The sequence below is a fragment of the Streptomyces sp. NBC_01390 genome, assembly GCF_045040105.1.
Lineage (GTDB): Bacteria > Actinomycetota > Actinomycetes > Streptomycetales > Streptomycetaceae > Streptomyces.
In genome coordinates this window covers 1,895,698-1,952,672 of sequence record NZ_CP109551.1, presented here as the reverse complement: position 1 = coordinate 1,952,672, position 56,975 = coordinate 1,895,698, and the positions used below count along the sequence as shown (strand labels likewise).

Below are 56,975 nucleotides of genomic sequence, written 5' to 3'. Positions count from 1 at the left end.
GAGCCCTGTGAGATGGATGTGCGAGAAGCGGCTGGTGAACTGACCGAGGCTTCGGCTTTGGTGATCGCGATGGTTCCCACTGCGGGTATGGCCGACGAGGCCGACTGCACTAGGGACTCTTCAACGTCTGCCAGCTGCCGGGTGTCGGCGAACTGGTGAGCACGGGTGCCCGGTTGCTGAGCCTCGTGTGGTCCCGGCTCAACGTTGGCATCGGGCGTGCGGGTGCATAGATCCTCTGAACAGGGGAGTACGCCGAGTTCAACGCACGGCATGGGTATGGGTCTCTCACGAGGGTGGTCGCCCGACTGGTCCTGATGCGGTGGGAAGTCCCACTCTCGCGCCTTGCCGTGCGCCAATCTACGGTTTAGGGGGTCTCACATCTGCCCCATTTCGCTGGCACCCGCCCATCCGAGATGACCGCTTCATCCCCTTACCGGATCATGCGTTGGCCGAGAATGCCACCAGGTGATGTGGCCGAAGTCCCACATCGGTCCCGAGCCTGCGCCTGCATCCGCTCGTCAGTGGATGCGAAATCCCGCTCATATGCGACTGATTCGGAAGTAAAGGGTCTATTGATCGGTAGGGAATGTGGGACCGAAGTGGGACAGGCTGTATGGGGGTGCAGCTTCGCCCGGTAGGGGGCGGGGGAGGGTTCGAGCCCGTCGGCCGGGAGGTCGCGCTGTATGCGGACCCCACGATCGGTTTCGTACCCCCGATAAGCCGGCGCGCGGGCACCGTTGGGCTTCCCGTGGGGAGCCCGGGGGCGTGGCGGGCCCCGCCGCCACGGGGGAAGTGGCCGGGCCCGAGGGCCTCCACCTGGGGGTGAGGGGCCGTTCGCATACCATGTACGACAAACCGGCCACGGGGATAGATCCCGGCCGGAAATAGGTACTGTCAGTGTCAGCGGCAATGATGGGCCCATGACCATTAACATGATCAACTTTGGGCTCACCTGGACCGATCTTGAGGGAGTGCACCGCGCATCAGCCGTCGCTTACGACGCGGCGAGCGGGGAGAGGCAGAAGCAGCGCCTGGAGGATGCCGGTTGCACTGACGTGGAACTCGTCGAAGTCCGGCCCGGACAGCTGCCCCAGCCGAAGGCCTGACTTGTTCCTCGGACGGCCGTGCAACTCCGCGCACCCGGACTCACAGGGGTTATCCACAGGCCCACGCAAGAGAGCCCGCCTCGTCGGACGTCGCCGTCCCAACGAGAACGGGGATGTGTGATGGCGTTCAGGGTGGATCTGTCCGTTCAGGTCGAGGATGCGCTTAAGGAACTGCCCGCCGAAGGGCATCGCGACGTCATGGAAGTGATCGCGGCCGCCTTGGCGCGGCGGGGGTCGTGGCCGGTGCCCGGCGGCTGGGAGGTGCGGTGCAGCAGGGGCGGCGCGTGTGGGTGGCGTACGCGGCGTACGGCTACGACAACGCGGCCCCTCCAGCAGGGCCGGCTGCCCCAGGGCACCCACTCGTCGCTCAAGGCCCGTCATCACGAGGCGGTTGGCTTCCCCCATGCCGTCTTCGGCTGCGCTCGTTGCGTCCAGGCTGCGGTCTGACCGGAGTAGGTTGTGGCGTGTCGTCGGTGGTGCGGGAGGAGTGCGGGTGGGCGCGACCGAGTCCAATGCGGGGGATGATTTCCACTTCTGGTGGACGGCCGGGCGGGCTCTCGAGCTCGTTTCCCCTGGCATGGAGCTTGAGCTTGTCACGGTCGAGGGCCTCGCTCTTGTTGACGACCCGGACGAGCAGTACGAAACGGTCGATGTCGCCGAGTATTTCGGGGGACGTGACGTAGCGAGCGCGGACCGGATTGTGCTGTCGCAGTTGAAGTACAGCACCCGGCACGCGGAGACTGCGTGGACGGCTGCCCGCCTGTGCCAGAAGCGGGTCAAGAAGGCGGAGGGGAAGGTGGACTCGGAACGGTCGGTGATCGCCGATCTCGCGACCGCGTACACGCGCTTTCGGGACGACCACGGTGACCAGGCACTGGGCAAGGCCCGGATCGCGCTGGTGAGCAACTGCCCCGGGGATCCCCTGCTGCTGGAGAGCGTGCGAACAGCAGCGCAATGGTCGGCCGGGCAGACCGCCCCGACCACGGCGGCTTTGAAGGCCGCCCTTCCGGCCGATCAGGCCGCGGTGATCGGCACGCTGGCCGGCACCATCGGGCAGCGTTTGAAGAGCGCTGAGTTCTGCCGCTTCCTGCAGCTCCTGGACCTGTCGACGACCGGGACACTGGACCGCACCGCGCTCGCGCGGGCAGTGAGGTCGGGAGCGAGCGTGCTGACGCCCGGACACGGCCTGGACTCGGCAAACCGGCTCTTCGACCTGGTCCGTCAGCAGGCGTTGCCGGGGTCGGGCCGGAGCGGCGTCACCGCCCAGGATGTGTTGGCGACGCTGGGCGTCGCCGACCTGCTCGACCTCTATCCGGCGCCGTCACACCTGGAGCCGCTCCAGAACCCGCTGCCAACGGTGGGCGCCGAGGCCATCGCTGCAGCGGTCACGGCCTACATCGGCAGGCTGACCGTCGCGCACGGTGACGCGGGCGTCGGGAAGACCACGGCGATGCGGCAGATCGGGGAACACCTTCCGGACGGCTCGCAGGTGGTGCTGTTCGACTGCTATGGGGCGGGCGAGTACCTCAGCGCAGGGGAGGAACGGCACACCCCCAGGCGGTTCGTCACCCAGGTCGTGAACGAGGTGGCGCAGCGTTGCGGCACCCCTTTGCTGGTGCAGGCCCCGGCCGACGAAGGGGACCTGTGGCGCAGGCTGGGCCGCACACTCGAGCAGGCTGTCACGACTCTTCCCGACGGCGCGGTGCTGGTCTTGGCGGTGGACGCGGCGGACAACAGTGCGGTCGCGGCCAGGGAGCGCGACGAGCGGAGCTTCCTTACGGGCCTGGTCCGGCTGCCGCTGCCTGGACGTGTGTCCGTGGTGCTGTCCGCGCGATCGCACCGCGTCCCTTCACTCGGGGCCGACGGGGCCGCGCAGGTGCCGCTGCCGCCGTTCAGGGCTGAGACCTCGGCCGCGCATCTGCGCCGCTACCAGCCCGGCGCCTCCGAAGAGGAGTGCCTGGACTTTCACGGTCGTAGCGGCGGCAATCCCAGAGCGCAGAACTACACCCTGGAGCAGGCCCGCACCGAAGCATGGGACATGGCGACCCTGCTGGAGAAGAGCGAGCGGACCCCTCAGCAGATGTTCGAGCTGCTGCTCGCGTCGGGGCTCCAGGCCGGTGGCGCGGACGCGGGCGGAGAGCGGTGGCTCGCGTTCCTGCTGGCGCTGGCCCGCCCGGTCAGCATGGCCACCCTGGCGACCGCGCTCGATGTACCCGTCGAGAAGGTGACCGCGTTCGCGAAGGGCCTGGCTCCCGGCATCAGACTCGTCGGGGAGCGGATCCAGTTCCGGGACGAGGACTTCGAGACGTTCGTCCGCGGCCGCGTGAACGACGAGGCGGTCGTCGAGGCGCACGGCCGCCTGGCCGACCTGTTTCTTGAACAGCGCGCGACCAGCGCGGACGCCGCGGCGCATGTCGCCACCCATCTCTACCTGGCGAAGCGGCTGACGGAGCTGGTCGGCCTGGTCCTGGCCGAGGACTCCCCGGCCGGAATCGCCGATGGATTCCGCCGCGAACAGGTCCAGATGGAGCGGTTGCGCCTGGCCGCACTGGCGGTTGCCGAGACTGGAGCGGCGTCAGACGCGGTCCGGCTCGCCGCGCGGGGATGCGACACCGCATCGCGCTCCAAGAACCTGTCGGAGCTGGTCGACTCCCACATGGATCTGGTGGCCCAGTACGCCGACGTGGACCTGCTCCAGGCCTACGCCCCCCGGCACGGCAATACCCAGTGGCTGGGCCCGGTGTGGATGCGGCTTGCGGGCGTGCTGTCACGTGACCCGCAGCGGCAGGCCGAGACGAGGAACGCCCTGGACAAGGCCGGCGCGTGGGTGCGGCGCTGGATGGCTTCCCAGGACGAGGAAGGAAGCTCCTGGGAGGTCGGCGCCGACGACGTGGCAGCCGCCGCGGAGGCACGGTACCGGCTGGAGGGGATGCAGGCCGCGATCAGCATGCTGCGGCGGTGGCGGCCGGCCTCCTTCGTCGTGGAGGTGGCGGAGCGCCTCGCGGCCCGACTCGCCGGGGAACTGGATGCCCAGGAGGCATACGACGCCCTGATCCGGCACCGCGTGCCCGCGCATGCCCAGGCGCCGGTGCTGGCCCATCTCGGCAGTACGGCGTCTCCTCCTCCCGCGGCATGGGTGGACGAGGTCACGTCCGCCCTCACCCGTGTGCCGGCCACCGAGCCTCACCCGCCGTGGCACCGCAAGCTCCTCGACGTCGCCCTGCGTTTCGGCGACCGTCAGTCCACGCTGGCCTTGGCCGAGCACTGGGCAGGTGAACTGCCCACATCCCAGTGGGCGTTCACCTCGCCGTCGGGCCCGGCAACGATCACCCTCTACAGCCACGCCGGGTCGGCCGTCCTGAGCGACACCCCGACGGACGCCGAACAACTGCTCCCCGCCTCCCTGCGACCACCGGCTCAGGACACCAGCCACAGCTACGACCCGCACACCGGTGAACGCGAAGGCTGGGTGAAGCGGGTCGACCCGCTGATCACCGCTAGCCTTCTCCACGTTCGGGCCGTCCTGGGCCAGGCCGACGCCGGGGACGTGGAGGCGTTCTGCACGGCTGGTCTGCAGACGCGCACCGAACTCACCAAGTACCGCTGGTTCACCTACGACCGAGAGTTCCGCGCCTGGGCGACAATGGTGGCCAGCGCCGCCATCGAGACGGGTGCCCCCGCGGTCATCATCGACCACTTGGCAGACGCGGCCCCCGGGCTGCTGCGCGCCGGGGCGCCCACTCTGTGGCTGGACCTGGCGGACGTGCTGGCCGAGCACGAAGCCCATCCGAACACGGCAGCCGACCTGTGCCTCAAGGCAGCCCAGGCCGCCCGCGACGACGGATACGACGCCGCGGACCGCCTGGAGCTCCTGGCCCGGAGCGCCGGCATCGCGGGCACCATCCACTCCGAGCTCGGCCGAAACCTGTTCGACCAGGCCGTCGACGCGGCCGCCGGCATCAACGACGAGTCGGCCCGGCTGCTCAGCGTCCACGCAGACCTGGCGCAGCGCGCCGACCTGTCCGCGCCGGACCGCGCCGTCACAGCCTCGCGCCTGGTTGCGGCCGTGGAAGCCGTCACCCCGCACGTCACCGACGCCGGTGTCATCCCGTACGAGGATGTGCTGAAAGCCGCGGCCGGCCTCGACTGCCGCCTTGGGCTGGCCACGGCGAGCCGTTGGGACGACGAGGACCGGATCACACTCGCGCAGGCATTGCCGGCCGCACTCGAAGGAGCCGTCACCACGGGGGCGCTGCCTGGCGGGCAAGCACTCGCCCTCGACCACCTGATCGACAACGACGCACGGCGCCTCGCCTTCCAGATCACCGTGGCGCGGCACCTCGCCTCCGCAGGGGCGGCGAGCAGCCGGGCGGCCGCGCGGACAGCTCTGATCCGCGCCGCCACGTGGCTGCGGCTCCGAGTCCCCGTTCGATCGCAACCCCGGCTCGCTTCGCAGCTCGTCGACGCGGCACGCTCCCTCGACCAGGCGGCGGCCGTTCAGCCGATGCTCGAACCGGTCATCGCTCTGACTGCGCAGGGCCGAGCTGATGAATCAGAGGGGGTCTCGGCCACCTGGATCGGGGACACCGAAGACTCCCCCGGAGAGGGGGCGCCCGCGGCGTCGGTGTCCGCGGCCAGTTGGCGCACGCTCGCTCCGGACATCGAAGCCATGGGAACAGCTGCGCCGTACGGTCACGCGCTGGTGCAGCACCTCACCCGTGTCGTCGAAGCCGCGCCGATGACCGAGCGGCTGCCTGCCCTCGACGCAGCCGCTTCACTGGCGTCCACCAACGCGCCGGCCGTGATCGAGGCTCTGGCCGGCCTCGTCGAGCAGTGGCGTCAATGGCCGGGTGTCGAAACGTGGGCCAAGACCACTGTGACCGCCCTGCTCGCAGAGCATCTGCCCGACCTGGTCTGGACGTACGATCCCCCACGCCTGGCACGGCAGTTGCGCAGCCTCGGCGACGACGCCACGGTCCGCAGCGCGATCCTGCGCGCACTGCCGCGTGCGCAGAGGCGCCTGACCGCGTTCGGCTGGCAGACCGTCGCCGTCATGCTCGGTCGCCTGTGCGAACCCGCTGCCGCAGCCGACGCCCTCACCGGACTTCTCGCCCCCTACCCCGCCGCCACGACGGCACATCCCGAGCCGGACGAGAGTCCGCTGCCCACGCTGCTGTGGAGCGCCTTCGGTCACCCCCGGCGTGAGATCCGGTGGCGAGCCGCACACGCGACAAGGGAACTGCTCAGCCACCAAGACCACGCCACGGCACGGCCGCTGGTCGCGGCGCTGGTCGCCTGTCTCGACCGCACCGATGCCGCCCCCTACCGGGCACCGGCCCTGCACTTCTACCCGCTCTCGGCTGTCACGGGTCTGCTCACTGCCCTGCACCGGGTCGCCTGCGACAAGCCTGCGCTGATGCGAGAGCATCTCGCCGTCTTCGTCCGGCACGCCACCAGCACCGACCTGCCGCACGCGCAGATCCGCGAACTCGCGCGACGTACCGCCCTTGCCCTGGCGGCTCCGGACGACCCTTCCCGTGACCAGCTCGAGGCCGCGAACCGCCCCGACCGCTGCAGCATCGACCGGACCCTCAAGGACGAGTACGGCGGCGGCGTCAGCGATGACGGCGACCGCTACCGCTTCGATGCGCTCGACACCGTCCGCTACTGGTTCCGGCCGCTCGCGGGGGTCTTCAGCCTCTCCGTCGACACGATCGCGCGCAAGGCCGAGACCTGGATCCTGGACAAGTGGGGCCTGAGCGAGAAGGACTGGTGGACTGACACGCGTGAACTCCGCAGCGAACGGGTCTCGGCCCGCATGGGCCACGGCCACGGCTCCATCCCACCGGAGGAGAGTCTGCGGCTCTACCTGGAGTACCACTCCATGCTGGCCGCGGCCGGCGAACTCGTCGACGAGCACCATCCCATGCTGATCGAGAAATGGACCGAGAACGAGGACCCTTGGGACGAGTGGCTGGCCCGGCACGTGCTGCCCGACGGACCATGGCTGGCCGACCTCAGCGAGTCCGCGCCCGCACAGCCCTACCTGTTCCTCGGTTCCGGCCTGGACGACAGCGCCTGGGCCGCCCCCCAGCTCACGGACAGCGAGGAGATCTTTGGCCTGGTGCACGGCGGCCTGCCCCCGTCCGTGCTCGTCGCCGCCTCCATGAACATCACCTGGGCAGGCGGCTACGAGGATGTCTACGTCGCCTCGGCACTCGTGCGCCCTGACCGTGCAGAAGACCTCCAACGAGCCCTGGCCGCAGCGACGGAGCCCAGGGACTGGAGACTTCCCGACGAGGGCGAAACCGGGCACGAGGTCGACCATGGGCTCTTCGAGCTGCGCGGCTGGCTGCGCGACCCCGCCTCGCGACCCGAGAATCTCGACGAGCACGACCCCTACGCGCGGGGGCTGCGCACCGAAGGCCCTTTGCCCGGACAGGCTTTCCGGCGGCAGACCCACGCACACCTGGACCAGGATGGCGTCCGGCTCCTTGCAGCAGACCAGGCCGCCCTCGCCCAGTGGACGCAGTGGTCGGACGGCGACCCTGACGACAGCCGCGCAGGCAGGACAACCAACGGATCACGCGTCCACGTGACTCGCGACGCGCTCCTGAAGTACCTCGCGACCACCGGATACAGCCTCATCGTGGAGGTCCAAATTGGACGACGCCGCAACAACACAGCCGCCCGCCACGACGACCGCCGAAGCTGGCTCTACCTCATCCACGCAGACGGCCGGGCAACAGTCCGCTGATCCGCTCGCCGAGCTCGGCGAGCGGATCCTCGCGGAGCTCGGCGAAGAACGCACCAACAACACGCTCATCCGCTGGCTCAGCCACCACACCGCCCGCCTCATGCAGGCCGCCGACGACGCCGCCCGCGCCGGCGATGTCAGTGCTCCCGCGCGGGCGGAGGAAGCCAGGACCGCCGTCCTGCAACTGTGGCAGGCCCGCTCCGCTTGGCCCGAAGGCTGGCCACCGCCAAGGGCCGCCGCCCTGGCCGAGACCCTGGCCGGCATCCCCGAGGTGACGGCGGACTTCTGGCCCGGCCAGTCACTTCCCGCACGCCTCAGCGCCGTGCACGAGGTGATCCTCGCCGCGTTCACTGACGCGGCCGCAGCGAGTGCTCCCGACGGCAACGAGGAGGACTGGCTCTATGCCTCGGGGGGACACCTCACGGACGCCGAGACCGTGATCCTGCGCCGAGCCGCCGACGCAATGCAGCACAACGAAGCCCTCGGCGAGCTGGCAACGCTTATCGAGCAGTTCAACGCCCCGGAGACCGGCGAACCGAGCGGTCCACCCGCGGACGAGGTCATGCAGCACCCCCTGGTGCGGCTGGCCGACACCTACCGAAAGATCATCATCGACCGCGTCGTGCGAACAGCACCTCCCGCACAAGCCGACCGAGCGGCCGACCAGTCGCACGGCACCGACGAAGGCGCTGAACAGACGAGTAGCGTCGAGCCGACTGCTGGCGGGGACAAGCCCTGACCGCGGCAGGCCCTGGGCGCCGAGCAACCGCCCGGCGGCCTGCATCGGGAGGTGGCGGTGCACTGCCACAGGCTTGTGAGCGGCGAGAGCCGTCCCAACGCTCACCGGAGACGGGATGCAGAGCCAGACTGTCCGTCATGGACACTTCCTCAGCCCACCAGGACCGTGAAGAAGCAGAGCGGCTGAGCACTGCCGTGGGGGTCCTCGCCGACTTTCTGAGCCGCCAGCCGCTCACCCAGGCCCTGGCCTCGCTGGAGCACCGATTGGAGGGCGCTGGCGGGATGGATGCTATACGGGTCGCCGAGGACGGCCACGTCGTGCCGGAGCTGCTTGTCTCAGCGCTCACGGTTCGCGAGAGCTTGGGCCGGATCAACGACTTGATCCACGCCTGCGGCATTCTCCTCGTACTGCCCCACATCCTCGGGGATGAAGAACGCATCGCCGTCCGCCCCTCCCTCGGCGCCGGCAACGACCTGAGCCGCCCGTACGACCTGGAGACAGACCAGCGCATCGCGGAGTTCAAGCTCGCTCGTTGGCGCGGCGCGGACACCATGCGCAAGCGCCAGACCTTCAAGGACCTCGTGATGCTCGCCGCCGACACCTCCGGCCGCCGGGCAGAGCTGTTCGTGATCGGCCCCGAGCCCCGCCGCTTCCTGACCACCAGCACTTCAACCGCGGCCTGGGCCCTGGACCGCACTCCAGGGGCACTGCGGACCTTCACCACCGTCTTCGGCGCACCGAGCATGTCCGTCGCCCAGTTCACCGAGACACATGCCGCCCACGTTCAGATCACCGATCTTCGGGACCTTCTCCCCGAGTCCGTCGCAGCCCTCCTGCAGTGAAATGTCCTCGGCATGAGGCGCCAGCCTTGCGAAGAGCCCCACACTCACGCCCCCTAGGCCGCGGCGGCGCGTTCCGCCACTAGCGCGGCGCCAGTGAACAGGCGGCGATGCGGCGTTTTGCCTGTTCAGCCAGCGTTCCTGAGCTTCGTTCTAGAGCGCGAGCACCAACGATGACAGGTCGTCCGCTCGGCATGTGCCGGGTCTGGCCGACCCCGCGGAGCGCTCCCGGAGAATGGAGCCATGGAACGACTAGTCGACTTCTCGCGCGACCGGCAGATGCTGTGCGGCGGCTGCGGCCGTCGCTTCGTCGTCGACCTGGACTGGATCGACCGATGGAAGCAGGGCGGAGAGAAGTGCCCCGGCTGCGGCCTGACGTGCGAGCACGAGGACGCGCCCCGGGTGACGGTCGATCCCGACGACCCGGCGCTCGACGACGACCGGATTGCGACCGTCTCCTGGTACCACACGAGCACGCAGCCGGACTGGCCGACGAGGGACTTCGATCCGGCCGCCGCCCTCACGCCCGAGATCCGCATGATGATGGGCGGCAACGAGCATGTCGCCGCCTGGGCCTCACGCCAGCGGGCGAAGGCGCTCCACATCGGCACGTACGAGGCCGCGGTCCACAACATGCTCAGGCGGATCCGCGACCAGGCCGACCGGGGCAACCAATTCTGCCTGTACCGAGTCCATCTGAATCCGTCCGTCGTGGTTCGCGAGGGCTGGCTCATCGATCCCAGCGACTTCGTCGGCGACGTCGTCCTCGACGAGGTCTGCCCTCCAGGCGTCGACGTCGCCCGCTACCTTAACTACCACGAGGACCCCGGTGGGCTCTCCCTGGCGCTGGGGCGGGAAGCGATCGCCGACATCCAGCAGGTCCCAGTTCCGCTCCCGGATGCTTGGGACGCCGACTGGGTGAGAGAGGCCGTCGCGGCCCTCGAGACCGCTTCCGACGCCCCCGTCCCGGCGATCAGCAAGCTGGCCCGCTTCATGTGGCCGGCCTCGCCGCGAGCTGTCCTGGGCCGTGAGCTCGCGGCGGAGCTGGCTGGCCGTCTGCCGGTCAACCTCCGGGATCAGTTCAAGTCGACTGCAGCGTTCGCCGAGGGCGACGATCCAGCTCGGTGGGCGCGTCGGACCAGCGCACTGCTCGACCTGATCGGGAATCCAACGCGCGTGCTGTCGGCGCTCGGCAAGGCTGAGCACCGACAGGTCTGAGGACTCAGGCAGAGGAAATCCCCCGGATAACCCTCTACAACGAGCAGCACGCCCGGCACGTGCTCGCTGAGTACGCCGCGCACTACAACACCGGCAGGCCCCACCGGGCACTGCAGCTTCGCGCCCCCGCCGACGACCTCGACGCCAGGACGCCAACGTGCTGACCGTCTCGGAGTCGGCACTGGAGGACTTCTACGCCCGCTTTGAGCCCCCTTGTCAAATTCCGTAGTCGTCTGCACTGATGTCCGACGCCCTCTGCACGCGCGTCGGCTGAGGTCGGCGACGGTCGCGCTCGTCCGAACTTCCCGTGCACTCGACTAAGAACGCGCTGGTCACCCGTGCAGACGACTTCGGACACTGACAGCCAGCTCGCCGAGCGTTCTGGTGTGCGGGCGGGAGGCCCGCGCGTTCACCGCGGCAGCTTGGAGGTTCGTTCGGGATGGGCGGCGGTGACGTAGCGCATGGCGGTCTGCTCGGTGATGCCGATGCTGACGGCAGGGTGGTCGGGGTCGACCGCGGTCTTCTGGCTGACCAGCAGGTGAGGGTTGGACGAGGCCGGCCACCGGTGGTGACGGTAGGACGTCCAGTCTGCGGCGAGCTGGTGGGTGAGTTCTTCCAGGCACAGGGCGTGCCGCAGCAGACCGCGCCGGACTTCGAGGGTGCCCCGGGAGAGATCAAGGCCCGTGGTGTGCAGGTTCTGGATCTCCTTGCCGGGCAGGGCGTGGACGGCGGCGAGTGCGCAGTCGAGGCGGGCGGCGGGCCGGGTACTCATGGCGTCCTCCCGTCGTACAGCCCGGCGGCCTCCACGGCGCGGATGGTGTTGTAGTCCTCGTCGATGGCGCGGGGGTTCTCAGCGGTGAGTGTCAGCCGTCCGGGAGAGGTCAGCAGGTCGACGGTGCGGTGCACCGGTGTGCCGGGGACCAGCGTGCCGACATACCCCTGCACTGTCGGGAGAGTCAGCAGGGTGCGCAGGAGGTCCTCGTCGAGCGCGCCGTCGTGCGGCGCGATCAGCGACACCTTGGTGACACTGGAGCGTGGACGATCCGAGGCCAGGCTTTTGGGCGCACCAGTGACCACCGCGTGCACCGCGTCGCGGATATGGTCGCTGCCGACCGCCTCCCGCATCGCCGCCGGGTCGTACGAGCCTTCGGGTCGTGCGCCGCTTTCGATCAGAACGGGTCCCCGCCTGGGCACGTAGATCAGCTCGGTGTGCGCGGGGCCCGCGGCGATCCCCAGGGCGTCGAGGACTCGTACGGTGTAATGCGCGAGGGTACGCGGGATCAGCTTCGCGCGGTTGAGCAGGTCGAGGCGGTCGTACACGTGCGTGGTTCCGGTACGGTGGTCGGCCCAGAACTCGGTGATCGTGTGCCGGGGCGTGCCGTCGGCGTCGGGGGCGGAGACGCTGTTGACGACGTACTGCGAGCCCTGGAGCCGTTCCTGGATGACGAGGTGGTCGTTGCTTCCGCCCATGGCATTGGGGACCCCGTGCAGCTGAATCCAGGCCGCTCGGATCTCGTCGGGGCTGGAGCAGAAGATCACGCCGTCTGATCCGGCGGAGTCAGCCGGCTTGAGTACGAGGTCCGGCGTATCCAGCGAGTGCGCCCAGGACAGGGCGTCCCGGAGGCGGTCGGTGCTCAGGCTCCGTGGAGCGTCGATGCCCGCACTCGTCAGCGCGGCCGCCATGGCGCCCTTGTCGCGGCGACGGTGTGAGGTCTGCGGGTCGTTGCCGGGCAGGCCCAGGCGGTACGCCAGTTGCTCGGCGAGGGGTACGCCGATTTCCGTCCCGGCGACCACGGCCCTCACCCGGAGCGCGCGCAGTGCCCGGGCGGTCTCGTCGACGTTGCCGTCGTGCACGACGACGCGCCGGTACCCGGTGGGGTCGAGACTGCCGCGATACAGGGGAGGCAGCGCGTCATCCGCGGGGGTGACCGCGACGCAGTCCCATCCCCGGTCGGCGAACTCGCTCTGGTAGTGCCTGCCCGAGCCGTACGGGGCAACGACAACGGCGCGCCCCGGGAGAACCGGCGAAAGGGAGCTACCAGCAGGGGTTCGGTCGGGACTGATCAAAGGCAAGGCCATGGGGCCACTCCGAAACGCTTGAGACGCATGGACAGGGGGCGGAGGGCTGCCGGGATCACCGGACACAGGCGGTGAGGTGGCTCGTTGGCGCATCCTGGACTGCTGTGTGTTCCTTGGGGATGGCGAGCGCCAGGCCGTAGCCATGATTCGGGGAGGTCAAAAACCGCTCCAACTCCATTCCGGCGGACGCGAGTTCACCGGCCAGGCCGGCCAGCCGGAATTTCGACGAGATCTCGGTACGCAGGTCCTCACCCGCCGCGAAGTCGACGGCGAGTTGGAGGGCGGGGATCTTCACGGTCTGCTCGCTGCGCGAGCGCAGCCGCATCTCGATCCACTCGTGCTCGGCGGCTGCGTCCCAGAGGGCCACGTGCTCGAAGGCGTCGAGATCGAAGTCGGCGCCGAGTTCCCGGTTGATGACCGTGAGGACGTTCTTGTTGAAAGCGCCGGTCGTCGGGTCGTCGTAGGCGGCGACGAGGAGTGAGGGGTCCTTGACCAGGTCGGCACCGAGCAGCAGGGCGTCGCCGGGCGCGAGGAGGGCGCGGATGGCGGCGAGGAACACGGCGCGTTCGGCGGGCAGGAAATTGCCGATGGTGCTGCCGAGGAACGCAACGAGTCGCGGGCCGGGGGTATCCGGCAGGGTGAGCGCGTTGGTGAAGTCGGCGATCAGGGCGTGCACGGTGAGGTCCGGGCGTTCGATGATCAGAGCCTGCCCGGCCTGCCGCAGGGCGCTCTCGCTGACGTCGACCGGTATGTACGTGTGCAATCCGGGCAGTGCATCGAGCAGGTGCCGCGTCTTCTCGGACGAACCGCTCCCGAGTTCCACCAGGGTGCGTGCGCCGCACACTGTGGCGATCTCGTCGGCGTGGGCCACCAGCAGCTCACGCTCCGAGCGTGCGACGTGGTATCCGGGCAACTCGGTGATCTTCTCGAAGAGTTCGCTGCCGTACGCGTCGTAGAACCACTTCGGCGGCAGCGTCTTGGGAGTACTGGTGAGGCCATGGCGGACGTCGGCACGCAGCGCGGCGTCCGTTGCATTCTTGGGCAGGGTGCGGGTGAGACGGAACGAGTTCACGACAAAGCTCCCTTGAGACGGGGTCAGGACATGGGCAGGGGCGGACGGCGAGCCGTCACGGTCAGGCGGCGGCGCGCGGCCACGAGGATGAGGGCTGCGCCCGCGGCGCCGGCCGGCAGCAGCCCCGCGGTCGGTGCCAGGCCCGCGGCCGCGGCGCCGGCGGCGCACCCCACGTCCAGCGCGGCCGCCAAGAGTGCTTGCGCCTCCGTCGCGGTGCCGGCCGGGGCCAGATCGCCCGTGACTGCGAAGGCGACGCCCAGGAGCGGGGCCATCACCAGGCCCGGGACGACCGTGCCGGCCAGCGCCGTTGTGGGGCTGGCCGCCAGAGTGATCAGCAGCCAGCCCCCGGCAAAAGCCGAGCTCAGGACGATCAGGTGCTGAACTGCTGTGCCCGGCCACAGCCGCGCCCCGTACAGGAGTCCGCCGCCGACGGCACCGAGGGAAAGTACGGCCGGGAGGGCTCCGGAAAGCCACGGTGTGCCGTAGTCGGCGGCGGCTGATACCGCGAGGGGTGTGAGGGCGCCGAGGGGGATACCGACGGCGACCATGGCCAGGTACAACCCGCGCAACTGCGGGGATCTGAGCGGACCTCGCCAGTCGGACCTGTGGAGGCGGACAGTGGTCCACGTCCGGGAGGCCGGCGTCGTCACGACCAGAGCGGTGCCGACGGCACCGAGAGTGGCCGTCGCCACCAGCGCGGCGAATGCGGAGGACACCATGACGATCCCCGCCACCAGCAGCGGCCCCACGACGTAGATCATTTCTTGAGCCGCTGCCTCCAACAAAAGCGCCGTTCGCTGGTGGGCGCGGCTCGGCATGAAGGGCCCCGTTCCGAACAGCGCCCTCAGCCCTGCCTCCAGCGGAGGCTTGGTCGCCCCGGCGACCGCAGCGCCGGCGACTGTCCACCATGGGTGCTGAGACCCAACTGCCACGCAGACGAGGGCGGCTGTGCTCAGCAGGTTGGCTGCGGAGAACGGGATTGTCTGTCCGTACCGGTCGGCCAGGCGGCCGATCAGTGGACCGCCGACCGCGCTGGCCACCAGGTACAAGGCGGCCAGAGCCGCGCTGACGGCGGCACCGGAGCTGTGAGCTCCGATCACAATCGCGAGCGGGGCCATCCCGTTGGGAAGGCGTCCGATGAGCGTCCCGGCCAGCAGACGCGCCGCGCAGGGCACCCGCAGGACATCGCGGTAGCCGACAGGCACGGGAGGCTTCGGCGGCTCAGCCGTGGAACCGAGGACGGCCACAGCAGGTCCGGACGAGGCGCCGGTGACCGGCCGTGAAGTGGGCTTCTGCACAGGTGAACTCCCGAGCGGGCCAGGTAGGGGGAATGGTGGTCCGGTGGATCCGGACAGCCGGCGGGCGAGTGCGGCCGGGTCGCCGGTGTAGTGCAGGGCCTGCAGGCCGAGTTGCTCGGCGGCTTCGACGTTGTCCAGCCGGTCGGCGACGAATAAGGTCTTTGAGGGGTGGGGCATCCCGGCGGCCTCGAGCGCTGCCTCGTAGGCCCGCTTGTGGGGCTCACTCCGATGCGGGCGCAGTAGACGGTCCAGCTGAACAAGGTGGCGCACGATTCGGCGTCGCCGTGGGTGGTGGCCAGCGGTTTGGGTGCGTTGGACAGGAGTACGAGACGCAGGCCGGTGGTGTGGGCTGTGTGCAGGAGGTCCAGCACGGCGGAGTCCGTGTCGGTCCACATGTCGATGCCGGCGCGTGCGAGAGCGGCCAGGAGGGTGCTGTGCCACAGGCGTGGCGCGCCCGTTGCGCAGCAGTCCGCTCCAGAACGTGTGGGTGGTGGCGATGCCCTGGTCGTAGTTCTCCCGCCCTTGCCAGAACGCCTGTTGGAAGGCGTGGGTCTGCTGGGGGGCCACTCCGCGAGTTCGGCGAGCCGGACCCACTGGGCCGGGCCGGGCTGGCGGCCGATGACCCCGTTGTAGTCGAGGATTACGGCCTCGAGGTCGGCGCCGCCGGGGGTGGTGGACTGGGAAGAGGTCAACGGGACTCCAGGGCTCGGTAGGAAGCCAGGGCGACGGCCGCCGCCAGGACAACGGGCAGGGCCAGTGCGGCGGGCAGGCTCGTCGGCGAGGCAATTGCTCCGATGGCAGCCGGGCCGGCGAGTTTGCCGAGGTAGCCGGCCGCGGCGACGGTACTCACCGCCCGTGGGCCGTCACGTCCGGCGGCAGTGATCATGCATGGGAAGGCGGTTGACAGTCCCAGGCCGAGGGCCATCCAGCCCAGCAGCGCGGCGGGGGCGGTGCCCGCTATCAGCCCGGCTCCCAGCCCCGCAGCGGCCAGGCCGGCGCCGACGCGTACCACGGCAGGTGCCCCGAAGCGATTGATCAGTCGGTCGCCGCACAGCCTGCCCGTGGCCATCGCCGCGCTGTAGAGGGCATACGCGGCCGCGGCGGTTGCCTGCGACGCGTCGAGGGAGGCCAGATGCACAGCGGCCCAGTCCGCTGAGGCTCCTTCCCCCAGAAGGACTGCGGCCGCCAGGGCACCGAGCAGCCAGACAGTAACGGGCGAGAACGAGGCCGATGTCCTGTCCGCTGCCTCTGACTGATCCAGGGCCTTGTCGAGGTACCACGCGCGACGGACGCTCGGCACGGCTGCGCAGGCGGCAACTATGGTCACCAGTCCCACGATCGCGAACTGCACGTCGTACGGCATCCATGTGGTGGTGGCCGCGAGAACCGCTCCGCAGAAGCCGCCAAGGCTGTAACTCGCGTGCAGGGACGCCATGATCCGGCGCCGGTAGGCGCGTTCGCAGTTGACGGCCGACGCGTTGACAGCGATGTCCAGGAGGCCGTTGGCAAGTCCGAAGAGCGTCGCGCCCAGAAGCAGGGTGGGGAGCGTGCGGCACTGTCCGAGCAGCGCCAGTGCGAGACCGAGGGCGATCGCGGGTCCAACCAGCAGGCGCGAGGGACCGTGGCTGTCGGCCAGGCGCCCACCGAGCTTGAGCCCGGCGACCGCTCCGGCTGCCGCGCCAAGGAGAACCAGGCCAAGTTGCCCCGTACCGATCTGGGCGGCGTCCTGGACGGCAGGCAACGTCGCCCCCCACACCGCCGTCACGAGGCCCAGAGCGGCGAAGGATCCCGTCAGCAGCCTACGGTCGGCTGCCGGGGAGGCAGTCCGCCGGGCAGTCGCGTTCGCGCTCATGTTGCCTCCGTCAGGACGAATGAATCGGTCGAACTACGAGGTGGCATCCCGTCAGCTCCAGGTCGCAGGCCACGTCGGGGTGCACGAGCGAGCCGAGCCCGATGGTCAGAGCGAGGCGCAGAGCCGGTAGCGGAACGGGCACGGCTATGGGGCAGCGGGCACCGTCGGTTCCTCCGTACAACGGGAGTCAGGACAGCAAGGCTCGGACCGGCCCACTCGCACGAGGCTCCGCTGTGTCACTGTGTCTTCGTGGCGCCGGACGGGATGGGAGCTGGGGAGCCGCCGCGGGGGACGGCGGCGCCCCAGCCGCAGCCGAGTCGCTCTGACCTTGAGCGCCCGCCGTTCAAGAGAAATGGCGGCTGGCTCCTCGGCTGGTCCGACGCGTCAGGGACGGGTCTGAGACGGGATCACACATTGAGGGTGCTGATGGGCCGGCGGACTGGGCGACCCGCTGCATCTGCGCGCCCCAGGGCGGAGCTCCCGAGTCAGCCCGCCATAGCCTTCGATGCCGAGCTCACGCCGCGGGCGGCCGACTCATCAACAACCTCCTCCAGTAGGGCCAGCGGCACGGACACGAGCGGAATCGGCCCCACCTTCTGTACCTCGGTGTGCAGCACCTCGCCGCAGGCTGACAGCAGGACCATCGGGGTGTGGCCGGCCTGAGTGTCGCCGAGGTAGCCGCGCTTGTTGTCGTGCGCGAGCCACCGCTTCGCGAGTGCGGTGTCGACATGGCCGGGAATCACGGGCTCCACACCACCCGCGGCCACGAGCGAGTGGTGCAGTTCGACGAGGTCCTGGTCGCAGTGGCCCAGGCGCCGGGAAACCTCCGCGGCGATGGTCATGCCGACCGCCACCCCCGCTCCGTGCGCGACCTTGCCACGAGAGGCATGCTCGATGGCGTGCCCCACGGTGTGGCCGTACTCCAGCACGAGCCCCGAGCGCCGTTCGTGCATGTCGTCGCATGTGACGCCCGCCTTGGCGGCCAGGCTTTCGTCGATGACGAAGCGCAGGAACTCGTCGTCGTAGCGAGCGTCCGCCCGCAGCCCGCCGGCCAGCCGGTCGATCATGGTGGGACGGATGGCAACTGCGTTCTTGATCACCTCTCCCATGCCACTGCGAACCTCGCGCGGTGGGAGCGTGCGCAGCATCGCCGTGTCGGCCAGGACCTCGACGGGAGCGTAGAAAGTTCCCACGAGGTTCTTGCCCACCGACGAATTGACGGCCTGCTTCAGGCTCAGAACCGAGTCAAGGATGGCAACCAGAGTCGTGGGTATGTGCACGAGACGGATCCCGCGGAAGAGCAACGCCGCCAGCAACCCCGCGATGTTCCCGGTCACGCCGCCGCCCAGCGCGACGACAACCGCGCGGCGGTCGATCCCGTGCTCGAGGGCCTGCCGGGCGAGTGAGTCGACGGTGGCGAGCCCCTTGTGCTGCTCACCCACTCCGTGGGCGAGCAGGTAGGCCGGCCCGACTTGCTCGTTGAGGCGGGCAGTGAGGTCTTGGCCGTAGAGTTCGGCCACCGTGGTGTCCGCCACCACCACATAGCTGCTGGCGTCGTGGGCGGCGAGACGCGTGAGGATGTGCTCGGCGCTGTCGGTCCCCAGACGGTAGGGGAACGCCGTGTCCTGCATTGCTATGAGTCTGAGCTGCATTTCCGGTTCCTTCGGTAGGTAAGGGGGTTGGGGTGCGGCATGGTGCCGACGCCCATGGGTCTATTCGGCGCGGTGTATGGCTGGGAGCTGTTTTTCGCCGCACTGGGCTCACTCGGAAAGGCAGGAACGCTTCCCTGCGGAGAAGGTTCGGGGTTTCCCGGGCCCGTGCTGGTTCGCTGTCGATGTGGCCTTTCACGGCCGACCAGATCGAGAAGTAGCGGAGGCGGAGGATCAGGCCTCGAACCAGTGCGATGCTGAGCACTTCGTAGGCTTCTGGCCGTATTTTGCGACACAGACCCGGATCATGTAATCGCCGCCTTGGTAGAGGTTCGGCGTCCTCCAGGTGCTGCCGTTGTTGCTGCCCGTGTCGTTGACGCTTGTGATGACGTAGCCCTTGGGGTACGTGAGGATCTGCGTGACCGCGAAGTAGCCGTCCTTTTTTATGTCGTTGGCGTAGACCCGTCCGTTGACGTGGTTGTAGAAGCCTTCGGCGCCCTTGCCCTGGGAGAACCACCAGCCGGAGCTTGCGGAGGCAGGAGCAGTGGAGAGCACGGCGATGGTGAAGGCGCCGCCCAGGGCGACGGGGAGGGTGCGCCGGAGGAATTGGGGCATCGTGCGCATGGGTACGTGTTTCCTTTCAGGCGTTGGACTCGACTTCCAAACGGCTGGTTTGTCGCTCGCCAAGGGAGCGGGGCCCATCGCGGCGAAGACATCGAGCAGCGGCCGTCGGTCGTCCGTCGGCGGTGCGGACTGCTCGGCCGGAGCGATCGCGGTCATCGGCCTGCTCCTGGCGCGGGCGTGGGCCGGGTGGTCGTTACAGGGGGCCAAGGGCGCTGGGATGCCCACGAGTTGGTCCACGTGGTGGTGTGTCTCATGGTCGGTTCTCCGGTTCGGCGGTCAGGAAGCGGCGGGGACGGCGGTCATACGGGGGGCCCTGCGGCGATGCGTGAGCCCGGCGAGCGGCAGGCACAGGGCTGCGCCCACGGCGCCGGCCACAAAGGTGGTGAGCGCGGCGAGGACCCCACCGCCATGGGTCAGGGAAACGGCCGCGAGAACGGGGGCGATGATCACGGCGACGGCGAGGGTGGATCCCCAGATGCCTGCGTACAGGCCGCGGGCGGATTCGGGTGAGATCTTGTTGAGGACATCGGATGCGGCAATGAAGAAGGCGATCTCACCGGGAACGACGACGGCCACGGCGAGGCTGTACCCGAGGGTGGTGTCGGCGAGGCCGGCGCTGCCCATGCCGACGCCCAGAACAAGCGAGCTGGCCGCGAGTGTGCCGATCATGGGCCGCTGTCCGCCGCAACGGCGGCTGAACCATGGCGTGAGCAGGGGAGTGAGGGCGATCACCGTTCCGGCGTTGGCGACCTGCGTCCATCCGTAGGCGGTGGCGGCCAGGCCGTCGTCCGCCATCAGCATCGGAAGCGCGGTGAACATCCCGGCGGCACACGTCAGGGCGAAGGCGCTGGCCGCCCACAGCAGCCACAACCGAGCGTCGCGGGTCACGGCCCGCATGGGGACGCGGCTGGAGGGTGCAGTGGCGAGGGGAGTGTCGGCGGGCAGGCAGCGGTGTGCGATGAGGGCGCATGCCGCGCACGCAGCGGCGTTGAGCCAGAACAGGATCTGGAAGCCGAGGTGCGCGGCCAGGAAGCCGCCGACCGCTCCGGTGAGGGCCGCGCCGATGTTCACTGCGCCGTGGCGCCATCCGTTGACCGCAGCACGCTGCGCGTCGTCCGTGATGAGGTCTGCAATGACGGCCGAGACGACCGGGCGCGCCGCGTCGTACACGATGCCGGCGATGACGGCCCCGGTGCAGACGGCGGCGAAGCCGTGCGCCTGCGCCAGCAGCGGAAGGAAGACGGCGGCCGTCGCCATCGCCGTCACGAGGGTGCGGCGTCGGCCGAGGCGGTCGGCAGCCCAGCCGGTCAGCAACTGGCCAAGGAACCAGCCGATGCCGAAGACAGCGAGGACCTGGCCGACGGCCTCGGTGGCATAGCCCAGGTGCTTGAGGTGGTAGCTGAGGAACGGGTAGGCGAAGCCGAAGCTGCGTGCCACGAGCGTGGTGACGAGAAGGGCCCAGATAGCGGGCGGCCATGGACGTGGGGCGGGTTGTTCGGGAGCCTTGGCGGCGGCGGGCAGGGTGGTGGCTGACACAGACGCTCCAGAAAAAGGCGGACGCAGGATGTTCCGGTGGGGCGGCCGGCGTCAGCTGGTTCGGGCGCCGGACGGGAAGGGTGGAGTGGGTGGGTGGGTGCGTCGCCGTGGGCGGACGACGCCCCACTGAGCAGCCGGGCCAGCGCCCGCGCCGGAAGGACGCGGGGATGTCGCCCCAGGGGGATGGAAGCGAGGGGCCGGGCCGGTCAGCCCTTTGCGGGCCACTCCCGAGGCTCCTTGTAGTGGCCCTGCGGGAGCTCCACGGCGGTGGACTTCTGACCCGCCGGGATCAGGAAGGCCGGGCATATCTGCTCCGACTGGCCCGCCGAGAGCTTCTGGTCGGTGTCGCAGGCCGGGGTAGTCGGAGCACTTCGCCCCGCCCAGGAGCAGCTCACACGCGGGGCGACGCGGACCAGCCCCACGACTTGTAGCCGCCGCAGCAGTGGCGCCAGTCCAGGTACAAGGTGCCGTCGGCGTAGGCTTTCGTGGAATTGACCCTGGCCTTGATCGTGCCGGTCGAGTAGCTGCCGTTCCCGAAGACGTCCCGGTTCTCCAGCGTGCCCTCGAACTCGTAGTCCTTCTTCGCGACCGTCGGGTCCGTGCCGGCAACCGACTTCTTCAGGACCAGGCGGTAGTACGCGCCGTCGAACCAGTTGTCGGAGACGAAGAGCGGGCCGTCCCACTTGATGACGGCCTTGGCATAGACGTAGGAGCCGCTGCGCGCGGCACAGTTCTTGACGGTGAAATCCCACTGGTCGGGCTGCGGACCGCTGTAGTTGGCCTGGTCGATGCTGGCGAAGCTCGACGTGCAGCGCCAGGTGAGCGCGGCCGCCGGGGATGCGGAGATCATCGTGGCACCGGCCACGGCCGCAACAGCGAGAAGTCCCGTGCCTGCGCGGCGAGCGAGAGTGGACATGCGAATCAAACCTTCCACGTGAAAGGCCGCGTACGGCGCGCGAGGGGGCACCTCGACACAGTCCGGTGCAGCAGCTGTAGGTGCAGGAGTGGACGCCGCTGCTTCAGGGGCGTGAATGCGGTGAGCGGTTTCGGTGCAACGGGCTCATCTCGGCGTGGCCTAGAGAGCGCGGAACCTAGCCGATGTAGGTTCTCGGCTCCCCTGCCATCTACCGAGACGGTGACCTGGGCGTTCTCATAGCGGATCCGCCCGAACCTCGGCTGAGAGCTGAGAAGATGTCACGGGATTTGAAATCCCACAGTCGATCCTGGATCCGGCGGTCAGGCCGCCAGGTTCACCAGACCGTCCTCGCGCACCCAGCCTCGGGTGCCCTTGGGGATACCGGACTTGGAGCGCTGGGTGAGCTGGCTGTAGTCCCAGTTGCCGCGGCTGCACAGCACGGTCAGCTTGTCGCCGCGGTAGAGGTAACCCTTGCTGGCGTAGGTGGTGCCCGGGCCGGTGCGGTAGTTCCAGCCGTTCTTGGCCACGGTGGCGCCGAAGTTCGACCAGTTGACGGTGCACTTGCTGGTTTCGCCGACGGCGTGCGCGGCCGGGGCGGTGGTCACCGTCAGGGCGGCGGTCACCGACAGGGCAAACATGGCCGTGGCGGCAAGTCGAGCGGGAGCACGAAGTCGCATGGGATCCCTTCAATTCATGGGGTGGGGACATGGGTGACGGGGCGAGACGCCCCACCAAGCCGCACGGGTCGCTGCCAGTGCACGGACGGTGGGCATGGCTGTCCGCGGCGCCGGCGGTTCTATGCGACCTTCCTCCGACGTGCGACCGAGGCCTGAGTTGCTGTCATGGCCTCGCGCCGCAAGGCAATGGATGCAGCGGCAGTGACTCCGACCTGAATGGCCTCCATGGGAATCGGGCGAAGCGAGACTGCGCGAGACGCGGCAGTGGAGACTCGCACTCGACTTGCCGAGGAGGCACGCACGGTCGCAACCACACCGCGATCAGCGGAAGAGTCGCGCCCGAACATGTTGCCCGCCTTGCATAGAGTGGACCGAGTGCCTATTGCGCCCCATTTAAACACGACTCGGAATGCCATTCAATAGGCAGTCGACTGTGACTCGATGAGCGCCACTGTGCGGGACATCTGCAGCACTGGCTGCGACGACAGGACCGACCTGAACCTCTTCGCCAAGGTGCGCCTCTTCTGGCGCCTGCCCTGGCCCGAGGGGGCGCGGAGGTCACCACTCCGGGACCCGTCGTGCGTCTACGTGGCGACGGCTCAGGTCTATGTGACGACTCACCCGGGGGCCGCACCGAGCGCGCCTATGATCGGTGCATGCCGTCGCCCCTTCCCACGTCCCTTGCTGTGTCCGACGCCATCACCCACTACCGCCAGCTGCGCGAGCTGACCATCGATGAGCTGGCCTACGTGCTCCGGATGCTCGATCACCCGATCTCAGCCGATGCCCTCGCGGAGATGGAGCGATGCGCTCGCCCCGTGACCGTCGACGACCTCGTCGCGATCTCCTATGCGCTCGACACGACCCCCGCGGTGCTGCTGTCGCACATTCCCATCGATATGCCGGAACCCGAGGGGCCCCTGGCCACCGGGCTCCCCGGCGACGTCGACCAGTTCGAGCTCCGCGCCTGGCTTGAGGGGAAGGCCACGCTCGACCCCGAGTCGCGGGTGAGCTGGTGGGAAGAGAGGGTCGCCCGCCTCAGGGTCCGGTCGGCGCACCACGAGGAACAGCTGCAGGGCGCGTACGCGGAGCTGCGCGAGCTCGGTGACCTGGCGCTCCAGGAAGCGGACGCCCCGCCGGTGCAGCGTCTTCGGTGGCGCATCCAGGACAGTGAGCATGCGCTCAGCCAGTCCGAAGTCGCACTGGCGCTGACTGAGCATCGACTCAACAACCTCCGAGAAGAGGCCTGACGGGCTGAGTTTCGGTCAGTCGAAGTTGCCTATCCATAGGCGACTTCGACTGGCTTTCTGGCGTTAGGTGGTACATCTGGTACATCAATCTGCAATACTGATAGTGCTCTTGTGAATGCCTGCGCACGTGCTGATGTGTGAGAAGCAAGCTCGGAAGTCGGCGAGGCGGTCCTCATGAGGGCCAGCTTCGGCTCCCGGGCGCGGTCGGGAGCCGGGTCTCGGGGATGCAGCGTGGAACTGTGGAGCCAGACGCTGGTCCCTGTGAAGAGGGGAAGGAAGAACACCATGAACTCCACCAGGACCGCCCGTGTGACGCGGACTAGGAGCGCCGTGTCCGCCGCGGCCCTGGCCGCGGGTGCTCTCATGCTCACCGCCTGCAGCGGGAGCAGCGATGCTGCTTCCTCGCAGAGCCCCAGCAGCAGCCAGGCCTCCAGCTTCGACGGTGCCTACATCTCCATCACCGACGGGGCGCGCGGCGGCATCGCCGCCATCGACGGCCACAAGATCACGTACATCAACGTCACCGCTGGCGACCAGCAGTGCCAGTTGACCACGAAGGCTCTCGGCGACATCAAGCACGGCTCGATCGTCAAGGACGGCAAGACCGACAAGGGTCAGTACCAGGTTCTCTCGACCGGCACGATCAACGACAGCCGGACCAGTGTGCTCTGGGACGATGTCAACGGCTCCGACCAGACAGGCACCGACCCGGGATCCGGCTCGATCTCGATGTCGGACAGCATGATCACGCTCGGGTACACCTTCGCCTACTCGATCGACCAGGCCCAGCTCATCCCCGCCGACAGCGACCAGGCGAAGGCCTTGATCGCCAAGGACTGCAATCAGCACAGCTGATAGCCGCACCACCCAGGCAGCACAGAGCCCCGTGAATATCACGTCCACGGGGTTCTGTCCTTTCTCTGACACCTACTCCTGGAACTGCTGCGCCCGGTACTCCTCAATCGTCTCCGGTGGCTGGCCGTACCCCGGCGCGTGCTGCTCGACGAAATCCAGCTCAGCCCACGCTGCCGACTGCCGGATCCTCGACCGGGCGACCATGACGAACACCATCGCACTGATGGCGATGTTGAGCAGACACCACCCAGCCAGCAACGCCGTCAGCACCACAGGCAGACCGTCCTCGATCGCCATGGTGACCAGAACGACCAAGCCTGCGCTGTTGACCAAGAGGCCGGCCACGTACCCCTCGAACGTGCCGGACAGTCGCGCCAGGGTCCACGGCTCCTCGCGATGCCGCACAGCGCGCTTCACCTCGCCGACGAACACCGCGGTAGCCACGGCCGCCGCAGTGCTCAATGCCAGGTCGCGGATCCCGGTGATCCACCATCGCGCTGAGCGACACCAGCCGCGCGGGAACTCGTCGCGAAGCCTTGATCCGAGCCTCATGCTCTTTCCCTTCTCCTCCATCCGCGCAAAAGACGACGCACCTGGTGAGGATGATTGCAATGGTCGTCCTCACCAGGTGCGTCAGCCCTTCACGCTCGCCAGATCAGTCCTGCGGCTTCTCGCGCCGGCCCCGGCGAAGACCACTGGCCGGCCGCGGCTGCGGCTTCGGAGTCTCCACGCTCTGAGGAGCCGGATCGGCAACCCGACGCGGACGGCGACGAAGGCGCGGAACTGGAGCCTGCCGCGGCGAAGGCGCTAGCGTTCCGGCTCCCGGCTGCCTCGGAGCCGGGGTGTCCTGAGCGGAGCGCGTCGGACGCGTGCTCGGCGCGGCCGGCTGCCCGGAAGCGGGAACGGGAACGCCACCAGAAGTAGCGTCGCCGTTGAAGCGCTGCGGTGCAGCCTGCTGGTTGCTGCCCTGCTGGCTCTGCGTACTCTGGGCACCCGTGCCGAACTGCGTCTGGCCTGTCTGACCGGCGACAGCCTCTCCGCTGGTCGGGGCAGAACTAGCGCCGGCGGCGCTGCTCTGGCCCTGAGAGCCGCTACGAGAGCTCGGCGGCTCTGTGTACGAGGCCAGGACCTCGCCGGGGATGACCTTGTTGCCGTCCGAGGTGTACCCGAGGTTCGACAGGCCGCCCTGGTTGCTCAGATTCTGTGCCGTCTGTTTGTCCGACTGCGAGCTGCCCGCTCCGCCACTGGTCAGCTGCAGTGGACCGCCTTTGCCGTCGGGACCGTCGCCCTGGCCAGACACTCCCAGAGCACCGGCAGGATCGCCACCGCCGCCAGGACCACCGCCCGGTGCCGGACTGTTCGGATCGTCCGGGCCACTCTCGCCGCCGCCCTCCAGGGCCAGCGGCGGCTTGCCGGCAGGCAGAGCCGTGGCGTCGCCGTTCGTGCCGCCGGCGTTCGTCGACGCCGTCTTGCCCGCGGGCTTGCCTGTGCTCGGAGAGACCGGGCCGCTGGTCTTGCTGTTGAACCCGTTGGCGAGCTTGTTGCCCATGGCCATACCCGCGCCGGCCCCTACACCCGCCGCCAGAGCAGGCATCAGCCCGCCCTTGTCCGGCTTCGGCACGGTGTTGGTCTCCAGGAACTTGTCCACGAGCTTGGTGACCACCTCGTCCATAGCCTGCAGCACCGTCTTGCGGACCCGCAGCAGAGCGAAGGTGATGCCCATGATCAGCAGCGACGAGATGAGCGTCAGGATCACCACGATGATCCCGCCGAGCGCAGCGCTGCCCCACAGGCCGCCCGGGCTCATGAAGCTCGACACGGGCCCAGCCATGATGTCCGGGACCGAGATCAGGAACTCCGAGACGAACTGGTAGATGAACAGCGTGAGGAGGACCTCCAGGATCAGCGCCATGGAGTAGACGATCACCTTGGCGATCGCGGCCATCGCGCCCAGCGTCGCGAACGGCACGGCCGCTACGAGCCCGAAAATCCGCTTGACCGAGCCGGCCAGCATGCCGATGGCGTACCAGAAGCCGAGCAGGACGATGGAACCCAGGACCGAGGCTGCGTTGGACCAGTACATAAACTTCGCCGGCCCCGTGCCCACCTGGCTGACGGCCATGTGGCTCTCTCGGGTGAAGCCGGACGTGGCGTTGTTCGAGCTGTACATGCTCAGCGAGCTGGGGCTGAACCCGGTGTTGAGGTAGTTGTACGCCGCCAGGGGAGACAGGTTGCACGAGGAGGGAGTCTTGCCCACCGTGAAGCCGCAGTTGCTCTTGGTCCCGGTCGTCGTGAAGACCGTCGAGTCCTTGCCGGGACGAGAGGAGGTCAGGCCCGTGCCGTCGGTCGAGATCACCGGGTGATCGACCGGCTCCGGCCCCTTCTCCTCACCGAAATCCTCCACGTCGCCGTAGCTGTCCTTGTCGACGAACCAGCTCTTCTTGACATCCGCGCTCTCGTCCAGCTGCGTGATCGAGCTCTTGATCCCCGACTCGAAGTCGGAGGCTGCGATCTCGTTGCTGGCGATGTATTTGCCGATAATCCCGAAGGTCGAGAACACCGCCTTGAAGTCGTCCGACGCGCCGGTGCCGACGGAGACCGTGCCGTCCTTCCAGGCCGACTCGGCGTCGTTGGCCTTCGTGCCGATGCCGATGCCGTTGAACGTCGCTCCGTGGGACTGCTTGTTGATCGCCAGCGCGCTCGTGCGCACCGACATCATCGCGTCAGAGCTGGCCTGGTCGCCGTTCCAGGAGACAGTGGCCTGGTCCGGGATCCCGAGGCGGTCGTTCATCATCCACGCCTCGAAGTCGACGTAGGTGCTCAGTACGACGCGCGTCGGACCGGCATGCTGGCCGAGAACCGAGTTGTCGAACTTGTCGAGCACGCCGGTGTACATCGATCCGATGAGCGGCAGGCCGACGCCGATGAAGACGACGCGCACGATGAGCTTCTTGATCGCCGAACCCCGGTCCATCTTCTTGAACATGACCAGGCCGATGAGCAGGAAGCCGATGAAGATCGGCACCAGCACCTGCCACGAGATGTCGACGAGCAGGCCGTACCAGCCGCTGATCCAGTGCTGCAGACCCGAGAGCGCGCCGCCTCCGGTGTCACCTCCCGTCATCCCGTCGGCGAAGGTCGGATTGACCGCCCTGACCGCCTGGTAGAACCACATGAAGGGGTTGATGAGCTTCAGGAACTGGAGGATGACGTAGAACAGCGTGCCGACCGCCAGCGCCAGGGCGTAGAGGACCCAGATGATGGAGCCTCCGATCACGCTCACGATCTGGCCGCCGATGCCCGAGGACATCGTGTCCAGGCCGAGGTCAGCGTTCGCCGCCCCGAAGTGCGCGTAGTCGAGCATGCCCGAGTACTTCGCGTCGCCCTTGTCGTCTTTCGCTGCCAGGGTCTCGTACGTGACGGTCTGCGAGGACCCCGACACCTCGGCGAAGAACCAGCCCACGATGTTGCCCAGGCTGAACTCCGAGTCGGCGTAGCCGAGCATGGAACCACCTGAAGCAGGACTGCTCGTGACCGGCTTCCAGTTCTCGTGCATGCCCTTGTCGTTCGACGGCGAGTTCTTCTCGCTGAAGTACGAGCTCGCATTCGAAGCCAGCTGGTAGAGGCTGTAGTTGTCGCGCTCCTTCTGGTCGTCCGCGGACGCCGGCGAAGAAGTCGCCATCATGAAGACCGGCACGAACAGCACGGCCAGGAGCACGAGGGCGAGCCCGCGCACGAGCCTGCCCTGGCGGGCTCCGCCGCCCCCGCGGCCAGCCCAGGCACGCAGCCGCGCCACCGCCGTGATCGTCCCGTTCATCGTCTCACCCCTCCTCCTCGCCCTCGTATCGGTGCTGACCTCGCTCATGCCTTGACCAGCTTCTTCGGCTCGGGCTGCCTCGCTGGCCGCATTGCGCCGTCCTCGGGCTGCTGCAGGCTCTTCTGGCCGTCGCGGCGCTTGCCCCCGTCGCTCTGGCCCGCGTCAGCCTCGCCGTCGCCGCCCTCGCTGTGCTTCCGGATGCTGGTGAGATTCGCGCCCGGTGCCGGCTTGTCGTGCATGACCGCGTCCATCCGCACCGCCTCTTCGGCCCTGGCCGCCTCCAGGCGGACCTGCCTGCGCTGGGCCTCGCGGTAGGGGTTGATCCCCAGCGCCAGATCCAGGTGGAAGACCACGTTGGAGACGCCCCGGCGCAGGTACGTGAGGTTCTCGCCCTTGGCCGTGATGAGCTGGGTGAGATCCGGCGGAATCCGCTGGTGCAGCTGCTTCTGGTACTCCGCCACCGTGCCGTCGCGCATCGGGCCGAAGAGCGTGTAGTCCGCGGCGTCGAACGTGTTGAAGTCGCTGTCGGCCAGCATCTTGTCGACGTCGTTGTAGCTGTAGACCACCCGGCCGCCGCGCTCGTGGATATGGTCGAACTGGTCCTTGATGTACTTCTTCACCCGGTCGTCGATGTGCTCGGTGCCGTGGATGATCACCGTGTCGCCGAGCCCCAGCTTGCCGACGGCGAAGCCGACGATGTTCACCAGCTGCGCCATCGCCACGCCCTTGCCGCGGCGCATGAGCCGCGAGAAGTCGTAGACCACGCGCCGCGAATCCCGGACCCCGTCCACCGCCGAGGCCGTGTGGTTGTTGAACAGGTCGCCGTTGGTGCTCAGCATCGCGTTGGCGATGCCCCTGAGCACGTTGTAGGCGCGCAGCTGGTCCGGGTCGGTCTTGCTGGAGTTCAGCAGCGCCTTGTGCGCGGTTGCCACGTAGGAGACGAACATCTGAAGACGCGGCACCTGGGTGTGCGGGATGTTCACCACGCGCAGGCGATGGCGCTGCTCCTTGGCGTTGTGTCGCCACATGCCCTGCTCGATGTAGAAGTCGGTCGCGGTGTCTTCGAGGGCGCTGCGGATGATCGAGGCGATCGCTCCGTCGCTGGTCTCGTAGAGCTGCTCGAACATCAGCTTGAGCTTCTCCATCTGGGCGGAGAAGACCGCCAGTTCGTCCTCCTCCTCGCCGAACATCTCGAACATGTTCACGTCGCCCTGATTCAGGTCCACGCGCGAGGTGAGCCGTTCGAACTTCGGGCCGAGCTTGTCGAGGTTCGCTCCGTCGAGGACGAGGTGGACGACCTGGCCGTTGTTCAGCAGCGTGGCCTGCGAGATCTTCGAGCACCACATGTTGGCCACCCGCTGGCGGTCGAGGTACTCGCTGAGCGTGGCGTCGGCGACGATCGCGTGGTGGTCGTAGGCGTTGACGTCCATGAGCACGGCGCTGTTGTTGACGTCGCCGACCATGTAGCCGACGTACTCGCCGCCTCGGTCGTTGAGGCCATTGGTCACCAGCGAGTACGAGCCGGCCAGCTCGGTCGAGGTGAAGTGGAAGCCCTTGCCCTTCTTCTTCTCGTTGTCCCTCCACAGGCCCGAGAGCTCCTGACGCTGCTCGCCGGCGTAGGGCGCAGCCTTCAGCGTGCCGAATCGGTCGATGTACAGACGCGTGACCCGGTCGATCGTGTCGTCCAGGGTCGCCAGATCGGGGGCCTTGAGGAAGAGCCGGTTGTGCACCGAGAGGTAGCTCGCACCGTCCTGGATCTCGCCGATCGTGATCCCGAGGTCACCGGAGATCTTCGCGGCCTTGCGCTTGGAGGAGGTCGTGCCCGTCTCCTCCTGCTCGTTCGCATCCAGCCGGTCCAGTTTCTCCGACTGCTTGGTGTACGAGTCGATCCACTTCTCATCCATCCGCTTGACCTGCTCAAGCACGACGGCGGTGATCCGCTCGTCCAGGCCGTCCGGGATCCGGTCGATCCCCCAGAAGGCGGCGAAGTTGTCGTGCGCGGCGTCGTCGTGGAAGTACGCCAGGATGCAGGCGACCGACCCGTCGATCCCGAAGTAGTCGGAGCGGAAGAGGTACTTCTCCTTCGGCTTCAGCGCGAGCAGGTGAGGGTAGGCGTCGAACGTGCCCTGGAGGTGCTTCACCTCCAGGCGGCGCTGCCACCAGTTCTTCTTCGGCTCGGCGGCCTCATCGGCTGCGCCGTCCGCCGGCGCAGCGTCCTGCACGCCCTCAGCCTGAGCAGCACCGTCCGCGCGCGGATCATCGACCACAAGCTCCGCGGTCTCATTCGTCTCGTCAGGCTTCTTTCCCGGAATGCCGAGCTGTGCCCGGACTTTCGTCATCAGCGCCATGGTGTCCTTCGTTCGTTCCTCGTCGTGGTGGCCGGCCTGGCGCTGGTCAGTTCAGCAACGCCTTGAGACTGAGCAGTTCGTCGTCGATGCCCTGGTAGAAGACCCGGAGCATCGGCAGGGCCTCCTCGCGGTCGAGCATCGTGGCTTCCTTGATCATCAGAGCCGAGCCGCCGGCCTCGGCCTGGAGGACCTGGTGCCCCTTGCGCAGTGCGTCGGCGTTCTTGCCCTTGAGCAGCAGGTACTGGTGGATCGAGGTGAACTTCCCGCCCACGTGCTGCGTGAGAATGTCGTACTGCTCGTTCTGCAGCTCGATCAGATCGGGATCGCGGACCCGCAGGGCCTGGTTGCGCCGTTCCAGGTTCGCCACCTGGTGGTAGACCCGCTGCGGCTCCTTCGTCGTGATGAAGCTGTACTCGCAGGCCGTCTCGATCTTGCGCCAGAAGGAGTCGACCCGATCGAGAATCCTGACCCGGTCCTCGTCGAAGAGCAGGTAGCTCGCCGAGCCGACGACCAGGTAGACCTGACCTTCACCGCCGTCTGAGAAGTGGATCAGCCCGTCCTCGTCGATCCCGTCGATGCCGACGATCGAGTGGAAGTCCGTGGGGTTCGAGCTGCGGCGCGTAAAGACGTGACGGGCCTTCCGGGGCAGATACGCCAGGAGGGCCGGCACCCGCATGATGCGCAGCTCCTTCGTCTTCATCAGCCCACCGAAGTAGGCGATCGCCGCCAGTCCCCAGAGGACGAAGAACGTGATGGCCACCGGTCCCGAGCTCGCGACGAACGTCGACGTGCTGAACCACAGCAGGGCGAGGATGCCGCCGCCGAAGAAGAGCAGCTGCTTGATCGGGGAGGGCTTGGCCGCCCAGCCTCCCTTGCTCAGCGTGATCTCGTGGTCGAGGAAGCTCCTGTTCAGCGAACTCGGCACCTTATAGGACAGTTTCGCCATGGATCTCTCATCTCCCCCTGCGATCGCAATGGTCATTGCTCGGCCTATCGAAAAGCGCTCATGTGTGAGGTGTGCGGATGACATCCTATCTTGGATAGGCTATTTGAATCGAGAACGAAAGGGGCTTGAATGGTGAAGTCCGACGACTCGGACTGGCGGGTCCGAGTCATCGGACGTCGTCTGAGCGGCTGACCGGTCAGTCGCGCCGCGGAAGCAGAGGCGCTCGGCCCATCGCTACCGCCTCGAAGCGCGGAACGTCGTCGGCCAGGTCGAGCACGCCCAGCACATCGGCTGAGCTGTCCCGGTCGAGGATCTCCTGACGGACCGGCATCCCATCGAGCACTGCCTGCTCCGAGTGCCGGAAGTGGTAGTGCCCGGCGACGCACAGCGTCTCGCTGGCCGGATTGAGCACCGAGAGCGCCCGTGCGGTGTGCACCTGCTGCGCCTCACGCGCGTACGCCAGATCGTCGGGGCGCCAGCCGTGGCTGTCGCCGAGCCGCTGGATCAACCCCCGGGACCGACAGCGGCTCGTGAGCGAGCACCACATCAGGGCTTGCCCCGGCGTCCAGAAGACCCGCTGCCTGCTCGTCCGTGGGCAGCTCAGCCTCCCACCACGTCAGGCCCGGCATCCGCACGCACCGGTCGATACTCGCGGCCCCTGCCGGCTGGCCGACGGAGTGTTGGTCGGCGCGAACGAGACTGGAGCGGGGGAGGAGCGCCAGATGAGGTCCCATCCAGAGGACCCGGAGCCGTTGCGCGACAGCGTGTCGATTACGTCGTAGTTCTCGTGGTTGCCCAACACGACGTGCAGGCGCACGCCCAGCAGGGCGAGCTGCTCGTTCAAAGCCTCCAGAGCCCGGATTGGATCTCGCTGCGCGTGCCGCGCCAGATCATCCCGAAGTCGCCCAGCTGCACCAACGAGTTGCAGCCTCTCGACGTCGGCGTCACCACTGCGTCATGCAAGAACCTGGTGTCGCCATGGACATCGCCGATCAGGCCCACCTGATCTCCCAGCTGCACGATGTCGTTCATCGTCCTCATCGCATCCCTTCTGTTGTCGTTGTCGTGAAAAGGCTGCAGCGGGCCCCGGGATCCGCTGCAGCTCGTCAGTGCTCGTTCGGGCGTCAGCTGAACGACGGCACGATCTTCTTCTTGCCGCCCTCCTCCTTCCAGGCGACCTTCGCGTCAAAGGTCTTGCCCCTGGCCGAGACGAAGCCCTTGCCCTGGATGGTCTTGCCGGCCGCCAGGTCACGCCTTTGCGCATCGGTAAAAGTCACCTGGCACCAGGACCGCGGCGGCTCGTCGCCAGAGCCGAAATCGGGGACGATCTTCTTCGCCTTCGCGTCCCAGCTGACCTTGCAGCCAAAGGCCTTGTCGTTCCGCGCGCTGACAAAGCCGTCAATCTCCAGCGCCTGGCCCGCCAGGAGCGCCGTGACCTCCGCCGGCGTGAACGTCCGGCCGGACCACTTCGTCGGCTTGTCCGGCACCTCCAACTGGAACCCGACGAACTTGCGGCCCTTGTAGTCGCCGACGCCGAGCGCTCCGATGGCCGTGTAGGGATTGCCCGCATTGTTCGTGGCCGCGAACGAGATCGTCTCGCCCGCCAGCAGCCTCGCCACCTCGTCATCGCTGAACTCGTGGCCCGACCAGATCTTCTTGAAGGCGACTTTCTTCGGCCCGCCCGGAGCGGCCTGCCACACGCCCTCGGCGCGCGTAGCGACCACCTGCTCCTTCATGCCCAGCTCGGCGCGCATGGACGCAGCGTTCTTCGTCATCGTGACGATGTCCTCACGCACCCAGTCGGCGACGACGGCCAGGCGCTCCTCGGCCGTCGCCGTCCCGGCGGCGATGTCGCGCATATCCGCGTAGACCTTCTCGGTGAGCCCGAGATCGCCGATGCGCGTGCCCGGCAGGAGCCGCCAGCTCATCTCGCCGGCCTGCGCGAGCCTGAGCTTCCGGCCCTTCTCCGCCAGCAGCGGGTACTTCGCCCTGTCGTTGGTGACCTCCGAGTACGTCGAGGTGCGGGTCGCGCCCGTGCCCACGTCGTGCTTCTCCAGCTGCTTCATCAGCCACTTCATCGTCGGATGCTCGGGGCGCTTGTTCGCGCCCTCGAAGATGAACGGCTCCGCGGTCTGGCCCAGGCCCTTGCCGGACTCGTTCGCGTCGCCTTCGGCCGTGTCGTCGCCGGCGTCCGGATCGAACACAGCCCGCCAGCCGGTGCTCTTGGGCACGTTGGCGATGCCGACGAAGTCCGGGTACGTCGCCACGTGGCCCTTCTGCTGCTCGTAGAGGTAGTCCTCGGCGACCATGGCCAGGTAGTTCTTCGCGAGCATCTCGTAGATGAGCCGCCCGGCCTTGCCGTACTTGTGCTCGACCTCTTCCAGCGAAGAAGGCACCTTCAGGCCCGGACGGTTCGCGCCGTGCGCGCCCTGGGGCTTCACGTGTGTGGACCGGGGCTGGCGATGCGTCAGAAGGCCAGCGTCGACGCCGACCACGGCGGCGATCTTGTCGACCAGCGGGGCGAGGTCCTTGAACTGCTCGGGCGTGATCGTCTTGTCCTCTGTGCGCGGGTACGAGACGACCTGGTCCTCGTACATCTTCTGATAGGTCGAGAGCGTCAGGTTCGCCTTCACACCCTTGCCGACGAGCATCGAAGACAGGGACGCTAGGTCAAGCAGCTTCGGCGGCGCAGTCCTCTTGTCCGCCTTGCTGTCCAGGACGACAGGGGAGGGGCCGTACTGCTGCGGCACCTGGCCCTTCTGGTCGAATCGCGGCTCATCAGGGTTCGTGTACATGACGTCGTTCTCGTCGCGGAAGCGGTTCTGGAAGAACGGCTTCTTGACGTACGCGTCATAAGCCTTCTGCTGGTCACCGACGAGAGAGATCATCGCCGACTTCAGCCGGCCCTGGCGCAGCACGAGGTCCTGGCCGGACTGGCGGCCCATCGCCGTAGCGATACGGGTGAACTGCATCGAGAGGAAGTCCCACTGCGAGCGGTACATAGCCTTGCGGTAATCGCCCTCGTCCTGCATGGACTTCACGGGCCGGCGCTGCTCGAAGGCCTTCTGGATCGAGGCCTTCGACTCGTCGGTGAACTCCATGCGGCTGAACCGCTTGCCAAGGAAGCCGAGTTCGTCGATCGCCTCCCAGAAGAGCAGATCGCCCTCGCCGGACGGATCCAGGTCGGTGGCGATGACGATCTCGTCGCCGCGACCGAGCGCCGCACGCAGAGTCTTGATGACGTCCGCGGCGTTCTTCTGCGGCTCGCGCTTCCACGAAAGATCCTGCGGGTTCCACGGCAGATTGCCCAGGTCCCACGTCTGATAGTCGTCCGCGAGCGAGGAGTCCACCATCGCGTGGGGCTGGGCGAACTCGTAGAGATGACCCCTCAAGGTCGCCACCTCGTAGGCCGTGCCCTTGTAGCTGCCCGTCGTCCCGCCGAGGGCACTGGCCATGTTCCTCGCTGCGCTCGGCTTCTCTGCGACCACGATCGCGGCCATGTCGACTCCTTCTCGCCGTTGACTCTGAAGCGAGTGCGAGCCTACTCGAATTGGGCAGTTGAATGAGAATCGAAAGACTCGGGAAAGGCTTCTGAATAGTGTGAGGGTCGTGCCGAGAAGGTCGACGCCTGAACGGTGCTCGAGCAAGCGCCGCTCGTGAAAAGGGAGAAGGCGCCGAGAGGCTGTGCTTCTCGGGGCCGTCGTCTGTCGAGCGCTGTCACCACCCGGTCGGCAACGGCACGCCGAGCCGGACGCGGTTCACCCGCGGCACCTTGCCGAGCGTCTCAAGTCGCTCAGGGCGCCTCAGGCCGCGTTGCAGGGGACCGACGAGGGCATGATCCCCGGCTGGCTAGCGGACCTTGGCCGGGGTCCGCCTCCGAGAAGGTGGCGGACAACAGCAGCTGAGAGCCATCCTGAAAATCCCGGGGCGATGTGACTCTGGGTGGCTATGGTCTGGCCATGAGACCAAATCGGGACCTGCTGTCGGTGCGTACTGGAGCGGCTCTGCGGACTGCCCTGGTGGAGGGCATCTCTCCTGCCCTGGAACCGTCGTTGCGCGGTTGGATCCGTGAGACCGGGAGTCTTGATCCGGAGGAAGCCCGGCTTCTGCTGATCCGGTTTGATCTGGTGCTTCCGGACAGCTACCGAGCGCGCTATCAGAAGCAGTTGGCCGACCGTAATGCACGGCAGGCCGAACTAAACACCGAGTGGGAAGCGGCCAAGGCCGCCCATGCAGCCAGGGGCCAGTCCGAGGACGTGCTCAAGCCCTTCATGCTCCATCTCCCTGTGGTTCCGCTTCCGACACACCCATGTGTTGCCTTCCTCGCCGAGGGCACAAGCGCCACGATCCTTTGGGACCTGGTCGACGAACTCCTGCGCCGGCTGTGCACGGAGCCCGATCCGGCCAAGCCGGCCTGGGTGGTCGGGTTCACCAAAGGCCACCGACAGACGAAGAAGATCACAGAATCGCTGGGGCGACTGCTGGCCGAGTCGCTCTCGGTCTATGAGATCGCTCCGGACCGGCGGGGTCTTCGGCGCCGGGTGGAGGCGACTTTGGCCGCCGCGGTCAGCGGTGCGGCAGGTGCTGCCGAGTCCGCCGGCTACTCCGCTGCGCGCCAGCATCTGGAGAAGTCCAGGGGGCGGCTGTTCGGACTGCACCCGGATCCCAGTGGGGCGTACGACGAAGTGGTCCGGGCCGTCGAGGCGGTTGCCTGCCCGCTGTTCCTGCCGAACGCTCAGACGCCTACGCTCGGTACGGTCCTCGCCCACCTGCGTCAGTCCAGCGCGTACGAATTCGTGGTGCCCGGCAAGCACGGTGCTCCGGGGGGCGTCGACGCGGTGGTCGCGATGATGGCCGCGGTATGGGAGGGGCACAGCGACCGGCATGCGGGAGGGCCGGGGAATGTCCCCGTCTCCCGTGAGGCGGCCGAGGCTGCTCTCACCTGTGCGTCCGCCCTGGTCACGCTGCTGAGCCGGGGAGCCGTGTACCGGCCCTAGTTGTGCTGTCGCTTGAGGTTGGTGCCGCGGTGCACTGAATACGTGGACGTGCAGGAGCCCCGGCGGACGTTCCGCCGGGGCTCGTTTATTCATGGTCAGCGGTTGAAGTCGAGGGCAGAACGCGCGTCGGTGTCCTTTGGGGCCGGCTGCGCGACGGACGACACGTTGCATCCCATCACCGAGCCTGGGTCGGACACGCCCCGACAGCGTCAACCAGGCCCCTGAGCGCAGCAGAGTGACGGCCCCCGTCGTTTGGACCGACCGCGCGCCCATGCGCTCACGTTCCGCGATACCTATTTCGCAGGCGGCGAGAGCGGCATACGCTGCATGGATGGCGAAGGAGTCTCGTGAAGCCAAAGGGGCCCGGAAGGCCGCGGCAAAGGCGGCGGCTCGCGCCCGTGCAGCCCGCATCACGGCCGGCGAAATCCCCGAATATCTGCGGCAGCCGAGCACGGTCACCCGCCAGCTCCCTCCGCCCAAACCGCAGCACAAGGTAGTCCAGGTCCGACCCGAGCGGCCCGCGAAGGCGCTCATCCCTCCGACTGACACGGAGCTCCGGCCACGGGACCGGGAGCAGTACGCGGACAACGCGCCGCCGGTCTGGGTCAGAGGAGAGCGGCATGCCCAAGATGACTAGTGGCACCGCCCGGCCATGGCACCCGGGGATCGAGGTCGACCCGAACTGCGTGGACACGAGGCGTTGGAGTGCTGGGTCCCATGCTGTGGTCGCACCCTAGGTGCGAGTACGTGGTATTCGGCTGCTGCTCGAACCATGGCCGGTTGCTACTGGTTCCGCCCTAGAAAACCGCTGCCCACATGCGACTGAGGCCCGCTATGTTCAGGCCGTATGAGCAAGCATCTCTCCCTGCGTGAGGCCGTGTTGGCGTGGCTTGAGTACGCGGGCGCCCTGTCTCCAACACCCCAGTCCATCGTGGTGCTGATGCTCCAGCCCCACTGGGAAGACGTGGAGAATGCGGTGGTAGTCGCAGCGCCTAGGGAAGAGCACCCCGACCTCTACGCCAAGACCGACGGAGAGTGGGTCCCGGACTCCCGAACGCTGCTGGAGGTGTCGGGACTGGCTGCGGCGGCACGTCTCATTGCCCAGGGCGTGCAGGTTCCCCTCTCCGAGGTCGCGGACAGTTTCGTCACCTTCTGCACTGGTCCGGCACCCGTCCCTGAGCGATGGCTGCTCCTCAACGCCGCCTTCCCACAGGGGACACGGATTCCGTTGGGTCAGCACACCCTGCAGACCTTCACTGCGGACGAACTCAATCGGACGATCCCGATGCCCGCGCTGAACGTCGTGCAGCGCCGGAGCCATGATCTCGACCTGATCACCGGCGCACCGTTTCTCCATGTTCCTGATCCCGGCGGCTCGGTCACGCGTCGTCCGACCTGGTTCGACTTCACCGGCCCGCGTGCGGAAGCCCAGCACTGGCAGGCACTTCTTCCCCTGATGCTGTGGGACAACGAACTTCTCCGGGTGGACTCGGTCTTCACCGTCGCGCGCGGACGCCTTTTCGATCTGAACCCCAGAAACGTGCCGACCACCATCAAGGTCTATGAAGGCCGCGACGGGATAGGCGAGGAGGTAGAGGTCCGCGACACCGGCGAATTCCATGTTCCGGCCGCATGTCTTCCGGCCTTGACCGACTTCTGCACCGCGATCTCGGCGAAGATCGACGCGGTCATGGCAGGCGCGACCCACGAGCGGCGCATCCTCAATCGGCGCGCCCGCCGACTCGAACGCGCAGCCCGGCACATCCTGACCGCTTACCAGCGCACCTACAACGACGACGGCGTCTGGGAGGTGGAGGCCGACGAACTGCACCTCGACTACGTCATCGCCCTGGAAGCCCTGCTGATCAGTCCCGACGAAGAACGCGTGGGTACCGCCGAAAATATTCGCTCCCGTGCGTCTGCACTGTTCCTCGGCCTTGACTACCAAACAGAGGTCAGGGGCATCGTCCAACGTGCTTACAAAGCCCGATCCACCTACGTGCACGGCGACGTGATCAAGGATCAGACAGAAGAGGAGAAGCTGAAAGAGCTGCGAACTCTCCGGCTCCTCACACTGCAGGTCGTCCTGCGTTGGCTTGTCCTGACTCCTTCCGACACCGGGGATCTCTCGCACTTGCTCGATGCCGCCGTCCATGGCGCAGACCGCGAAAACCGCATCGGCCAGTCCCTGCGTGCCTTCTTCACCACCACCCCGCCACGCAGCCGGCCCGCCGACATCACCGCCACGTGACCTCCCTCCAGACTCCGGCCGTCACGTACAGAGGGGAGCGGCCCAAGATCCCAGGGCCTACACGCACGCCAGTGCGCTGCCGACGCTCTGAGCTCACGGCATCGCACTCAACTGGGTGTAGGACCTGGGACGGTACGGCACGGCACACCTTCCGGCGGGGCCCGATCACGTCGTGAGCCTCCTCTGTCGCCCGTGTGGGTGGCGACGTTCACCGGCCAACCGAGAGACCTCCATGGACAAAGGGCCATCGGGCCTGCTGACACCTACCTCCACCCGGGGGCGACTCATCGAATCCGGCATGTTGGTGGAGGTGCCGGCCCGCTCGCTCGGGTAGCGGTGCTTGAAGGCCCAGGTTCCTTCGTGCTGCGTCCGGCATCCGCGCAACGCATCCACCGCTAAGCGCAGTACAGGCCGAGGTACACCTGATCCTGGAGGCGGACGCCAGATCCTTGCCGCAGGGACTGCAGCGCGGCCGGGCGGAGAAGAGCTTCTCCGTGCTCGCCGTGGTCATCGAATCGGCCGTCCTTCCCGCTCGCGTTCAAGCTTCAGTTGCGTCCTGGTCGCCTCGCGGGCCCTGTCCCGGAAGTAGATCGCCTCCTTGTGCGTGATCGGCGCGTCGTGGAGGTTGTGCGAGCCCCGCAGGAAGTTCTCCGTGCGGTCGGCGATGGAGTACGCCAGCGCCTGCTCGACTACCGCGCTGGTCTGGCGCACCTCGCCCAGCTCGTCGCGCAGCTTGCGCAGCAACCCGTCCCGCTCACGTCCAGCGGCCTCGATGTTCGCCAGGCGTGCCACCACGCTGCCCAGCAGCGGGTCGCGGGAGCGGAACAGCTCGACGGCACGCTCGGTGGCAGGATCGGCATCAAGGTGCAGGTCGAGCTGCGCCAGCAGGAACGCCGTCACCAGCGTGCCCTGGCTCAGTCGCCGGCTGAACTCCCGGGCAGCGCTGTCGCTCACGCCCAGCTCACGGACCGCGGCTGCTCGCAGCTGCTCCCGCAGCGTGTTCATGATGCTCTCGGGCAGCGCCTTGATGTGCGGCTGGCTCTGCACGCCGGCGAGCCGGAAACCCGACTGGGGGAGCGTGGCGGTATCAGCTGTGCTGCCCGATCCGCCCTTCGATGCCGCGCTCTGCACGGCGTCCTGATGGTCGGTGAGCTGGAGCGAGCCGGGCGTTACATGCTCGGGTTCATCCGTTGAGGCGACGATGTCGTGAGAAGTGACTTCCGCCGTGGCAGCGTCCTCGACGTCCGACCGTGCCCCGGGAGCCGGAACAGCGGCGGCCGCAGGGTCCGCCGGCGCACCGCTCGGGAGCACCCCGGCAGTTCCTCCCTGTCCACCGCCGTCACCACCACGCTGGTTGGATCCGCCGGCTCGCTCGGAGTCGTCGGCGTCGGGCTCGTAGTCCGGCTCCAGATCGAGATCAGCCTGCAGACTTTCAACCTCGAGTTGAGAGTCGACGCTGCCAGCCTCGTCAAGCTGCGCCTCCGGCTCGGGCGTTGCCACCTCAGGCTCAGACTGTGCTGCCTGGGCGTGGACGCGCTTGAGCTCCTCGCTCCCGCCGCGCCGGTAGGCGTCGAGGAAGGACGTGTCCACCTCCATCACCTCGTCGGTGGGTGTGGCCGCTTCCAGCATCTCTGCGAAGTCCCGGCTCATCGGAGCTCGCCGTCCTCGTCATCCAGGAGGTAGTTGTCGCCACGGGTGAGCCCGATGAGGGAGTCGAAGCCTGTGGTGACGACGCGTTCGAGGTTCGCCGAGTTCTTCGCCAGTGCCGCGACCTGGTCGACGAGCTCGTTGAGGCGGGCGATCTCCAGGGTCGGCAGGTCGTAGTCGAGGTTCTCACGCCGGATCTTCTCGACCACCGCCTCGGCCACGTACTCGTTCACCGAGGAGAACCCGCGCTTGTCAGCCCAGTACTGCGCGCGCTGCTTGTCGTCCGGATCCAGCCGGACGAACATGCCCTGGCGGCCACTACTGCTGCTCTGCGTCGCGCCGGGCGGCTTCTTCATCGTGCCGCGCACGGGCTGCGTCATCTTCTCCAACTCCTGCGTGACGGTCATGCACGGCTTATCCTTGCCCTATTTATCCGATCTATGAGACCCATCTTATCGACACTAGTCAATAAGCCACGCGTTCTCTTTGCGCTTCTACTCGGATACCAGTAGAGTCGCAGTCGCGCCCAGTCAGTCCCCCCCTGGCGGCGCATCACCGCAGCAGGTGGCCCCGCTCGATTCCTTTCCTCTCGGACGGGGTCACCTGCTGCGGACCACGCCCACCCTCGCGTGACCATGAGAAGAAAAAGGGCCCGGTGTGACATGGCGCACCGGGCCCATCGTCTGCCTGATGGACTTCCGCTCAGGGGCCGGGCATGGGAGTCGGCGTCGCATTCGTCGTGCAGTCGACGAGCCCCTGGGTGAACCTCGGTGACTGCCAGATCGCCTTGTCCTTGTCGTTCGGCAGGTGTTCGACGATCGACCCGGTGCCGAGGGGCGCGCCGCCGGCGAAGAAGTGCAGCGCCTCCTGGCTCAAGCCCGCGTTGTACACCAAGGTCGACAGGCACTGGCCGGCCGCCGCGTAGGTCTTCTCCTGACCCTCGTCCCGGGCGTAAGAGGAGAACATCGAGACCAGGCCCTCGGTGAGCTCAATGGGCGAATTGACCGGCTGATCCGCGGGGGCCTGGTAAGCCGGCTTCAGGTTCGGCTTGCCAGCTACAGGCTTCGCAGCTGCCTTCGGCGGCACGGAGCTCTGAGTCTTGGGGCTGCTGCCGTTCGGAAGTGCAGCCTTGTCGATGCACGCGTCGAAGTCCTCGCGCAGCGACCGCGACGCCAGGAGCGCAGCGCCGCCCTCGCTCACCTTGTTCAGCCCGTCGACGGCTGCACCCATGTCGTCGCCATCGGCCTTGACGATGTAGGCCAGCGCCTCCTCCGGCATTCCCGCCTTCCGCGCTGAGCTGGCCAGGCAGGCACCGCCGTCCTTTCTGGTACTCCCGGCGCCCTGGAAGGCGAGCTTGTTCAGCGCCTCGCCGAGTGCCATATCGGTGACCTTGACGGTGCTCACGCTCGGACTCGGTGCAGCCGGCGCCTGGGTTGTGCTGCCGTCGCCACCGGAGCATCCGGCGAGCAGAACGCCCGCGGCCACAGCGAGTGCTGCGCCCGCGGACGCAGCCTTCCTCGTCCTCCAGGTCTTCATCGCCCCTCACCTCACCCCTCTTGTTGCCGATCAGTCCGATTGAATCGACTGGCCTTCGAGGGTATCTTATCCAAATGCTTATCTAATGGCAGTCTATGGTGAGTCGGAATGCCGTCAAGTGAGGGGGTGCAGAGGGCGCGCCGAGCGCGGCCCGGGCGCGCAGGAGGCCTGCGGGTCTGTTTGGTGCTTGGGGATCAACGGAGTTGATCCGGAGGGTTCTGCGACACCTCGTGCGCGTGTCGGCTACGGGTGGCCCCCTGTCGGGCGGCTGTTCGTGGGCTTCTCATCCCACCCACGAAGGGCTGCTCACCATGACTTCTCTTGCCTCGCGCCCTGCCGCTTCCGCCGATGCTGCTGTGCCCGATCTGGTGGCGTGGCGGTTCGGCCGAAACCGCCACGAAGGTGCTGCCGCCCGTCATCGGAAAGGAAGGAATCGGCCACCTGGACCGGCGGAGTACTGGGCAAGGTCACCCGCTACGAGACCGAGGAGCGGGACCGCTGCACGCCCAGCGGCGGCCGGTACCGGATGCGGCACGTGACGGTCCGCACGCCCGACGACTCGACATGGCGCGGGCGCGGCAGCACCGCGATGGACGCGATCACGATCCGGCGGGTGACCAAGTCGACGCCCAAAAACGGCAAGGGGCCGAAGGTGCTTCGCGACCTGCTCAAGAACTAGGGGGGAACTCATGACCCGTCCGCGACTTCCGTACGAGTGGGATGGCAAGAAGAAGTTCAGCCGCGCCGACACGGGCATGACGATCAAGATCGTGGGCCAGGAGCTGGTGTACCACCGGTCGGCAACCGGGCCCACGCCCGCTGATACGACGCACTTCCTGATCCTCGGTGCGCGCCCGACCATGCCGCGCAGTGTGTCGAGTCTGGTCGACGACCACGGCAACCACTGGCAGACGGGCTGCGCCTACATCAACCCCAAGAACACGTACGGCGACGGGTTCGACCGGACCGTGTGCTGGCCCGCCGGTGAGGCCGACGCCCGCGACGGTGACGTGCTGTACATGCTCCAACTCCAGCGCCGGCCGGCCGGCAGTGACGGCGAGTGGGAGAACTACAAGATGCCGCACAGCGTGAGGGCGGCAGGCTTCACCGGGGACCCGACCCCGTTCAAGGGCAACACCCTGGCCGAACTGCGCTGGTACCCGGAGGAGCAGCCCCGGCACGAGTGGCGAGCCCGCATCGATCAGTACGTCATCCACTGGCGAGGACGGCCGCACTGGGTGTACCCGGACGGTTGGGTTGAGCGCGACAACTGAGTGGGCGGCTGTGGTTTTTCATGCTCCAGCGGTACGCACCGTGACCAACTGGCTGAATGGGTCGACACCGCGACCCGCTACGTAGAACACAAACCGCCTTGCGATGGCACGGCATCCGATCCGGTCGCGGCCTACTGCGTACGCCACATGAGTGCACGCATGCGTCAGAGCAAGCCCCAAGCAAGCCCCAATACCGCGTGAGGGTCCGCGAGTTCAGAGGGCGCACATTCCATCAGGCATTCGTGGTGCACACCGATGGCCCCCGCACAGCAATCGACGTCTGAGCTAACGGCAGTCCAGGACGCAGCAGAAACGCCGCGCCCCGGGCCGCCGACTGTCAGCCACCGGAATGAAGGAGGAAAACCATGCAGCAGCAACGTGTTGACCTGGAAATCGGCGACCGCGTTTTCATGACCATGCCGGGTTCCGATGTGTGCGACCACATGCACGTCTCCGACCGGGTCATGGAGGTGGAGGTGCAGGAGCGCGGCGCCCAGCTCTTCAAGGACGGACAGTCGTTCTCTTTCCCGATCCTGTGGGGTGAGGCCGGTATCTACACCGACTCGATCACGAACAAGCCCTACACCTACGACGCCGAAAAGAAGGCTGCCTGAAATGACGAAGATCACGGAACTGGGCCTGGACGACGACCTTCCCGGCGCGGCGTTCGCCCGCGACTTGAAGACGCAGATGATCACGGGCGGCACCGAGGCCGGCGTTCACCGGTTCGAGCGGCTGCCCTCGTACGAGGGCTGGGCCGGGATGTGCGGGTGCGGCTTCGAGACATCGGAACCCTCGTACGACTCCCTGGGCCCGCTGCTGAAGGAGATCCGGGAGCACCTGGAGCGTGATGTGTTCCCGGCGGTCGACGAGGCCGCGCTGCTGAAGGAGGCCCGGTTCTTCAACATCGGGAAGCTGATCGGCTACCACCGGCTGATCGAGACCACCGACGAACACGGCACCCGACACACGGGGTGGCTCATCGCCGGTGTCGAGGGCACCGTCCGCGTCCGCCCCGACGGCATCGGCCACGTACAGGGCCGCTGGTCCGCCTTCACAACCGAGACGCAGGAGGGCTGAACATGACATTCGAGGCGGCAACGGAATTCCTTCAGGGAATCGAGGCCGGACAGCGGGTGTCGCTGTTCGACCCCGATGCCGTGAACTTCCGCAACCAGTGGATGCCGGAGTTTGTGCTGCACGGGGAGCAGCCGAACCTCCCGTACAACCGAATCTGCCGGAACCAGAACCATTTCCGGATCTACATGCGGGGGCACCTGGAGATTGTCGGGTTCATCTCCAACCTGTGTGCGTGCGAGCTGGCCGAGGGGCGCAAGCGGCTGGCCGTATGGGAGATGCCCGAGGACGCCAAGCACGTCATGTCGGCGACCGGCTTCGACAACGGGAAGCACTACGAGGAGCGCCAGACGTGGCAATCAACCATGTGCGGCGTGCTGTGGGAGACGACCGGCGGCCGGAGCTGGCATCCGGAGGGCCACCTGAGCTACCCCTACCCCGTGCACTGGCCCAAGATCACCTGCCCGGGTTGCGTTATGCGTGAGGGCAAGCCGCCGGAGGAAATCGACGGTGTGAAGGTCTTCGGTGGGGCCGCATGAATGCTGTCCTGACGCCGCCGGCCGTCCCCCTGAAGAGTTGCCTGTTCCTCAGCACGTGGAGCAACGGCGTGCAGCGCTTGACCATCAGTAAGGCCGTCGCTGAATTGCGCCGGATGAGGCGCTCCAGTGACTCCGATTACTGGGAGGTCACGAGGCAGATTTACGCCGGACACCTGAAGGTCACGCTTACCGGCCAGAGAAGTACCGGTGTCATGGTGCTTCGCCTTCCGTATGGCGCAGAGGTTCTTCTGGACGGTCGGTACCGGATTACGGAGACCTGGGTCGGGCTACCCAAGAAGCGTTGGGTGGTGTGGTTCTGCGGTGAATTCATCAGTCACCATGCCACCGATATGGAGGCGGCTCAGGCGGCGTACGAGTACCGCACAGAAACGCAAAATCTTCCCGTCCGTACCGTCATGGAGACCTCGGTCAGCGCGGACGCAGCCGAAACCATGGCGCAGGCGGAGGGCTCGGCATGATTCTTCTGATGGGTCACTTTGACTCCGGCGGCAATCTCATCATCGAGTCGTCGGACGAATTCCCCGACGACCACTCGCAAGTCGAAATCGACGTTCTAGTCGCCGAGAAGATCGGTGACGTCCCCAAAGGATTCGCGCATTCCTACCTGGTGGACTCGCACAGCCGGGCTGTAAACCAGGCGTACCAAGAGATCGTCAGAGACGGCGGCGACGAGAATTCAACCGTCATCGACAACGTCTGGGGCGTTCTGGTCGACGACTGAAAGTCGGGCCCGGTCGACGAGTAGCGGATGCCGTCTTCCCCTATGCGGTATTCGGCGGGTTCGATTCCCGCGCCGGGCACCAAATTGATTCCGAGAGCAGGAAGGGAAAGACATGAAGATTGGCGACATGGTCCGTGTGATGAAGGAGATCGACGGGCGGCAGGAATTCATGTACGGCCGACTCGCCGGTTTCTACAAGCCGGACGGCAGGCAGTACCGGCGGAAGGTCGCCAAGCCGTTCGGCGCGTACGTGGATCTGATCGAGGGTTACAGCGGGGCCCGCCGACCGCTGGCAGAAATCACGCCGGTCGCTGAGGACTTCGAGTTCATCACGGACCCCGTGGAGGTCCACCGCGGCGCTTTCGGCCCGGCCGGAATGCTGTGGTGCATGGGTTGCCCGCGCCCGTACCCGAAGCCTGCCGCCGTGAAGGTGATCCACAAGGCGACCGGTGTGAAGACGCAGTTGTGCGAGGAGCACAACGACGAGGAGCAGTGGGCCCGGCTCGGCCACGGGCCGCTGTGGGATGCGCGTACGTGCCGAGTAGAGATCCAGTCGCTGATGCAGAACCCCGGGGAGATCACCGGCCCGGCCGACGACGTGGACGCTTGTGCACTCCGTCAGTTCGCCGACGTGTTCCCGTACCTCGTGCCGGAGAAGGCGGCCGAGCTGTACGCCGCATGGAAGGAGCAGCAGCGCACGGACCTCGCAGCCTGAAATCCGAGTCCGAATGCGCCGCCTCCCTCCCATCTCTGCCGTAAGGAGTTCCGACTATGACCCGTCGCAGGACCGATGACCTCACGCTGGCCGGCCCGCTTCCCACCGTCCCTGGCGTCGCCTCGCTCGGTATCCGCGTCACCTACCCCGGCTACAGCCCCAAGGGCTGGACCGTGGCTCTGCTGCGCCTGCCCAACGATTACTACGTGGTGGTGGGCCACGAACCGCGCACACGGTGGGCTGTGGTGTATCGCCATTACGTCGTTCCGGGTACGGGCGTCGTCGACCCTCGGCCGGTGCTCATCGACCCGATTTCAAAAGCCCTTGCACCGCGCGGCATCAAGTGGGACTGGAAGGACGGCCGCGGAATTTCCTCCGTCCTGCGCGCCCTGGCTCCCCTCGATCGCGCCCCTGATCGCTACATCGGAAAGGAAACGCATGTCGCTGCGTAGGCTCGTCATTCGAAATCAGGGCTGGCCGACTGAGGCATCCGCCCGTGCCAATCCGGGCGACGACCGGTATCTGATCGACGACTTCGAGGACACGGACGCAGCAGAAATGCGCGCGGGCCGCAAGATCCCGATCGTCGCCGAGGTGCAGGTGCGGAACGCCAACAACACCCGCTGGCTCGCCGAGGAACACCTGTGGAACTTCGTCGGCACGAAGGACATGCTCGGGACGTTCAAGAGCCCCGCGGCGATCCCCCACGAGCACCTGCGGTTCTACGTCGCTGATATGTGGACCGGGTGCCACAACGTCGAGGCCGGCGACCGCGTGCGCATAGTCCCGGGACGCCGGAGCTGGGTGGTCGAGCGGGTCGAAACAGTCCCGTACGAGCTGACCACGGCCTGGACCGGCTACGTCGTCTGCAAGCCCGTTTTCGGCAGCGACCCGGCGATCCGAGTTGCCGTCGAGAACCTCCGCAAGAAGCCCGCGTAGCCACCCCTCACACAAACTGATCAGTCGGACAGTAAGGAGCAACTGAGAATGAAGACAGTGCAGGGGTGGACGATCGTCCAGGCCAGGCGCAGCGAATGGCATGGCGAATTCGACGGGGTATTTCTCGGCGAGCGCGACGGCTCCTGGATCGCCGGGCGAATGTTCATCGGCAAGAGCATGCGCGACGGGTTCAGCGAGAACGGCGAGTGGTGGTACGCGACCCGCTACGACCTCACCACGGAGCACGAGGCGTACGGGGCCCTGCGTGCGGTGCGTGAGTACATCCGGCTGGCGAAGGAAGCTGCGGACTGCTGGGACTACATCTTCGACCAGCGGGCCGGTGAGGCAGTCGACCAGCACTGGGCGAACCGCGTGCCGCTGGAGGGCGTGGCGGACATGTCCTCGCATTGGGTGCACCCCGGCCAGACCGGTGATATCCGCGAAGGCACGCACATGCTGCCCGCGGCCGAGGCGAAGTACGACCTGCTGAAGCTCATGCGGAAGGCGTACACGGTGCACGAGGCTTTCCGTGACCCGACGCAGTGCAAGACCGGCTCGCAGCTGCACACGGCGTACCAGACCGCTATCGAGGCGGCGGGGCCGGTGCGCCTGAACGTGGCCGGCGACGGCTTCGACCTGTCGTACCACGGCCGCTACCACGACACCGACGCGCGCTGGCTACGCATCCCCCGCAACCCGCACCCCGACAGGAAGATGGGCAACTGATCGTGCGCTGCCACACCCAGGCCCACGCCAACCCCCGCTGTGAGGGCACCGCGACGCACATGCTGATTTACTCCACGCCCGACATGGACCGGGAGCCGGGGGAGACCTCCCGGTACCTGGACCCGGTGTGTAAGCCGTGCGGATACGAGTTCATCCGCCGCGACTACTACCGGGCCGTACTGGTGCCGCTGCACATCTACAACCCGACCCCCGAATTCAAGGACATTGCTGGAGGGCACCGGCTGGTCGACCACCCGTTCCATGAGGCGGCCTGCCACGACTGCCTTCTGCTGGGGTCGGTCGAATACTTCCGGCAGGGTCGGGACAAGGGCTTGCACGGTTGCCGGGCCCGCCCGGAATCCGTGAACAGCCGCGAGCTGGCGCAGGCCGACATCGGCCCGGACACCACACGCGACGAGCTGGCCAGCCGTTGGCGGAAGTACGTCACCCATGAAGTCGGCATGGGCATCGGAGGCTGGCGCCCGATCAAGGACGATCGCCTTGTCGTCGCTACTTTCACCTTCCGCGACCGGGAGTACGTCCTTATGCACTCCCCGAGCATTCCGTACGTCTGGGCAGAGAAGCTGGAGAACCGGGGCCGCCTCCGGCCCGACCGGATCAACACCCAGTACGAGACCACCTACAAGCAGGTCGTCTTCCACATCCACGGCCTGGAGAACAAGTACGAGAACACGTACTTCATCACCTGGACCCCCGGCCGTCAGGACGTCATTCTCCACGCCGCCGAGGGGCAGATCAGAGCCGTGCTGCGCCTGACCGGCCTGACACGCCCCGGCGACCCGCTGGCGGAGGTGACCGACGCCGTGTGCGACACCTTCGGTGCCATTGCCGACATCACTTTCCAGACCCGCATCTACGAATAGGAGACAGCCGTGTCCGAACCGCACTTCCACTGCGAGGCCCTCAACCAGGACCGTACCCGTTTCGCGGCGCACGAAGGCGCGCCGCCCGCGAGACCTGGCGCTACCTCGGCATCGTCTACGAGACCGCCGGGGCCGGATGGGTTGCCGACTGGGGTACCCAGGGCCACGTCGCCATGCCCGGATTCAAGGACAGCGACGACGCGGCCGGCGCCTTCTACTGGTTCGCCCCGCCGGCGCGGTCCTTCGGCAGCCGGCCGGCCGGCAAGGCCGCCTCCCGCATGGACGAGCAGCCCGACACGGAAGAGTCCTACCGGGTGCGGCCCTCTCTCATGCCTCACTCCGGCGTCCTCGCTTCCCTCATGCCCATGCGGGGCAGCGGGGACTTCCTGGTCGACTACAACACCTGGGGCGTGGGCAGCGGCATCGGCTACCTCCAGCACCACGAGGACAGGCAGTTCGACGTCCGGATCGACAACAAGGTGATCGGCGAGACGCAGAGCCCGCTAGCAGGCATGTGGGCCGTACTCAAGGACTTCAGCTTGATTTTTCAAGGTCTGCACTCAACTCGACTGCTCTGGCACCATACGAGTGCGTTACTACATGCCCGTCCCGAGGGAGGTTTGCCTTGAGCTCGTCTGAGTCTGACAAGACGTCCGAAATAGTGCTCCGTGCCGTTGCGTCGCTTCGTTCCGGAGCGACGGCGGACTTCGCGCGGCTTCGGGCTCCCCTCGCGGAGTTGCTGGAGGACGCCGCAGTTGGGGACGACGAAGGCGTAGTCAGTCCGTATGCCGAGGCGATGGCCCGCGCAGTACTCGGCCAGTCAGCTTGACCGCGACTACTTCGGGGCCCTCCACCTCAACCAATGAGCAGACACGGACGACCGGCGGCGGCTGATGTCGCCTATGGCGCACGAGCCCGCCTGGCGCAATGGCATCGGCATGGCCGCAGCCCGCTGAATCGAAACGACTTCACCGCGCTCGCCCACGCCCTGGCCAAACGCGTCGACGCCGAGCCCGACCATGCGCGGGCTCCCGACCTTCTCGCCACGGACTGCCTTGAGGCAAGAGCCGTTCGAGATCCTGATTTGGCCGTGACATTCAAGGAACGAGCGGCACGGTATGCCGACAACGCAGAGGCTCTGAGCAAGGGCTCCCACAGCTAAGGGGAACTTCATGGAAGTCGCGTGGATCGCACTGTATGCGGACGCGGTGAAGGCGGACGGAGGGATCCTGGCGGAGCGCGCGGTACGGCCCGTTGTCGAGTACTCCAGCGAGGGCCCGATGGTCCACTGGAGCCAGCCGAAACCGGCTCGCGCCCTGGAGGGATTCATCATGGTCCATCAGGTGCAGGATCTGACGGCGGAGCAGGCCGCCTGGCGCCTGCATGACCTGCTGCGCACCATCTGGGACATGCCCGGGATGTGGAGTCTGGAAGACCTGGGGTCCAAGGACATCATCCGCGAGGGGTACCAGTTGAGCGATGAAGACTTTCCGCCCGATGGGGCATTCCGTCCACTGATGGCGGACCTTGACCTTCTGGCCCACGCGCACTACGTGCTCGTAGGCGGCTCCTGGGTGTACCGCACCAACACATGACGCCCCCAACCCGTAGGAACAGCACACCACATATGCACGCTTTCGCAGGGCCGCCGGCAGCAGGCGCTCACCGCAGGCGGATAAGCTTGTTCCTTATCGTCGGGCCCAGCCGCATGGTCACTCTTTGGAGTGATCGCAGGATATGAGGGCGGCCTTCCTAGTGATCCTGAACTCTGCGAGGAGGTCCGGGAGTTCGCAAGGAAGGCCGTGGGATGAGTGTGCTGGTGTGTGCCGGCGAACCGGACGCGTTCGCGGAACTGTCACGCTTTCGGACGGCCTTCTACGGGTGTCTGTCCAGGCGGGCGGATGCGTTCTTCGAACTGGCCGATGCGCTGCTGCGCGCGGACGGGCCGACCCGGACGCCGGTGGAGTTGTCACTGCTTGCTGAACACCAGCGCGGCTACGGCTCTTTGTACGGAGCCTTGAACCATGGCCGCCTTCACGTCGTCCGGAAAGGGGAGACTTATGTCCGAACGCGACATCGTCGACGTCCGCAAGCTTCCGCCCTACTACAAGGCCGACCTCAACCATCTGCTGCCGGTGGAGCAGTCGTTGCACGGTCGCCATGAGCTGATCATCGGTGACATCACCCGGTACCGCGCAGACATTGAGTACTACGCACCGATTGCCCCCACCGAAGACGGCAGGCTCCGGGGCGGCACACTCACCCTGAGAGAGGCGCAGGCCCGCCATATCTACGCTCAGCTCGGCGAGCTGTTCAAGCGTTGGGACCTGGAGAACGAGCGTGAGGCCGAATGGTCGAGCCGACCGCACTTCAGTGCCTGGATGACCTACGGCACCGGTCACCTCTCTCAGCCACACATGGATGTTTCGGTATGGCAGGACAAGCTGACCGGCGAGCACCCGGGGGACGAGCGGGCATGGTCGCCCGACTATGACACGCCGGCTGCGTTCAGTGAGCGCACCACGATCGCCGCCAAGGGCGGAGACCCCGAGGACGGCAAGCGCGAGGCTGAGCGGCTTCTGAGCGATGCCGGGTGGCGAGTGATCGGCGAATGGCGAGACGCCGACGACATGGCGCTGATCGTTAGCGTCGCCCGCACAGAGGGCTGAATCGCCGCTTCCATGGGCGTGTTGCAGTACCGACTGACACCGGTTGCCCGCTGGCAGCGGCATCGTCTTCACATCCGACGTCCGTACGTCCGCCGGGGCCAGCTCAGGGACCTCCGCCATCGAGCTGTCCCGCGTACGGACCGAGCGCAGACGCACCGGATTCACCGCGACGTATCGCCGTGCTGGCGCCCACTCGTATTGACGACACGGACATCGTCGTCGCCACGCCTCCGTGGTACCGCTGACCTGCGGCTGACGCATGTCGTCGCCGGACGGCGGCCGCCCGCTACCGGCCGCCGATCGACCGGATCACCGCCGCCGCGTCCCCGTCGCCCCGCAGGGAGACGTCCGTAGCGAGGATCGCCAGCTTCCCGGCCCTCCCCATCAGCATGCTCGGCAGGATGCACTCCGGGTCCGAGCCCGCTGCGGCGATCCGGGCGAAGGACTTCTCCAGCGAGCTGGAGAAGTCCGCCTCCAGAGAGGCACCTTGCTCCGCCGGGGAGCACGTCTTGGGGACGGTGAGGTGTTCCATGCTGCGGTCGGCCATGAGGCAGGCCAGGCGGGTGTACTCCTCGTCGAGGGCGGTCATGTCGACAGACACGCGGGTCTCCTTCTCCGGTAGGTCAGGTCTCCTGCATGCCGGACGGCACCGTCAGCGAGTGAGGAACGCTATAGCGGGTCGCCGGGTTCGGTGACGACCTCCCGGTCGACGACCCACTTGCGGATGATCCGCTGGGCTCCGTCGTCCTCGACGGCGACGAACTGGACGACGACGGCGGGGTCGTGGGTGTAGAGCCCGACCCATCCCTTGTACGTGGTGCGGGCGACGGCGGGGTTGTCCCAGTAGCCGGTGACGGCCGGGCCGTCCTGGAACTGGAGGACCGCCCGATACGCCGTCATCGCCCGTCTCCGCAGGCCGCGGCGCTTTCGTCGGCGAACGGGCTCGGCGAGTGGGCGACGACGTCCGGGTGCAGCGTGGCTGCGATCTCTTTGAGGTCGGGGTGGGCGGCGGCGACCTCGCGCAGCAGCCGGGTGAAGGTGACGTGATCGAGCCCGCGGCCGGTGCGGGAAACCAGTATCGGGCCCTCGGTCTCGGTGGAGTGCGGCGCCTTGTGGGTGCGCACCGGCAGGTAGTCATCCAGTGCCCACACCAGCGGGCGGGGGATGGGGGTGAGCGGGCCGACAGCGGAGGCGCTGTTGTTCTTGACCGGCAGTTGCCAGGTGGGACCGGCCTGGTTGTCGCGCTGGACGTACTGCATGACGGCCGCGATGGACTGGCCCGGGCGCAGGCCCGCGAGGGTCATGTAGGTGGCGAGGCGGGCGCGTTCGGGGTGGGGGCCGCGGTAGCGGTCGGCGGCGGTGCGCAGCGCGCCAGTCTGGAACCGGGTGAGGGTCTCGCGCGCGGCCGGCGGGGTGGGTCCGGCGAGCACACGCCGGGGCGGCAGGTTCCAGCGGGCGGCGCCGAGGTCATCCTCGCAGTGGGCGTAGAAGCTGCGGACGGCGGAGACGGCGCGGCCGCGTGACGCAGCGGCGAGCGGGGTGCCGTCGAAGGCGGAGAGGCGTGCGGCCCAGTCCTGGATGTGCAGGGGCTCGAAGTGCCAGACGAAAACGCCGATGTAGGTGAACCAGTCCTGCTTCCAGCCGGGCGGGGCGTCGGTCCCGGCGAGGTAGAGGCGGTAACGGTACTTGGTGTCCTCGTCCCAGACGCGCCCGATGACCTGCTGGCCGTCGGGCCGGACGTACGCACCCGCGAGCCAGCCGTGCAGGATCGCGTAGGGGTCCGGAGCCTGAGTCTGGGAGTCCATCCCGTCACTCTACGAATCGGGCGTGCCGTCTCGGTCCGGGAGTCCCGGCTGGTCCTGTTGCAGCAGCTGACCGTCAGGGAGCAGGTCACCCTGCCGCAGGAAGGCGGCCATCCACAGAACTCCCTCCACGAACCCGTCCCTGTGCTCGGGGGACGCGGCGGCCACGGTGCTCGCCTGGTTCCGCTCGGCAAATCCGTCGGCCCACCGGGCGACTGCCAGGTGGTTGCGATAGATGTCCGCATACGGGCCAGTAAGGGCTTCGGCTGCCCTTTCAGGGCGCCAGTCGATCTCTGTCTTGTCGAAGTCGAGGAGCTGCTCGTCGTTCTCGTCCATGCCTGAAAGCTAGCCGTCAGGCGGCCGGAAACAGCTCATCCTCCGGGCGCGGGTCGGGGCTGCGCGCGGCCGTATCCGTGGAAGCACTGAACTTTAAGGAACAGACCGGTGCTCTTTTTGCTCCTTCGGCGAGACGCACGCCAAGAAGCAGCGGGCCGAGCCGACGCGGGCCGCGATCATCGAGCAGGAAGGGCACCGGTGAGCGAGGCGTAAGGGCACCTGGCGACGATGCTGCGGATCGTTGGCATGGAGAAGATCACCGTGCGGAACCTCGGGAAGGTGTGGGTCCGCATCCGAATGTGGGAGGACGCCGTACGCAGCTTCCGCCAGGACGCTGCTGCCGACGAGCAACGTGTCGGCCGACGCGGAAGTGTCAGTGGTTCCGACGCCGGAAGGGTCAGTGGTCCGGGCTGCGCATCCTGGACCAGTGGGTGTCGTTGTTCGGTTCAGGGAGGGCCGATCATCGAGGAGGCCCGCCGATGGGGCGGATCAAGAAGCAGCGCGTACAGCGGAACGCCCGTCGGTAGGCCGGCGCCCGTTCCTTCATGCCGCAGGTACCGGCTTTCCCTGCGGCGGAGATGGAGAGGGTCGGGCGCCTGTGGGACAGGGCGATCGACGTCGGCCTGATGGCGAGCAGCGTGGAGGCGAAGTACCACTTCACTCCGGACGGCAAGGTTCTGTCCGTGGCCGTCGGCAGGAGCGGGCAGTTGCTGGCCAACGGGGAGCGGCTGACGCCGTCGTTCGCCGAGCGGCTACGGGTGGAGATGCCGTTCCTGGCGCAGATGGTCACCTTCTACGAGAACAACCAGGTCGCCGGACGTGGGCTGGACGGCGGGCCGGAGGACGGGGTGGCTATCCTTCCGCCGCCGTCGGAGCGGCAGCCACTGCCGCCTCCTGACGAGAGGGCGCGGGCGCAGGCCCAGGCGGCGACCCTCGCCCTGGTGCGGCAAGGGAAGGTCACCAACGAGGTGCAGGCGATGGTGATCCCCTCCCAGGGTGGGGCGCTGGTCGCCGTCGGCGGAGTGGATGGCGAGCTGTACGTGAACGGCAGGGCGCTGACGGATCAATGGGCGTCGCAGCTGTGCGCCGACCTGCCGCACCTGGTCTCGGACGTGGTCAGGCTCCAGGCCCGCCGTGCGGCCGCCCGGTCCGGCAGCGTGAGGGGCCGGCGGTGGTCCTCACCGGTCCTGGTCGGGTTCGGTCACTCTATGTGCGGCGAGCGCGGATGCTGCGGTCGCCGGCTCGATGGCGACGCCGAACTCGTACAGCCCGATCTCCAGTACGTCCTCGACCGTCGCGTCCGGGGTCCGCTTGAGGGCGAGGGCCGCGGCGCCGCGGGCGATGGTCTCCTCGCGGCCGGGTGCGTCGGGGCCCTGGAGCGCGGACAGCACGGTCCGCCACAGCGTGGTCATCGCTCCGTACCGTCGTCGGTCGGCTCGGCGTACGCCTGGTCCTGCTCGTCGGCGTCGTGCCCGGTCCTGCCGCCGTACGGACCGAAGGGGCCGATCTCCCCGGGCCGTCTGGCCCCGAGGACGAGCGTGGCGCCCTTCATCCGGTGCGGTGCGGGGATCACGCGCCCTCCCCAGCTGCCTGGGCGGCCAGCACGACGGAGTCGGCTGGCCGGAACTCGGCCAGGCACAGCCCGCACAGCAGCGGTCCCTGTTCGTAGAAGTGCGGGGTGACCTGCTGGCGCCGGGGAACGGGGGTGCACTCGCAGACGATCGCGAAGCGGGAGCCGGAGCGTCCACTGCGCGGCGGGGCGACGGCCTGGACGGTGGCCTGGAGCTGGACGGCGGCCGCGCCGTCGAGGGCGGCGATCACCTCGGTCCACTTCCGCGCTTCGGTGTCGGGCAGGGGGCAGCGGCCCATGCCGACGACCTTGGCGGCCCGCGCGGGCGCGACCAGGCCGACCTCGCGGGCGAGGCTCCCGTACTTCTTGTTGTGCCAGCGGCGGTCACCGCCGCTGACGTCGACGATGCCGCGGGTGAGGGCTAGGCCGTGCGCGGCGTGGTGCAGCAGCCCTTCCATCATCGGACGGCCCCCGAGCCCGAGGGTGCCGGAGGAGACCTGAAGTTCCATGGTCAGATGCCCGTCGCGCACGAAGCGGCGACCGGTGCGCAGCGCCGTGCACTTGGTGGGGTCCTGCGCCCCGGCGGTGGGCGGGGTGGTGACGGAGATGTCCGGGACGCCGTCGAAGCGCCGCCGGATCTCCTGCCATGCGGTCTCGATGGCGCTGATGATGACCGCGCCGTGGACGACGGACGCGGTCGGGGACAGCGGCGGCTCCGCCGCAGGGGCGGTGGGGGTGTCGGCGAAGAGAGTCAGGTCGCTCACGAGTTGCTGCCTTTGAGCTGGGCGGGGACGCGGGAGGTCCGCAGTTACTTGAGGTCGGGGATGTGGTTGTAGAGGGTGCCGACCGAGACACCGAGCAGGGTGGCGATGGTCTCGATGCTGTTCTCCGGGTTGGGCATCATGTCGCGGGCGACGTGCAGCAGTTGCTCGCTGACGACGGTGGGCTGGCCGTCGACGCGGCGGCCAGGCCCTCGTTGGTGCCCTCCACTATCAGCTCCCGGATGAACTCCGCGAGCGCGGCGAACACGTGGAAGATGAGCCGGCCGCCGGGGGTAAGGGTGTCGAGCCTCTCGTGCAGCGAGATGAACCCGATCCCGCAGGTTCGCAGCTCGCCGACCATGTTCACCAGGTCCTGGAGACTGCGCCCGCACCGGTCGAGGGAGGGCACGACGAGCGTGTCTCCGGGGCCGAGGAAGGCGTAGCACGCCTTCAGCTCCGGGCGGGCCTCGTTTTTTCTCCGACTTCTTGTCCTTGGAGATGCGTCGGCATAGCCGATGCGGATCTCGGTCGGCCACGCGGGGAAGGCGAGCAGGAGGTCGTCCTCGGCGCCGAACACGTCGCTCAGGGTCGTCACCTACGGCAGTGTGCCCTCAACTAACCAACGTTTTCTGAGGATCAGCCGGACACCCCCCGAAGGAGGCCCCAGAGCCTTCAACAACTCCCTCAAAAACCCCGGCTCCTCAACAACTCGCCTACACCCTTTGCTGAGGAAATCCGGGCCCGTACGGCTCCATCCGACTCACACCCGGCGCCTTCGCGTCACCCGTTCCGCGACAGTCCACCCGGACGTGTGGATGCGGGCGCATGTTCGGGGACGGCGGTGCCGACACCCACTGACACTTCGGTTCATGGGGAGGGTGCCGGCGGAGAAGCGCCGGGCGGCCGTCGAACGTGCCCGAGCGCGTACGGAT

Annotated in this window: 54 protein-coding genes and 1 tRNA gene; 27 read left to right on the top strand and 28 right to left on the bottom strand. The window is 67.6% G+C overall.

Annotated features, from left to right (window positions below; translation table 11 throughout):
• The first annotated feature begins 920 nt into the window (after positions 1 to 920).
• From OG241_RS08705 to OG241_RS08680, 6 genes are all read left to right on the top strand, one after another.
• Entirely contained in the window at positions 921 to 1,106 is a 186-nt protein-coding gene (locus OG241_RS08705; protein WP_405814656.1) for a hypothetical protein, read from the top strand.
• A gap of 577 nt (positions 1,107 to 1,683) precedes the next feature.
• A complete protein-coding gene (locus OG241_RS08700) occupies positions 1,684 to 7,863 on the top strand; it encodes a hypothetical protein (protein ID WP_405814654.1) in 6,180 nt (2,059 codons plus the stop codon).
• On the top strand, positions 7,769 to 8,602 hold the full coding sequence (locus OG241_RS08695) for a hypothetical protein (protein WP_405814653.1): 834 nt from the start codon (positions 7,769 to 7,771) through the stop codon (positions 8,600 to 8,602). The genes OG241_RS08700 and OG241_RS08695 overlap by 95 nt, the downstream gene beginning before the upstream one ends.
• Positions 8,603 to 8,739: 137 nt before the next feature.
• Positions 8,740 to 9,444 (top strand): PE-PGRS family protein, encoded by a 705-nt coding sequence (locus OG241_RS08690; protein ID WP_405814652.1) that lies wholly within the window; start codon positions 8,740 to 8,742, stop codon positions 9,442 to 9,444.
• A gap of 240 nt (positions 9,445 to 9,684) precedes the next feature.
• Positions 9,685 to 10,659 (top strand): hypothetical protein, encoded by a 975-nt coding sequence (locus tag OG241_RS08685; protein ID WP_405814651.1) that lies wholly within the window; start codon positions 9,685 to 9,687, stop codon positions 10,657 to 10,659.
• Positions 10,656 to 10,823, top strand: coding sequence for an integrase core domain-containing protein (locus OG241_RS08680; RefSeq protein WP_405826096.1), 168 nt, complete (start codon positions 10,656 to 10,658; stop codon positions 10,821 to 10,823). Before OG241_RS08685 ends, OG241_RS08680 begins: the two co-directional genes overlap by 4 nt.
• A gap of 245 nt (positions 10,824 to 11,068) precedes the next feature.
• On the opposite strand, the gene OG241_RS08675 is transcribed toward OG241_RS08680, so the two are convergent.
• The 10 genes from OG241_RS08675 to OG241_RS08630 form a co-directional block, all read right to left on the bottom strand.
• The gene (locus tag OG241_RS08675) at positions 11,069 to 11,431 is read right to left on the bottom strand and encodes a hypothetical protein (RefSeq protein ID WP_405814650.1); all 363 of its coding nucleotides are present in this window, start codon (positions 11,429 to 11,431) and stop codon (positions 11,069 to 11,071) included.
• Positions 11,428 to 12,738, bottom strand: coding sequence for a glutathione synthetase (locus OG241_RS08670; protein WP_405814649.1), 1,311 nt, complete (start codon positions 12,736 to 12,738; stop codon positions 11,428 to 11,430). Before OG241_RS08670 ends, OG241_RS08675 begins: the two co-directional genes overlap by 4 nt.
• Positions 12,739 to 12,793: 55 nt before the next feature.
• Positions 12,794 to 13,810 carry an L-histidine N(alpha)-methyltransferase gene (egtD, locus tag OG241_RS08665; protein WP_405814648.1) on the bottom strand — a complete coding sequence of 339 codons (1,017 nt, stop codon included), beginning with the start codon at positions 13,808 to 13,810 and terminating at the stop codon, positions 12,794 to 12,796.
• A 23-nt stretch (positions 13,811 to 13,833) separates the two neighbouring features.
• On the bottom strand, positions 13,834 to 15,285 hold the full coding sequence (locus tag OG241_RS08660; protein ID WP_405814646.1) for an MFS transporter: 1,452 nt from the start codon (positions 15,283 to 15,285) through the stop codon (positions 13,834 to 13,836).
• 511 nt (positions 15,286 to 15,796) lie between these two features.
• Positions 15,797 to 16,960 carry an MFS transporter gene (locus OG241_RS08655; protein WP_405814645.1) on the bottom strand — a complete coding sequence of 388 codons (1,164 nt, stop codon included), beginning with the start codon at positions 16,958 to 16,960 and terminating at the stop codon, positions 15,797 to 15,799.
• A 485-nt stretch (positions 16,961 to 17,445) separates the two neighbouring features.
• Positions 17,446 to 18,612: a 2-deoxy-scyllo-inosose synthase gene (locus OG241_RS08650; protein ID WP_328689936.1), complete on the bottom strand. Its 1,167-nt coding sequence runs from the start codon at positions 18,610 to 18,612 to the stop codon at positions 17,446 to 17,448.
• 231 nt (positions 18,613 to 18,843) lie between these two features.
• On the bottom strand, positions 18,844 to 19,389 hold the full coding sequence (locus OG241_RS08645; RefSeq protein WP_328689934.1) for a hypothetical protein: 546 nt from the start codon (positions 19,387 to 19,389) through the stop codon (positions 18,844 to 18,846).
• Positions 19,390 to 19,509: 120 nt separating this feature from the next.
• On the bottom strand, positions 19,510 to 20,769 hold the full coding sequence (locus OG241_RS08640; RefSeq protein ID WP_405814643.1) for an MFS transporter: 1,260 nt from the start codon (positions 20,767 to 20,769) through the stop codon (positions 19,510 to 19,512).
• 391 nt (positions 20,770 to 21,160) lie between these two features.
• Positions 21,161 to 21,685 carry a hypothetical protein gene (locus tag OG241_RS08635; RefSeq protein ID WP_405814642.1) on the bottom strand — a complete coding sequence of 175 codons (525 nt, stop codon included), beginning with the start codon at positions 21,683 to 21,685 and terminating at the stop codon, positions 21,161 to 21,163.
• Between the two features lie 320 nt (positions 21,686 to 22,005).
• Positions 22,006 to 22,362 carry an SH3 domain-containing protein gene (locus OG241_RS08630; protein ID WP_328689928.1) on the bottom strand — a complete coding sequence of 119 codons (357 nt, stop codon included), beginning with the start codon at positions 22,360 to 22,362 and terminating at the stop codon, positions 22,006 to 22,008.
• Positions 22,363 to 23,048: 686 nt separating this feature from the next.
• Here OG241_RS08630 and OG241_RS08625 point away from each other — a divergent pair.
• Positions 23,049 to 23,612, top strand: a complete 564-nt coding sequence (locus OG241_RS08625; protein WP_405814641.1) for a DNA-binding protein — start codon at positions 23,049 to 23,051, stop codon at positions 23,610 to 23,612.
• Between the two features lie 285 nt (positions 23,613 to 23,897).
• Positions 23,898 to 24,467: a hypothetical protein gene (locus OG241_RS08620; RefSeq protein WP_405814640.1), complete on the top strand. Its 570-nt coding sequence runs from the start codon at positions 23,898 to 23,900 to the stop codon at positions 24,465 to 24,467.
• Positions 24,468 to 24,539: 72 nt separating this feature from the next.
• Here OG241_RS08620 and OG241_RS08615 read toward each other — a convergent pair whose 3' ends face one another.
• The 7 genes from OG241_RS08615 to OG241_RS08585 all read right to left on the bottom strand — a co-directional run bounded on the left by OG241_RS08615 (position 24,540) and on the right by OG241_RS08585 (position 35,078).
• Positions 24,540 to 25,040, bottom strand: a complete 501-nt coding sequence (locus tag OG241_RS08615; protein WP_405814639.1) for a hypothetical protein — start codon at positions 25,038 to 25,040, stop codon at positions 24,540 to 24,542.
• Between the two features lie 82 nt (positions 25,041 to 25,122).
• Positions 25,123 to 28,284 (bottom strand): hypothetical protein, encoded by a 3,162-nt coding sequence (locus tag OG241_RS08610; RefSeq protein ID WP_405814638.1) that lies wholly within the window; start codon positions 28,282 to 28,284, stop codon positions 25,123 to 25,125.
• A 44-nt stretch (positions 28,285 to 28,328) separates the two neighbouring features.
• Positions 28,329 to 30,623, bottom strand: coding sequence for a hypothetical protein (locus OG241_RS08605; protein ID WP_405814637.1), 2,295 nt, complete (start codon positions 30,621 to 30,623; stop codon positions 28,329 to 28,331).
• Positions 30,624 to 30,678: 55 nt separating this feature from the next.
• Positions 30,679 to 31,578, bottom strand: a complete 900-nt coding sequence (locus OG241_RS08600; protein ID WP_405814636.1) for a hypothetical protein — start codon at positions 31,576 to 31,578, stop codon at positions 30,679 to 30,681.
• Positions 31,579 to 31,774: 196 nt separating this feature from the next.
• A complete protein-coding gene (locus OG241_RS08595) occupies positions 31,775 to 32,086 on the bottom strand; it encodes a hypothetical protein (protein WP_405814635.1) in 312 nt (103 codons plus the stop codon).
• Positions 32,087 to 32,418: 332 nt separating this feature from the next.
• On the bottom strand, positions 32,419 to 32,610 hold the full coding sequence (locus OG241_RS08590; protein WP_405814634.1) for a hypothetical protein: 192 nt from the start codon (positions 32,608 to 32,610) through the stop codon (positions 32,419 to 32,421).
• A gap of 92 nt (positions 32,611 to 32,702) precedes the next feature.
• A complete protein-coding gene (locus OG241_RS08585; RefSeq protein WP_006378971.1) occupies positions 32,703 to 35,078 on the bottom strand; it encodes a DNA topoisomerase in 2,376 nt (791 codons plus the stop codon).
• Positions 35,079 to 35,537: 459 nt separating this feature from the next.
• Between OG241_RS08585 and OG241_RS08580 the strand changes: the two genes are divergently transcribed.
• On the top strand, positions 35,538 to 36,575 hold the full coding sequence (locus tag OG241_RS08580) for a hypothetical protein (RefSeq protein ID WP_405814633.1): 1,038 nt from the start codon (positions 35,538 to 35,540) through the stop codon (positions 36,573 to 36,575).
• A gap of 847 nt (positions 36,576 to 37,422) precedes the next feature.
• Complete coding sequence (locus OG241_RS08575; RefSeq protein ID WP_405814632.1) at positions 37,423 to 38,826, top strand: hypothetical protein; 1,404 nt, start codon at positions 37,423 to 37,425, stop codon at positions 38,824 to 38,826.
• A 507-nt stretch (positions 38,827 to 39,333) separates the two neighbouring features.
• Here the strand turns inward: OG241_RS08575 and OG241_RS08570 are convergent.
• The 3 genes from OG241_RS08570 to OG241_RS08560 form a co-directional block, all read right to left on the bottom strand.
• Positions 39,334 to 40,476: a hypothetical protein gene (locus OG241_RS08570; protein ID WP_405814631.1), complete on the bottom strand. Its 1,143-nt coding sequence runs from the start codon at positions 40,474 to 40,476 to the stop codon at positions 39,334 to 39,336.
• Complete coding sequence (locus tag OG241_RS08565) at positions 40,473 to 40,880, bottom strand: hypothetical protein (RefSeq protein ID WP_006378955.1); 408 nt, start codon at positions 40,878 to 40,880, stop codon at positions 40,473 to 40,475. Before OG241_RS08565 ends, OG241_RS08570 begins: the two co-directional genes overlap by 4 nt.
• 295 nt (positions 40,881 to 41,175) lie before the next feature.
• Positions 41,176 to 41,877, bottom strand: a complete 702-nt coding sequence (locus OG241_RS08560; protein WP_405814630.1) for a hypothetical protein — start codon at positions 41,875 to 41,877, stop codon at positions 41,176 to 41,178.
• Between the two features lie 505 nt (positions 41,878 to 42,382).
• On the opposite strand from OG241_RS08560, the gene OG241_RS08555 reads away from it, so the two are divergent.
• From OG241_RS08555 to OG241_RS08475, 17 genes are all read left to right on the top strand, one after another.
• Complete coding sequence (locus OG241_RS08555; protein ID WP_405814629.1) at positions 42,383 to 42,688, top strand: hypothetical protein; 306 nt, start codon at positions 42,383 to 42,385, stop codon at positions 42,686 to 42,688.
• A gap of 10 nt (positions 42,689 to 42,698) precedes the next feature.
• Positions 42,699 to 43,283: a hypothetical protein gene (locus OG241_RS08550; RefSeq protein WP_405775890.1), complete on the top strand. Its 585-nt coding sequence runs from the start codon at positions 42,699 to 42,701 to the stop codon at positions 43,281 to 43,283.
• Positions 43,284 to 43,648: 365 nt separating this feature from the next.
• Positions 43,649 to 43,897 (top strand): hypothetical protein, encoded by a 249-nt coding sequence (locus OG241_RS08545; RefSeq protein WP_405814628.1) that lies wholly within the window; start codon positions 43,649 to 43,651, stop codon positions 43,895 to 43,897.
• A gap of 1 nt (position 43,898) precedes the next feature.
• Entirely contained in the window at positions 43,899 to 44,363 is a 465-nt protein-coding gene (locus OG241_RS08540) for a hypothetical protein (RefSeq protein ID WP_405814627.1), read from the top strand.
• A 2-nt stretch (positions 44,364 to 44,365) separates the two neighbouring features.
• A complete protein-coding gene (locus OG241_RS08535; RefSeq protein WP_405814626.1) occupies positions 44,366 to 44,899 on the top strand; it encodes a hypothetical protein in 534 nt (177 codons plus the stop codon).
• Positions 44,896 to 45,378, top strand: a complete 483-nt coding sequence (locus OG241_RS08530) for a hypothetical protein (RefSeq protein ID WP_044472803.1) — start codon at positions 44,896 to 44,898, stop codon at positions 45,376 to 45,378. Before OG241_RS08535 ends, OG241_RS08530 begins: the two co-directional genes overlap by 4 nt.
• Positions 45,375 to 45,641 (top strand): hypothetical protein, encoded by a 267-nt coding sequence (locus tag OG241_RS08525; protein WP_405814625.1) that lies wholly within the window; start codon positions 45,375 to 45,377, stop codon positions 45,639 to 45,641. The genes OG241_RS08530 and OG241_RS08525 overlap by 4 nt, the downstream gene beginning before the upstream one ends.
• A gap of 7 nt (positions 45,642 to 45,648) precedes the next feature.
• Positions 45,649 to 45,723, top strand: a tRNA-OTHER gene (locus OG241_RS08520).
• Positions 45,724 to 45,753: 30 nt separating this feature from the next.
• Positions 45,754 to 46,356: a hypothetical protein gene (locus tag OG241_RS08515; protein WP_006378984.1), complete on the top strand. Its 603-nt coding sequence runs from the start codon at positions 45,754 to 45,756 to the stop codon at positions 46,354 to 46,356.
• A 56-nt stretch (positions 46,357 to 46,412) separates the two neighbouring features.
• Entirely contained in the window at positions 46,413 to 46,808 is a 396-nt protein-coding gene (locus OG241_RS08510) for a hypothetical protein (RefSeq protein WP_006378807.1), read from the top strand.
• The gene (locus OG241_RS08505) at positions 46,795 to 47,295 is read left to right on the top strand and encodes a hypothetical protein (protein WP_006378751.1); all 501 of its coding nucleotides are present in this window, start codon (positions 46,795 to 46,797) and stop codon (positions 47,293 to 47,295) included. Before OG241_RS08510 ends, OG241_RS08505 begins: the two co-directional genes overlap by 14 nt.
• Positions 47,296 to 47,343: 48 nt before the next feature.
• On the top strand, positions 47,344 to 48,021 hold the full coding sequence (locus OG241_RS08500) for a hypothetical protein (RefSeq protein ID WP_405814624.1): 678 nt from the start codon (positions 47,344 to 47,346) through the stop codon (positions 48,019 to 48,021).
• 59 nt (positions 48,022 to 48,080) lie between these two features.
• Positions 48,081 to 48,905 carry a hypothetical protein gene (locus OG241_RS08495; RefSeq protein WP_405814623.1) on the top strand — a complete coding sequence of 275 codons (825 nt, stop codon included), beginning with the start codon at positions 48,081 to 48,083 and terminating at the stop codon, positions 48,903 to 48,905.
• 173 nt (positions 48,906 to 49,078) lie between these two features.
• Positions 49,079 to 49,534, top strand: a complete 456-nt coding sequence (locus tag OG241_RS08490; protein ID WP_405814621.1) for a hypothetical protein — start codon at positions 49,079 to 49,081, stop codon at positions 49,532 to 49,534.
• Between the two features lie 543 nt (positions 49,535 to 50,077).
• Positions 50,078 to 50,500 carry a hypothetical protein gene (locus OG241_RS08485; protein ID WP_405814620.1) on the top strand — a complete coding sequence of 141 codons (423 nt, stop codon included), beginning with the start codon at positions 50,078 to 50,080 and terminating at the stop codon, positions 50,498 to 50,500.
• A gap of 212 nt (positions 50,501 to 50,712) precedes the next feature.
• Entirely contained in the window at positions 50,713 to 51,069 is a 357-nt protein-coding gene (locus OG241_RS08480) for a transposase (protein WP_405814618.1), read from the top strand.
• A complete protein-coding gene (locus OG241_RS08475; protein WP_405814617.1) occupies positions 50,966 to 51,574 on the top strand; it encodes a hypothetical protein in 609 nt (202 codons plus the stop codon). Before OG241_RS08480 ends, OG241_RS08475 begins: the two co-directional genes overlap by 104 nt.
• A 286-nt stretch (positions 51,575 to 51,860) precedes the next feature.
• Here the strand turns inward: OG241_RS08475 and OG241_RS08470 are convergent, their stop codons facing one another.
• The 8 genes from OG241_RS08470 to OG241_RS08435 form a co-directional block, all read right to left on the bottom strand.
• Entirely contained in the window at positions 51,861 to 52,175 is a 315-nt protein-coding gene (locus tag OG241_RS08470) for a hypothetical protein (RefSeq protein ID WP_405814615.1), read from the bottom strand.
• Positions 52,176 to 52,243: 68 nt separating this feature from the next.
• Positions 52,244 to 52,474 (bottom strand): hypothetical protein, encoded by a 231-nt coding sequence (locus OG241_RS08465; protein WP_328689878.1) that lies wholly within the window; start codon positions 52,472 to 52,474, stop codon positions 52,244 to 52,246.
• Complete coding sequence (locus OG241_RS08460) at positions 52,471 to 53,379, bottom strand: hypothetical protein (RefSeq protein ID WP_405814613.1); 909 nt, start codon at positions 53,377 to 53,379, stop codon at positions 52,471 to 52,473. The genes OG241_RS08465 and OG241_RS08460 overlap by 4 nt, the downstream gene beginning before the upstream one ends.
• Before the next feature lie 9 nt (positions 53,380 to 53,388).
• Positions 53,389 to 53,712 (bottom strand): hypothetical protein, encoded by a 324-nt coding sequence (locus OG241_RS08455; RefSeq protein WP_405814611.1) that lies wholly within the window; start codon positions 53,710 to 53,712, stop codon positions 53,389 to 53,391.
• A 1,178-nt stretch (positions 53,713 to 54,890) separates the two neighbouring features.
• Positions 54,891 to 55,124: a hypothetical protein gene (locus OG241_RS08450; protein WP_405814609.1), complete on the bottom strand. Its 234-nt coding sequence runs from the start codon at positions 55,122 to 55,124 to the stop codon at positions 54,891 to 54,893.
• Positions 55,121 to 55,285, bottom strand: coding sequence for a hypothetical protein (locus tag OG241_RS08445; protein ID WP_405814608.1), 165 nt, complete (start codon positions 55,283 to 55,285; stop codon positions 55,121 to 55,123). Before OG241_RS08445 ends, OG241_RS08450 begins: the two co-directional genes overlap by 4 nt.
• Positions 55,282 to 56,046, bottom strand: coding sequence for a hypothetical protein (locus OG241_RS08440; protein WP_405814606.1), 765 nt, complete (start codon positions 56,044 to 56,046; stop codon positions 55,282 to 55,284). The genes OG241_RS08445 and OG241_RS08440 overlap by 4 nt, the downstream gene beginning before the upstream one ends.
• Before the next feature lie 136 nt (positions 56,047 to 56,182).
• The gene (locus OG241_RS08435; protein WP_405814605.1) at positions 56,183 to 56,638 is read right to left on the bottom strand and encodes a recombinase family protein; all 456 of its coding nucleotides are present in this window, start codon (positions 56,636 to 56,638) and stop codon (positions 56,183 to 56,185) included.
• Between the last annotated feature and the right edge of the window lie 337 nt (positions 56,639 to 56,975).

Excerpts from the sequence above, each read along its gene's own strand:
- OG241_RS08660 (WP_405814646.1), bottom strand. The coding sequence starts at position 15,285 with ATGCCCCACCCCTCAAAGACCTTATTCGTCGCCGACCGGCTGGACAAC.
- OG241_RS08700 (WP_405814654.1), top strand. The coding sequence starts at position 1,684 with ATGGAGCTTGAGCTTGTCACGGTCGAGGGCCTCGCTCTTGTTGACGAC.
- OG241_RS08475 (WP_405814617.1), top strand. The coding sequence starts at position 50,966 with ATGTCCGAACGCGACATCGTCGACGTCCGCAAGCTTCCGCCCTACTAC.
- OG241_RS08525 (WP_405814625.1), top strand. The coding sequence starts at position 45,375 with ATGATTCTTCTGATGGGTCACTTTGACTCCGGCGGCAATCTCATCATC.
- OG241_RS08530 (WP_044472803.1), top strand. The coding sequence starts at position 44,896 with ATGAATGCTGTCCTGACGCCGCCGGCCGTCCCCCTGAAGAGTTGCCTG.
- OG241_RS08550 (WP_405775890.1), top strand. The coding sequence starts at position 42,699 with ATGACCCGTCCGCGACTTCCGTACGAGTGGGATGGCAAGAAGAAGTTC.
- OG241_RS08500 (WP_405814624.1), top strand. The coding sequence starts at position 47,344 with ATGAAGACAGTGCAGGGGTGGACGATCGTCCAGGCCAGGCGCAGCGAA.
- OG241_RS08490 (WP_405814621.1), top strand. The coding sequence starts at position 49,079 with ATGCCCGGATTCAAGGACAGCGACGACGCGGCCGGCGCCTTCTACTGG.
- OG241_RS08455 (WP_405814611.1), bottom strand. The coding sequence starts at position 53,712 with ATGGACGAGAACGACGAGCAGCTCCTCGACTTCGACAAGACAGAGATC.
- OG241_RS08610 (WP_405814638.1), bottom strand. The coding sequence starts at position 28,284 with ATGAACGGGACGATCACGGCGGTGGCGCGGCTGCGTGCCTGGGCTGGC.
- OG241_RS08565 (WP_006378955.1), bottom strand. The coding sequence starts at position 40,880 with ATGACCGTCACGCAGGAGTTGGAGAAGATGACGCAGCCCGTGCGCGGC.
- OG241_RS08690 (WP_405814652.1), top strand. The coding sequence starts at position 8,740 with ATGGACACTTCCTCAGCCCACCAGGACCGTGAAGAAGCAGAGCGGCTG.
- OG241_RS08460 (WP_405814613.1), bottom strand. The coding sequence starts at position 53,379 with ATGGACTCCCAGACTCAGGCTCCGGACCCCTACGCGATCCTGCACGGC.
- OG241_RS08540 (WP_405814627.1), top strand. The coding sequence starts at position 43,899 with ATGACGAAGATCACGGAACTGGGCCTGGACGACGACCTTCCCGGCGCG.
- OG241_RS08515 (WP_006378984.1), top strand. The coding sequence starts at position 45,754 with ATGAAGATTGGCGACATGGTCCGTGTGATGAAGGAGATCGACGGGCGG.
- OG241_RS08655 (WP_405814645.1), bottom strand. The coding sequence starts at position 16,960 with ATGAGCGCGAACGCGACTGCCCGGCGGACTGCCTCCCCGGCAGCCGAC.
- OG241_RS08465 (WP_328689878.1), bottom strand. The coding sequence starts at position 52,474 with ATGACGGCGTATCGGGCGGTCCTCCAGTTCCAGGACGGCCCGGCCGTC.
- OG241_RS08600 (WP_405814636.1), bottom strand. The coding sequence starts at position 31,578 with ATGGCGAAACTGTCCTATAAGGTGCCGAGTTCGCTGAACAGGAGCTTC.
- OG241_RS08605 (WP_405814637.1), bottom strand. The coding sequence starts at position 30,623 with ATGACGAAAGTCCGGGCACAGCTCGGCATTCCGGGAAAGAAGCCTGAC.
- OG241_RS08570 (WP_405814631.1), bottom strand. The coding sequence starts at position 40,476 with ATGAGCCGGGACTTCGCAGAGATGCTGGAAGCGGCCACACCCACCGAC.
- OG241_RS08705 (WP_405814656.1), top strand. The coding sequence starts at position 921 with ATGACCATTAACATGATCAACTTTGGGCTCACCTGGACCGATCTTGAG.
- OG241_RS08585 (WP_006378971.1), bottom strand. The coding sequence starts at position 35,078 with ATGGCCGCGATCGTGGTCGCAGAGAAGCCGAGCGCAGCGAGGAACATG.
- OG241_RS08510 (WP_006378807.1), top strand. The coding sequence starts at position 46,413 with ATGACCCGTCGCAGGACCGATGACCTCACGCTGGCCGGCCCGCTTCCC.
- OG241_RS08670 (WP_405814649.1), bottom strand. The coding sequence starts at position 12,738 with ATGGCCTTGCCTTTGATCAGTCCCGACCGAACCCCTGCTGGTAGCTCC.
- OG241_RS08675 (WP_405814650.1), bottom strand. The coding sequence starts at position 11,431 with ATGAGTACCCGGCCCGCCGCCCGCCTCGACTGCGCACTCGCCGCCGTC.
- OG241_RS08545 (WP_405814628.1), top strand. The coding sequence starts at position 43,649 with ATGCAGCAGCAACGTGTTGACCTGGAAATCGGCGACCGCGTTTTCATG.
- OG241_RS08620 (WP_405814640.1), top strand. The coding sequence starts at position 23,898 with ATGAACTCCACCAGGACCGCCCGTGTGACGCGGACTAGGAGCGCCGTG.
- OG241_RS08575 (WP_405814632.1), top strand. The coding sequence starts at position 37,423 with ATGAGCAAGCATCTCTCCCTGCGTGAGGCCGTGTTGGCGTGGCTTGAG.
- OG241_RS08485 (WP_405814620.1), top strand. The coding sequence starts at position 50,078 with ATGGAAGTCGCGTGGATCGCACTGTATGCGGACGCGGTGAAGGCGGAC.
- OG241_RS08685 (WP_405814651.1), top strand. The coding sequence starts at position 9,685 with ATGGAACGACTAGTCGACTTCTCGCGCGACCGGCAGATGCTGTGCGGC.
- OG241_RS08590 (WP_405814634.1), bottom strand. The coding sequence starts at position 32,610 with ATGAACGACATCGTGCAGCTGGGAGATCAGGTGGGCCTGATCGGCGAT.
- OG241_RS08615 (WP_405814639.1), bottom strand. The coding sequence starts at position 25,040 with ATGGAGGAGAAGGGAAAGAGCATGAGGCTCGGATCAAGGCTTCGCGAC.
- OG241_RS08645 (WP_328689934.1), bottom strand. The coding sequence starts at position 19,389 with ATGACCGCGATCGCTCCGGCCGAGCAGTCCGCACCGCCGACGGACGAC.
- OG241_RS08635 (WP_405814642.1), bottom strand. The coding sequence starts at position 21,685 with ATGTCCACTCTCGCTCGCCGCGCAGGCACGGGACTTCTCGCTGTTGCG.
- OG241_RS08495 (WP_405814623.1), top strand. The coding sequence starts at position 48,081 with ATGCTGATTTACTCCACGCCCGACATGGACCGGGAGCCGGGGGAGACC.
- OG241_RS08535 (WP_405814626.1), top strand. The coding sequence starts at position 44,366 with ATGACATTCGAGGCGGCAACGGAATTCCTTCAGGGAATCGAGGCCGGA.
- OG241_RS08505 (WP_006378751.1), top strand. The coding sequence starts at position 46,795 with ATGTCGCTGCGTAGGCTCGTCATTCGAAATCAGGGCTGGCCGACTGAG.
- OG241_RS08580 (WP_405814633.1), top strand. The coding sequence starts at position 35,538 with ATGAGACCAAATCGGGACCTGCTGTCGGTGCGTACTGGAGCGGCTCTG.
- OG241_RS08650 (WP_328689936.1), bottom strand. The coding sequence starts at position 18,612 with ATGCAGCTCAGACTCATAGCAATGCAGGACACGGCGTTCCCCTACCGT.
- OG241_RS08480 (WP_405814618.1), top strand. The coding sequence starts at position 50,713 with ATGAGTGTGCTGGTGTGTGCCGGCGAACCGGACGCGTTCGCGGAACTG.
- OG241_RS08630 (WP_328689928.1), bottom strand. The coding sequence starts at position 22,362 with ATGCGACTTCGTGCTCCCGCTCGACTTGCCGCCACGGCCATGTTTGCC.
- OG241_RS08450 (WP_405814609.1), bottom strand. The coding sequence starts at position 55,124 with ATGACCACGCTGTGGCGGACCGTGCTGTCCGCGCTCCAGGGCCCCGAC.